Annotated in this window: 51 protein-coding genes and 4 pseudogenes (2 of these 55 running past the window's edge); 32 read left to right on the top strand and 23 right to left on the bottom strand. The window is 65.9% G+C overall.

Going from position 1 to position 56860, the window contains the following annotated elements; translation table 11 throughout:
• The 14 genes from WKW80_RS14865 to WKW80_RS14800 all read left to right on the top strand — a co-directional run.
• Positions 1-868: the 3' portion of a dioxygenase family protein gene (locus WKW80_RS14865; RefSeq protein WP_340364335.1), read on the top strand. The gene continues 53 nt to the left of window position 1, outside the view; 868 of the gene's 921 nt are visible here — the last part of the coding sequence; the start codon falls outside the window, past its left edge; its stop codon occupies positions 866-868.
• A gap of 147 nt (positions 869-1015) precedes the next feature.
• Positions 1016-2389, top strand: coding sequence for a benzoate 1,2-dioxygenase large subunit (gene benA / locus WKW80_RS14860; protein ID WP_340364334.1), 1374 nt, complete (start codon positions 1016-1018; stop codon positions 2387-2389).
• Positions 2389-2874 carry a benzoate 1,2-dioxygenase small subunit gene (gene benB, locus WKW80_RS14855; RefSeq protein ID WP_340364333.1) on the top strand — a complete coding sequence of 162 codons (486 nt, stop codon included), beginning with the start codon at positions 2389-2391 and terminating at the stop codon, positions 2872-2874. Before benA ends, benB begins: the two co-directional genes overlap by 1 nt.
• 22 nt (positions 2875-2896) lie before the next feature.
• Positions 2897-3913: a benzoate 1,2-dioxygenase electron transfer component BenC gene (gene benC, locus WKW80_RS14850; protein ID WP_340364332.1), complete on the top strand. Its 1017-nt coding sequence runs from the start codon at positions 2897-2899 to the stop codon at positions 3911-3913.
• Entirely contained in the window at positions 3910-4698 is a 789-nt protein-coding gene (benD, locus tag WKW80_RS14845; RefSeq protein WP_340364331.1) for a benzoate diol dehydrogenase BenD, read from the top strand. The genes benC and benD overlap by 4 nt, the downstream gene beginning before the upstream one ends.
• A 41-nt stretch (positions 4699-4739) precedes the next feature.
• Positions 4740-6104: an MFS transporter gene (locus tag WKW80_RS14840; protein ID WP_340364330.1), complete on the top strand. Its 1365-nt coding sequence runs from the start codon at positions 4740-4742 to the stop codon at positions 6102-6104.
• Between the two features lie 285 nt (positions 6105-6389).
• A complete protein-coding gene (gene rimP, locus WKW80_RS14835) occupies positions 6390-6983 on the top strand; it encodes a ribosome maturation factor RimP (RefSeq protein ID WP_340364421.1) in 594 nt (197 codons plus the stop codon).
• Positions 6984-7000: 17 nt separating this feature from the next.
• On the top strand, positions 7001-8485 hold the full coding sequence (gene nusA / locus WKW80_RS14830; protein WP_340364329.1) for a transcription termination factor NusA: 1485 nt from the start codon (positions 7001-7003) through the stop codon (positions 8483-8485).
• A gap of 24 nt (positions 8486-8509) precedes the next feature.
• Positions 8510-11473 (top strand): translation initiation factor IF-2, encoded by a 2964-nt coding sequence (gene infB / locus WKW80_RS14825; protein WP_340364328.1) that lies wholly within the window; start codon positions 8510-8512, stop codon positions 11471-11473.
• A gap of 21 nt (positions 11474-11494) precedes the next feature.
• On the top strand, positions 11495-11866 hold the full coding sequence (gene rbfA, locus WKW80_RS14820; RefSeq protein WP_340364327.1) for a 30S ribosome-binding factor RbfA: 372 nt from the start codon (positions 11495-11497) through the stop codon (positions 11864-11866).
• A 2-nt stretch (positions 11867-11868) separates the two neighbouring features.
• The gene (gene truB, locus WKW80_RS14815; RefSeq protein WP_340364326.1) at positions 11869-12828 is read left to right on the top strand and encodes a tRNA pseudouridine(55) synthase TruB; all 960 of its coding nucleotides are present in this window, start codon (positions 11869-11871) and stop codon (positions 12826-12828) included.
• Positions 12825-14660, top strand: a complete 1836-nt coding sequence (gene typA / locus WKW80_RS14810; protein WP_340364325.1) for a translational GTPase TypA — start codon at positions 12825-12827, stop codon at positions 14658-14660. Before truB ends, typA begins: the two co-directional genes overlap by 4 nt.
• Positions 14661-14709: 49 nt before the next feature.
• Positions 14710-15528 carry a hypothetical protein gene (locus tag WKW80_RS14805; RefSeq protein WP_340364324.1) on the top strand — a complete coding sequence of 273 codons (819 nt, stop codon included), beginning with the start codon at positions 14710-14712 and terminating at the stop codon, positions 15526-15528.
• Positions 15525-16415: a DMT family transporter gene (locus tag WKW80_RS14800; RefSeq protein ID WP_340364323.1), complete on the top strand. Its 891-nt coding sequence runs from the start codon at positions 15525-15527 to the stop codon at positions 16413-16415. Before WKW80_RS14805 ends, WKW80_RS14800 begins: the two co-directional genes overlap by 4 nt.
• Positions 16416-16732: 317 nt before the next feature.
• On the opposite strand, the gene WKW80_RS14795 is transcribed toward WKW80_RS14800, so the two are convergent.
• The 5 genes and pseudogenes from WKW80_RS14795 to smpB all read right to left on the bottom strand — a co-directional run bounded on the left by WKW80_RS14795 (position 16733) and on the right by smpB (position 19445).
• Positions 16733-17122 carry a COG4315 family predicted lipoprotein gene (locus WKW80_RS14795; protein WP_340364322.1) on the bottom strand — a complete coding sequence of 130 codons (390 nt, stop codon included), beginning with the start codon at positions 17120-17122 and terminating at the stop codon, positions 16733-16735.
• 64 nt (positions 17123-17186) lie between these two features.
• Entirely contained in the window at positions 17187-17864 is a 678-nt protein-coding gene (locus WKW80_RS14790; protein WP_340364321.1) for an anti-sigma factor family protein, read from the bottom strand.
• 90 nt (positions 17865-17954) lie between these two features.
• Positions 17955-18468 (bottom strand): annotated as a pseudogene (locus WKW80_RS14785) (sigma-70 family RNA polymerase sigma factor).
• Positions 18469-18482: 14 nt separating this feature from the next.
• Positions 18483-18871, bottom strand: a pseudogene (locus WKW80_RS14780) (COG4315 family predicted lipoprotein).
• A 94-nt stretch (positions 18872-18965) separates the two neighbouring features.
• Positions 18966-19445, bottom strand: a complete 480-nt coding sequence (gene smpB / locus WKW80_RS14775) for an SsrA-binding protein SmpB (protein ID WP_340364320.1) — start codon at positions 19443-19445, stop codon at positions 18966-18968.
• Between the two features lie 62 nt (positions 19446-19507).
• Here smpB and WKW80_RS14770 point away from each other — a divergent pair, with 62 nt between their 5' ends.
• Positions 19508-19960 (top strand): type II toxin-antitoxin system RatA family toxin, encoded by a 453-nt coding sequence (locus tag WKW80_RS14770; RefSeq protein WP_340364319.1) that lies wholly within the window; start codon positions 19508-19510, stop codon positions 19958-19960.
• Positions 19960-20289, top strand: coding sequence for an RnfH family protein (locus WKW80_RS14765; protein ID WP_340364318.1), 330 nt, complete (start codon positions 19960-19962; stop codon positions 20287-20289). The genes WKW80_RS14770 and WKW80_RS14765 overlap by 1 nt, the downstream gene beginning before the upstream one ends.
• Before the next feature lie 6 nt (positions 20290-20295).
• On the opposite strand, the gene WKW80_RS14760 is transcribed toward WKW80_RS14765, so the two are convergent.
• Positions 20296-20817, bottom strand: coding sequence for a DUF4124 domain-containing protein (locus WKW80_RS14760; protein WP_340364317.1), 522 nt, complete (start codon positions 20815-20817; stop codon positions 20296-20298).
• Positions 20818-20981: 164 nt separating this feature from the next.
• Here WKW80_RS14760 and guaB point away from each other — a divergent pair, with 164 nt between their 5' ends.
• The 5 genes and pseudogenes from guaB to WKW80_RS14735 all read left to right on the top strand — a co-directional run bounded on the left by guaB (position 20982) and on the right by WKW80_RS14735 (position 26522).
• Complete coding sequence (guaB, locus tag WKW80_RS14755; RefSeq protein WP_340364316.1) at positions 20982-22451, top strand: IMP dehydrogenase; 1470 nt, start codon at positions 20982-20984, stop codon at positions 22449-22451.
• Positions 22452-22460: 9 nt separating this feature from the next.
• Positions 22461-24071 carry a glutamine-hydrolyzing GMP synthase gene (guaA, locus tag WKW80_RS14750; RefSeq protein WP_340364315.1) on the top strand — a complete coding sequence of 537 codons (1611 nt, stop codon included), beginning with the start codon at positions 22461-22463 and terminating at the stop codon, positions 24069-24071.
• A gap of 266 nt (positions 24072-24337) precedes the next feature.
• Positions 24338-24609 (top strand): annotated as a pseudogene (locus tag WKW80_RS14745) (tyrosine-type recombinase/integrase); the annotation flags it as partial.
• A 154-nt stretch (positions 24610-24763) separates the two neighbouring features.
• Positions 24764-25585 carry a type IV toxin-antitoxin system AbiEi family antitoxin domain-containing protein gene (locus tag WKW80_RS14740; protein WP_340364420.1) on the top strand — a complete coding sequence of 274 codons (822 nt, stop codon included), beginning with the start codon at positions 24764-24766 and terminating at the stop codon, positions 25583-25585.
• Positions 25569-26522 carry a nucleotidyl transferase AbiEii/AbiGii toxin family protein gene (locus WKW80_RS14735; RefSeq protein WP_340364314.1) on the top strand — a complete coding sequence of 318 codons (954 nt, stop codon included), beginning with the start codon at positions 25569-25571 and terminating at the stop codon, positions 26520-26522. The genes WKW80_RS14740 and WKW80_RS14735 overlap by 17 nt, the downstream gene beginning before the upstream one ends.
• On the opposite strand, the gene WKW80_RS14730 is transcribed toward WKW80_RS14735, so the two are convergent.
• The 9 genes from WKW80_RS14730 to WKW80_RS14690 form a co-directional block, all read right to left on the bottom strand.
• Complete coding sequence (locus WKW80_RS14730; RefSeq protein ID WP_340364313.1) at positions 26455-26808, bottom strand: RidA family protein; 354 nt, start codon at positions 26806-26808, stop codon at positions 26455-26457. The two genes, WKW80_RS14735 and WKW80_RS14730, sit on opposite strands and share 68 nt — an antisense overlap.
• Before the next feature lie 57 nt (positions 26809-26865).
• Positions 26866-28011, bottom strand: coding sequence for an NAD(P)/FAD-dependent oxidoreductase (locus tag WKW80_RS14725; protein WP_340364312.1), 1146 nt, complete (start codon positions 28009-28011; stop codon positions 26866-26868).
• A complete protein-coding gene (locus tag WKW80_RS14720) occupies positions 28001-29377 on the bottom strand; it encodes an FAD/NAD(P)-dependent oxidoreductase (RefSeq protein ID WP_340364419.1) in 1377 nt (458 codons plus the stop codon). Before WKW80_RS14720 ends, WKW80_RS14725 begins: the two co-directional genes overlap by 11 nt.
• Before the next feature lie 37 nt (positions 29378-29414).
• Positions 29415-29792: a (2Fe-2S)-binding protein gene (locus WKW80_RS14715; RefSeq protein WP_340364311.1), complete on the bottom strand. Its 378-nt coding sequence runs from the start codon at positions 29790-29792 to the stop codon at positions 29415-29417.
• Positions 29782-30912 (bottom strand): NAD(P)/FAD-dependent oxidoreductase, encoded by a 1131-nt coding sequence (locus WKW80_RS14710; RefSeq protein WP_340364310.1) that lies wholly within the window; start codon positions 30910-30912, stop codon positions 29782-29784. The genes WKW80_RS14715 and WKW80_RS14710 overlap by 11 nt, the downstream gene beginning before the upstream one ends.
• Positions 30913-30922: 10 nt before the next feature.
• Entirely contained in the window at positions 30923-31720 is a 798-nt protein-coding gene (locus tag WKW80_RS14705) for an ABC transporter permease (protein WP_340364309.1), read from the bottom strand.
• Positions 31721-31748: 28 nt separating this feature from the next.
• Positions 31749-32660, bottom strand: coding sequence for an ABC transporter permease (locus WKW80_RS14700; protein WP_340364308.1), 912 nt, complete (start codon positions 32658-32660; stop codon positions 31749-31751).
• Positions 32653-33720 (bottom strand): ABC transporter ATP-binding protein, encoded by a 1068-nt coding sequence (locus tag WKW80_RS14695; protein WP_340364307.1) that lies wholly within the window; start codon positions 33718-33720, stop codon positions 32653-32655. The genes WKW80_RS14700 and WKW80_RS14695 overlap by 8 nt, the downstream gene beginning before the upstream one ends.
• Before the next feature lie 92 nt (positions 33721-33812).
• The gene (locus tag WKW80_RS14690; protein WP_340364306.1) at positions 33813-34856 is read right to left on the bottom strand and encodes an ABC transporter substrate-binding protein; all 1044 of its coding nucleotides are present in this window, start codon (positions 34854-34856) and stop codon (positions 33813-33815) included.
• Between the two features lie 203 nt (positions 34857-35059).
• Between WKW80_RS14690 and WKW80_RS14685 the strand changes: the two genes are divergently transcribed.
• From WKW80_RS14685 to WKW80_RS14675, 3 genes are all read left to right on the top strand, one after another.
• A complete protein-coding gene (locus WKW80_RS14685) occupies positions 35060-35971 on the top strand; it encodes a LysR substrate-binding domain-containing protein (protein ID WP_340364305.1) in 912 nt (303 codons plus the stop codon).
• A 248-nt stretch (positions 35972-36219) separates the two neighbouring features.
• Entirely contained in the window at positions 36220-38691 is a 2472-nt protein-coding gene (locus WKW80_RS14680; RefSeq protein ID WP_340364304.1) for a DEAD/DEAH box helicase, read from the top strand.
• A gap of 117 nt (positions 38692-38808) precedes the next feature.
• Positions 38809-39333, top strand: a complete 525-nt coding sequence (locus tag WKW80_RS14675) for a type II toxin-antitoxin system HipA family toxin (protein ID WP_340364418.1) — start codon at positions 38809-38811, stop codon at positions 39331-39333.
• A 59-nt stretch (positions 39334-39392) separates the two neighbouring features.
• On the opposite strand, the gene WKW80_RS14670 is transcribed toward WKW80_RS14675, so the two are convergent.
• From WKW80_RS14670 to WKW80_RS14635, 8 genes and pseudogenes are all read right to left on the bottom strand, one after another.
• Positions 39393-40634, bottom strand: coding sequence for a TIGR02679 family protein (locus WKW80_RS14670; RefSeq protein WP_340364303.1), 1242 nt, complete (start codon positions 40632-40634; stop codon positions 39393-39395).
• A complete protein-coding gene (locus tag WKW80_RS14665) occupies positions 40631-44833 on the bottom strand; it encodes a TIGR02680 family protein (protein WP_340364302.1) in 4203 nt (1400 codons plus the stop codon). The genes WKW80_RS14670 and WKW80_RS14665 overlap by 4 nt, the downstream gene beginning before the upstream one ends.
• Positions 44834-44850: 17 nt before the next feature.
• Positions 44851-46116, bottom strand: coding sequence for a TIGR02678 family protein (locus WKW80_RS14660; RefSeq protein WP_340364301.1), 1266 nt, complete (start codon positions 46114-46116; stop codon positions 44851-44853).
• On the bottom strand, positions 46116-47675 hold the full coding sequence (locus WKW80_RS14655; protein ID WP_340364300.1) for a TIGR02677 family protein: 1560 nt from the start codon (positions 47673-47675) through the stop codon (positions 46116-46118). Before WKW80_RS14655 ends, WKW80_RS14660 begins: the two co-directional genes overlap by 1 nt.
• 12 nt (positions 47676-47687) lie before the next feature.
• Positions 47688-47840 carry a hypothetical protein gene (locus tag WKW80_RS14650; RefSeq protein WP_422822907.1) on the bottom strand — a complete coding sequence of 51 codons (153 nt, stop codon included), beginning with the start codon at positions 47838-47840 and terminating at the stop codon, positions 47688-47690.
• Positions 47841-47915: 75 nt separating this feature from the next.
• Positions 47916-48073: pseudogene (locus WKW80_RS14645) on the bottom strand (VOC family protein); the annotation flags it as partial.
• Between the two features lie 103 nt (positions 48074-48176).
• Complete coding sequence (locus tag WKW80_RS14640) at positions 48177-50084, bottom strand: acyl-CoA synthetase (protein WP_340364299.1); 1908 nt, start codon at positions 50082-50084, stop codon at positions 48177-48179.
• 50 nt (positions 50085-50134) lie between these two features.
• Positions 50135-50965, bottom strand: coding sequence for a phytanoyl-CoA dioxygenase family protein (locus tag WKW80_RS14635; protein WP_340364298.1), 831 nt, complete (start codon positions 50963-50965; stop codon positions 50135-50137).
• 160 nt (positions 50966-51125) lie between these two features.
• On the opposite strand from WKW80_RS14635, the gene WKW80_RS14630 reads away from it, so the two are divergent.
• From WKW80_RS14630 to WKW80_RS14595, 8 genes are all read left to right on the top strand, one after another.
• Entirely contained in the window at positions 51126-52589 is a 1464-nt protein-coding gene (locus tag WKW80_RS14630) for a sensor histidine kinase (RefSeq protein WP_340364297.1), read from the top strand.
• The gene (locus WKW80_RS14625) at positions 52586-53212 is read left to right on the top strand and encodes a response regulator transcription factor (protein ID WP_340364296.1); all 627 of its coding nucleotides are present in this window, start codon (positions 52586-52588) and stop codon (positions 53210-53212) included. The genes WKW80_RS14630 and WKW80_RS14625 overlap by 4 nt, the downstream gene beginning before the upstream one ends.
• Before the next feature lie 113 nt (positions 53213-53325).
• Positions 53326-53847 (top strand): GlcG/HbpS family heme-binding protein, encoded by a 522-nt coding sequence (locus tag WKW80_RS14620; protein WP_340364295.1) that lies wholly within the window; start codon positions 53326-53328, stop codon positions 53845-53847.
• Positions 53848-53852: 5 nt separating this feature from the next.
• On the top strand, positions 53853-54539 hold the full coding sequence (locus tag WKW80_RS14615; protein WP_340364417.1) for an ankyrin repeat domain-containing protein: 687 nt from the start codon (positions 53853-53855) through the stop codon (positions 54537-54539).
• Between the two features lie 82 nt (positions 54540-54621).
• A complete protein-coding gene (locus tag WKW80_RS14610; RefSeq protein WP_340364294.1) occupies positions 54622-55257 on the top strand; it encodes an FMN-binding negative transcriptional regulator in 636 nt (211 codons plus the stop codon).
• Positions 55250-55471, top strand: a complete 222-nt coding sequence (locus tag WKW80_RS14605; RefSeq protein ID WP_340364293.1) for a hypothetical protein — start codon at positions 55250-55252, stop codon at positions 55469-55471. The genes WKW80_RS14610 and WKW80_RS14605 overlap by 8 nt, the downstream gene beginning before the upstream one ends.
• Positions 55472-55500: 29 nt before the next feature.
• Positions 55501-56595: a tRNA adenosine(34) deaminase TadA gene (gene tadA / locus WKW80_RS14600; RefSeq protein ID WP_340364292.1), complete on the top strand. Its 1095-nt coding sequence runs from the start codon at positions 55501-55503 to the stop codon at positions 56593-56595.
• Positions 56592-56860 carry the beginning of an LD-carboxypeptidase gene (locus WKW80_RS14595; RefSeq protein ID WP_340364291.1) on the top strand. Its footprint extends 670 nt past the window's final position, so 269 of the gene's 939 nt are visible here — the first part of the coding sequence; its start codon is at positions 56592-56594; its stop codon lies beyond the right edge, outside the window. The genes tadA and WKW80_RS14595 overlap by 4 nt, the downstream gene beginning before the upstream one ends.

Raw genomic sequence — 56860 nt, 5'->3', positions numbered from 1 at the left:
GCCCGACGGCAACCCGCGCGTCCAGAAGATCACCGCGCGCATCGTCGGCGACCTGTTCCGCGCCATCGACGACCTCGACATCCAGCCCGACGAGTTCTGGGCCGGTGTCGACTGGCTCTCGCGCCTGGCTTCGAGCGGGCAGGCCGGGCTCATCACCGCAGGCCTCGGCTTCGACCGCCTGCTCGACATCCGCCTCGACGAGGCCGATGAACGGGCCGGCCGCGAAGGCGGCACGCCGCGCGCCATCGAAGGCCCGCTCTACATCGCCGGCGCCCCGCTGTCGAAGTATGAAACGCGCGTCGACGAAGAAGGCGAAGAGCAGCGCGGCGAAACGATGGTGATGGAAGGCCGCGTGCTCGACATCAACGGCAAGCCGGTGGCCGGCGCCATCGTCGACGTGTGGCATGCCAACGAACTGGGCCGCTACTCGCACTTCGATCCGGACCAGGCCGAGTACGCATTGCGCCGCCGCATCGAGACCGATGCGCAGGGCCGCTATCGCTTCCGCAGCTTCCTGCCGCCGGGCTATGCGATCCCGCCGAACAGCCCGACCTCCGAACTGTTCAGCGCCATCGGCCGCCACGGCAATCGTCCCGCGCACATCCACTTCCTGGTGGTCGCACCCGGCCTGCGCACGCTGACGACGCAAGTCAATGTGCCCGGCGACAGCTTCATCGACGACGACTTCGCCTTCGCCACGCGCGACGGTCTGATCCTCAAGCTCGAGCGCAACACGCCCCCCAAGGGCTACGAATCGCTCGGCGTGACGACCCAGTTCACCCGCGTGCCTTTCGACTTCGTCATGCAGCCGGCCGCCGACGAAAGCGAAGCCGATCCTCTGGCCCGCGTGGCGCGCGCACTGGCTTGACCTGAGCCCCTCCTGTGCCGGCGCGTGTCGCCCGGCCAGGAGCTTTCTCCCGATACCGATCGTCGATGGTGAAGCAGCGTGCTTCGGCTTTGCGACGACCCCCTTTCAAGCAAATCGCCAAACCGCACACCTTTCTGGAGACACAACATGATCCCAATCTATCCCGTCAAGTCCACGCCGGATCTCTCGAAGCTCGATGCCTTGCTGGAGGACGATCCGGTCACTCACAAGTACCGCCTCGACCGTTCCGTCTTCACCGACGAGCAGTTGTTCGACCTGGAGATGAAGCACATCTTCGAAGGCAACTGGGTCTATCTGGCCCACGAGAGCCAGATCGCCAACGTCAACGACTACCTGACCGTCTACGTCGGCCGCCAGCCGGTGGTCATCACGCGCAGCAAGGACGGCAAGCTCAACGCGCTGGCCAACACCTGCACGCACCGCGGCGCCATCCTGTGCCGCCACAAGAAGGGCAACAAGTCCAGCTTCACCTGCCCGTTCCACGGCTGGACTTTCAACAACGCCGGCAAGCTGCTGAAAGTCAAGGACAACAGCGCGGAGGCCGGCTACCCGCCCAGCTTCAATTGCGAAGGCAGCCATGACCTTGCCAGGCTCGGCGCCTTCGAGAACTACCGCGGCTTCCTGTTCGGCAGCGTCAACCCCGACGTGGTGCCGCTGAAGGAACACCTGGGCGAGGCCGCAAAGATCATCGACATGATTGTCGACCAGTCGCCCGATGGGCTGGAAGTGCTGCGCGGCGCATCGACCTACACCTTCGACGGCAACTGGAAGCTCGGCGCGGAGAACGGCGCCGATGGCTACCACGTGTCGTCGGTGCACTGGAACTACGCGGCCACCACCAGCCGCCGCAGCGTCGACGGCAAGGTCGACACCGTCAAGGCGATGAACGCCGGCAAGTGGGCTCAGCAAGGTGGCGGCTCGTACACCTTCAAGCACGGCCACCTGCTGCTGTGGACCAACTGGTCGAACCCGGAAGACCGGCCGCTGTATTCGAAGCGTGACGAGTGGATCGGCAAGTTCGGCGAGGCGCGCACCGATTGGATGCTCGGCAAGTCCCGCAACCTTTGCCTGTACCCCAACGTCTACCTGATGGATCAGTTCAGCTCTCAGATCCGCATCGTTCGACCGATCTCGGTGAACAAGACGGAGGTGACGATCTACTGCATCGCACCGAAGGGCGAAGCGCCCGAAGCACGCACGCGGCGCCTGCGCCAGTACGAGGACTTCTTCAACGCCACCGGCATGGCCACGCCCGACGACCTGGAGGAGTTCCGCTCCTGCCAGCACGGCTACGGCGCACGCGCCGTGAAGTGGAACGACATGAGCCGCGGCGCGACGCACTGGATCAAGGGCCCGGATGCCGCAGCCGACCTCATCGACCTCAAGCCGGACATGAGCTGCGTGAAGACCGAAGACGAGGGCCTCTACATCGGACAGCACGAGTACTGGCTCGACACCATGAAGAAGGCCGTCGTCGCCGAGTCGGAAGGAGCGCTGTGATGCTTTCCTACCAAGCCATCCAGTCCTTCGTCTATTCGGAGGCCCGCGCACTCGACGAACACCGCTGGGCCGACTGGCTCGCCTGCTATGCCGACGACGCCGAATTCTTCATGCCCTCGTGGGATGACGACGACAAGCTCACGACGGACCCGCAGAACGAGGTGTCGTTGATCTATTACCCCGACAAGCAGGGCCTCGAAGACCGCGTCTTCCGCATCCAGACCGAGCGCTCCAGCGCCACGATGCCCGACACCCGCACGGGCCATGCGATCAACAACCTCGAAGTGCTGTCGCAGGACGACAAGCAATGCGTCGTGTCCTTCAACTGGACCACGCACAGCTTCCGCTACGACATCGTCGACGTGTACTTCGGCAGCTCGCAATACACGCTCGACACGAGCGGGGAGAAGCCGCTGATCAAGCGCAAGTACGTCGTGCTGAAGAACGACTACATCCACCACCTGCTCGACATCTATCACATCTGAACACGGGGACAAGGAGACAACCATGACCTACAACATCGCCCTGCAGTTCGAGGATGGCGTGTCGCGCATCATCCCGTGCGAGCCCAACGAACTGGTCGCCGACGCGGCCTACCGAGCCAAGATCAACATCCCGCTGGACTGCCGCGACGGCGCCTGCGGCACCTGCAAGTGCCATTGCGAGAGCGGCAGCTTCACGATGGGCGACTACATCGAGGATGCGCTCGCCGACGACGAGGCCGCGAACGGCTACGTGCTCACCTGCCAGATGAAGCCGACGTCCGATTGCGTGGTGCGCGTGCCGGCTTCGTCGGCTGCGTGCAAGACGGAGGTGGGCGCGCATGGCGGCAAGCTGACGAAGATCGAGCGCGACTCGGCAACGACCGTCTCGTTCGCGCTGCAGGCAGAGCGGCCGCTGGCATTCCTGCCCGGCCAGTACGTGAACCTGATGGTGCCGGGCAGCAAGCAGACGCGCTCGTATTCCTTCAGCTCCGCACCCAACTCATCCGAGCTGGCCTTCCTGATCCGCGACGTGCCCGACGGCCTGATGAGCACCTACATGCGCAAGCAGGCGCAGCCCGAGGACTTCATGATGTTCACCGGGCCCTACGGCAGCTTCTACCTGCGCCCGGCGGTGCGCCCGATCCTGATGCTCGCCGGCGGCACCGGCCTTGCGCCTTTCCTGTCGATGCTGCACTGGCTCAAGGACAACCCGACGGACCACCCGATCCGCCTCGCGTACGGCGTGAACACGAACGACGACCTGGTCGAACTCGAAACCCTGTGCGCCTTGAAGGCCAGTCTTCCGGACTTCGATTTCTTTTCCTGCGTGGTCGACCAGGCGAGTGGTCATCCGAAGCAAGGCTACGTCACCAACCACCTCTCCGGCGATGACCTCCACGAGGGCAACGTCGACGTCTACGTTTGCGGCCCGCCACCGATGGTCGAGGGCGTGCGCAAGTGGATGTCCGGTGTCGGTGTCACGCCCAAGAGCTTCCACTTCGAGAAGTTCTCGTCGGCCAACGAAGCGGTGGCAGCATGAGCCGCGCACGCTTCAGCAACAAGGTCGTCATCGTCACCGGCGCTGCGCAAGGCATCGGCCGCGGCGTCGCCCTGAAGGTGGCTGCCGAAGGCGGCACCGTGCTGGCCGTTGACCGCGCCGACATCGTCAACGAAGTCGTGGCGGAGATCGAGGAGGGCGGCGGCACTGCGTCAGCCTTCCAGGCCGACCTCGAAACTTTCGCAGGCGCGCAGGCCATGGTGGCGGAATGCCTCGCCCGGTTCAAGCGCGTCGACGTGCTGATCAACAACGTCGGCGGCACCATCTGGGCCAAGCCCTACGAGCACTACGAGGAGGCGCAGATCGAGGCCGAGATCCGGCGCTCGCTCTTTCCGACGCTGTGGTCATGCCGCGCCGCATTGCCTTTCATGGTCCGGAAGAAGCGCGGCGTGATCGTCAACGTGTCGTCGGTCGCCACGCGCGGCGTGCATCGCGTGCCCTATTCGGCGGCCAAGGGCGGCGTCAACGCTCTGACCGCATCGCTGGCGATGGAGCACACGCACAATGGCATCCGCATCAATGCCACGGCCCCGGGCGGCACCGACGCGCCGCCGCGCCGAGTGCCCCGCAACGCATCGAAGGCCAAGCCCGGACGCCAGGAGACCGCCTGGTACCAAGGCGTGGTCGACCAGACGGTCGATTCCAGCCTCATGCACCGCTACGGAACCATCGACGAGCAAGTCGCGCCGATCCTGTTCTTCGCTTCCGACGAGTCGTCCTACATCACCGGAACGGTGCTGCCTGTCGGCGGCGGCGATCTCGGCTGAGCCGCCCATCGACATCCCGAAAATCCAACGAGAGACAAGCCATGCGCCACATCGACCTGCACAAGCTGTCAGACGAAGCCCGCTTCAACGGTTTCCACGGAAAGGTGCTCTTCTGGTGCGCCCTGATCATCATCTTCGACGGCTACGACCTGGCCGTCGCCGGCATCGCCTTGCCATCGATCATGAAGGAGATGGGCGTGAGCCCGACCAACGCGGGCTTCATGGTGAGTTCGGCGCTGTTCGGCATGATGTTCGGCGCCATCTTCCTGGGCACCATTGCCGACAGGATCGGCAGGCGCCGAGCCATCGCGACGTGCATCGCCCTATTCAGCGTCTTCACGGCCGCCGCGGGCCTGACGCATGAGCCCGTGACGTTCAGCGTGATGCGCTTTCTGGCGGGCCTCGGCATCGGCGGCGTCATGCCGAACGTCGTCGCACAGATGACCGAGTATTCGCCCCGCAAGATCCGCAGCACCATGGTCACGCTGATGTTCAGCGGCTACGCAGTCGGCGGCATGCTGGCTGCACTGCTCGGCAAGGGGTTGATCGAGGCCTACGGTTGGGCGTCGGTCTTCCTGGCCGCCGGCCTGCCAGTCTTGTTGATCCCCTTCATCCTGCGCTCGATGCCGGAGTCGATGCCGTTCCTCATCAAGGCGAAACGGATCGATCAATTGAAGGCGATCGCAAGCCGCCTCGATCCGGGCTACCGCGCGGGCGCGACGGACACTTTCGAGTTGCCGCGCGAGGACAAGGCCGACAGCGCGCCGATCGGCCGGCTGTTCCAGGAGGGGAGGGGATTCAGCACCGTCATGTTCTGGATCGCCTTCTTCATGTGCCTGTTCATGGTCTACGCGCTCAGTTCATGGCTGACCAAGCTGATGGCCGGCGCCGGCTACAGCCTCGGTTCGGCGTTGACCTTCGTTCTGGTGCTGAACTTCGGCGCCATGCTGGGCGCGGTCGGCGGCGGCTGGCTGGCCGATCGCTTCCACATCAAGTACGTGCTGGTGGGGATGTACGCGTTGGCCGCGGTCTCGATCACGCTGCTGGGCTATCGGGTTCCGACGGAACTGCTGTTCCTGCTCGTCGGCCTGGCCGGCGCGTCGACCATCGGCACCCAGATCGTCACATATGCGTACGTTGGCCAGTTCTATCCGATGGCGGTGCGCGCTACCGGCATCGGCTGGGCGTCCGGGGTGGGTAGAAGCGGCGCCATCCTGGCTCCCATCGCGATCGGGTCGCTGGTCGGCATGGCGCTGCCGCTGGAACAAAACTTCATGGCGATTGCGATTCCGGCGGTGATCGCGGCGATTGCGGTCGCGCTGATCCAACACGGTCGGTCGACTGGAGCGCACCAAAAGGGAGAAATTGCACCGGTTTCAGTGCAACCGGCATTGGCCGGGGAGTAGCGTAGTTACAAATTGCAAACGGCCACTCGAAACAACCTGTTGCAAACACGCCCCCTCGGCTGCCAAGCGCCCTGAAGGCGCTGTCAGAGCCGTCATTGAGTCCTTTAGCAGCAACATTTGAAACATAACTGGCATATAATTCGAGGCTCACGACCAAACGGGCGGGTACCAACCGCCCGTTTTTTTTGGTCGATCGATTATCGACACTGCTGCACGGTCAACGGTCAAGGCGGCGCCCGGAGCAGTGTCAGGCACAGACACACAACTCAAGGCGAATTCGAACACGTGGCATTGCAGCAGACAGTGGAACAAACCGTTGCCGGACTCGGCTACGACCTGGTCGAGATCGAAAGATCCGCAGGGGGGCTGCTGCGCGTCACGATTGATTTGCCCTGGAATGGCCTCAATTCAGGAACTGTGGCCGGCGCGCCCGAACCGTTCGTGACGGTCGAGGACTGCGAGAAGGTCACGCGGCAGTTGCAGTTCGCCTTGGAAGTCGATCAGGTCGACTACAAGCGCCTCGAAGTGTCCTCGCCGGGCATTGACAGGCCGCTGCGGCACGAGAAGGATTTCGAGCGTTTCGTCGGCGAAGTGATCGACCTGACGCTCAAGGCGCCGATGGGCGCTGCAGCGGGTGGCCAGGTGTCGGCCAGCCGGAAGAAGTTTCGGGGCACGCTGGAGCGTGCCGAGTCGGGTGGATGGCAAATCGTCTGGAGCGATGCCCCTGCACCCAAGCCAGGACAAAAAGTGAGCAAGAAGCGAGAGCCCGCACCGTTGCAGGCGCTCGGCTTCGCATTGGACGAACTGCGCGACGCGCGGCTCGCGCCAATCGTGGATTTCAAGGGCCGTAAGGCCAAAACCGGCGGGTCGCCGGACTGATCGAGGAGCGTAGTGGCATGAATCGCGAAATGTTGATGTTGGTGGATGCGATCTCGCGGGAGAAGAACGTCGAACGTGACGTGGTGTTCGGCGCGGTGGAATCCGCATTGGCGCAAGCCACCAAGAAACTTCACCAGGGTGACGTGGACATTCGTGTCGCCATCGACCGCGACAGCGGCGTCTACGAAACCTTCCGCCGCTGGCACGTCGTCCCCGACGAGGCCGGCCTGCAACTGCCCGACCAGGAAATCCTGCTGTTCGAAGCCAAGGAAGAAATGCCCGACATCGAGGTCGACGAGTACATCGAGGAATCGGTGGAATCGGTGCCGATCGGCCGCATCGGCGCGATGGCCGCCAAGCAGGTGATCCTGCAGAAGATCCGCGACGCCGAGCGCGAGATGCTGCTGAACGATTTCATGTCGCGCGGCGACAAGATCTTCGTGGGCACCGTCAAGCGCCTGGACAAGGGCGACATCATCGTCGAGGCCGGCCGCGTCGAAGGCCGCCTGCGCCGCAGCGAGATGATCGCCAAGGAAAACCTGCGCAACGGCGACCGCGTGCGGGCCATGATCATGGAAGTCGACCTGACGCTGCGCGGCGCGCCGATCATCCTGTCGCGCTCGGCGCCCGAGTTCATGATCGAACTGTTTCGCCAGGAAGTGCCCGAAATCGAACAGGGGCTGCTCGAGATCAAAAGCTGCGCCCGTGACCCCGGTTCACGCGCCAAGATCGCCGTGCTCTCGCACGACAAGCGTGTCGACCCGATCGGCACCTGCGTCGGCGTGCGGGGCACCCGCGTGAATGCCGTCACCAACGAACTGGCCGGCGAGCGCGTCGACATCGTGTTGTGGAGCGAGGATCCGGCGCAGTTCGTGATCGGCGCGCTGGCTCCGGCCAATGTGAGCTCGATCGTGGTCGACGAGGAAAAGCACGCCATGGACGTGGTCGTCGACGAGGAAAACCTCGCCATTGCCATCGGCCGCGGCGGCCAGAACGTGCGCCTGGCTTCCGACCTCACCGGCTGGAAGATCAACATCATGGACGCCAACGAATCGGCGCAGAAGCAGGCCGTCGAAACCGACGCCAGCCGCAAGCTGTTCATGGAAAAGCTCGACGTCGACGAGGAAATCGCCGACATCCTGATCTCCGAAGGCTTCACCAGCCTCGAGGAAGTGGCCTATGTGCCGATCTCCGAGCTGCTCGAAATCGAGAGCTTCGACGAAGACACCATCAACGAACTGCGTTCACGCGCCAAGGATGCGCTGTTGACGATGGAAATCGCCAAGGAAGAGAACGTCGAGACCGTCTCGCAGAACCTGCGCGACCTCGAAGGCCTCGACGCAGAACTCATTCCCAAGTTGGCCGCGGCGGGTGTCCACACCCGCGACGACCTGGCCGACCTCGCGGTCGACGAACTCACCGAGATCACCGGCCAGAGCGCCGATGACGCCAAAGCCCTCATCCTGAAAGCCCGCGAACATTGGTTCGCCGGCCAGGCTTGACGGTCATGGAGGCTCAAAGCACATATGTCCAGCACCACAGTCGCCGAGTTCGCGAACGAACTCAAAAAGACCCCCGAAATCCTTCTTGACCAGCTCAAGAGCGCAGGCGTGCCCAAAGCGGCCGCGACCGATGCGCTCACCGAGTCGGACAAGCAGCGCCTGCTCGGCCACCTGAAGGCCAGCCATGGCACTGTCGAGCCGGAGCGCAAGAAGATCACCCTGGTCAAGAAGTCGACCAGCGAGATCAAGCAGGCCGACGCCACCGGCCGCGCGCGCACCATCCAGGTGGAAGTGCGCAAGAAACGCACCTTCATCCAGCGCGATGAGGCTCATGCACCCGCGCCCGAGGCGCCTCCGATCGAAGCGCCGGTTGCACAAGCCCCTGCCGCACCCCAGATCGACGAGGCCGAATTGGCCCGCCGCGAGGAAGGCGCGCGCCGCCAGGCCGAGCTGATCCGTCGCCAGGAAGAAGAGCTGGTCGAGAAGCGCCGTGTGCGCGAAGAGGCCGAGGCCCGTGAACGCGAGCAGGCTGAGCGCGCCGAGAAGGCTGAAAAGGCCGAACTGGCCGAGCAAGCCGCCAAGGCGGAAGCTGAAGCAGTCGCCAGGCAGAAGGAGAAGGAAGCCGCGGCTCCCGTCGCACCCGCAAAGAGCACTGCCAAGGCCGTCGCTGCCGAGGAAGCTGCAAAGGCTGCCGCCGCCAAGGCCGCTGCTGACAAGGCGGCTGCCGACGCCGCGGCTGCACAAGTCAAGGAAGACGCCAAGGCCAAGGCCGCCGCCGATTCGAAGGCGCGTGCAGACGAAGAAGCGGCCCGCGCCAAGGACCTGGACGAACGCCGCCGCAAGGCGCTGGCCGAGGCCGAAGCCATCCGCGCCATGATGAATGCACCGGCCCGTGTGCTGGTGCCGCACAAGGCGCCCGAGAAGGAAGCGCCAAAGCCGGCCGTCAAGGGCACGCTGCACAAGCCTGCCACGCCCGCCGCGCGTACTGGCGCACCTGCTGCGGCAGCACCGGGCGCGGCTCCGGCCGCACCGGGCACCAGCAAGGACGTCAAGTCCGCCAAGCTCTCGTCGAGCTGGGCGGGCGATCCGGCCAAGAAGAAGGAAATCAAGACCCGTGGCGACGCCAGCGGCGGTGTTGGCCGTGGCAACTGGCGGGGTGGTCCGCGCGGCCGTCGCGGCAATGACCGCGGAGGCCCGGAAGAGCATCAGCAAGCCGCACCGGTGGAAGCGCGCGTGCTCGAAGTGCACGTGCCAGAAACCATCACCGTTGCCGAACTGGCGCACAAGATGGCCGTCAAGGCGCAAGAGGTCATCAAGCAGTTGATGAAGCTCGGCATGATGGCGACCATCAACCAGTCGCTCGACCAGGACACCGCCATGATCGTGGTGGAAGAACTGGGCCACAACGCGGTCGTTGCCGCGCTGGACGATCCGGAAGCCTTCACCGACGAGGACGTCTCGGCTCAACAGGCCGAACTGCTGCCGCGTGCACCGGTCGTGACCGTCATGGGCCACGTCGACCACGGCAAGACCTCGCTGCTCGACTACATCCGCCGCGCCAAGGTCGCGGCGGGCGAAGCCGGCGGCATCACGCAGCACATCGGCGCCTATCACGTCGAAACGCCGCGCGGCACGGTGTCCTTCCTCGATACCCCGGGCCACGAGGCGTTCACCGCCATGCGTGCCCGTGGTGCGCAGGCCACCGACATCGTCATCCTCGTGGTGGCGGCCGACGACGGCGTCATGCCGCAGACCAAGGAAGCCATCAAGCATGCCAAGGCGGCCGGTGTGCCGATCGTGGTCGCGATCAACAAGATCGACAAGCCCGACGCCAATCTCGACCGTGTCAAGCAGGAGCTGGTGGCTGAAGAAGTCGTTCCAGAAGAATACGGCGGCGACGTGCCGTTCGTGCCGGTGTCCGCCAAGACGGGCGCAGGTGTCGACAGTCTGCTTGAACAGGTGCTGCTGCAAGCCGAAGTGCTGGAACTCAAGGCGCCGGTCGATGCCGCTGCCAAGGGCCTGGTCATCGAAGCTCAGTTGGACAAGGGCCGCGGCCCGGTCGCGACCGTGCTGGTTCAGTCCGGCACGCTGAAGACCGGCGACGTGGTGCTGGCTGGTTCGACCTTTGGCCGCGTGCGCGCCATGCTCGACGAAGACGGCAAGTCCATCAAGGTGGCCGGCCCGTCGATCCCGGTGGAAATCCAGGGTTTGACCGAAGTGCCGCAAGCGGGCGACGAGTTCATGGTGATGGCCGACGAGCGCCGTGCGCGCGAAATCGCGACCTACCGCGCCGGCAAGTTCCGCAACACCAAGCTGGCCAAGCAACAGGCTGCGAACCTGTCGAACATGTTCACCGACCTGTCGGCTGGCGAGGTGCAGACGCTGCGCATCATCATCAAGGCCGACGTGCAAGGTTCACAGGAAGCTTTGGCGCAGTCGCTGCTCAAGCTGGCGACCGAAGAAGTCAAGGTGCAGATCGTCTACGCGGGCGTCGGCGGCATCAGCGAAAGCGACATCAACCTCGCGATCGCTTCCAAGGCTGTGGTCATCGGCTTCAACGTCCGTGCCGATGCCGGCGCGCGCAAGCTGGCCGAAGGCAACGGCGTGCAGCTGAACTACTACAGCATCATCTACGACGCCGTGGACGAGGTGAAGGTGGCGATGTCCGGCATGCTGGCGCCCGAGCGCCGCGAAGAGGTCATTGGCTCGGCGGAGATCCGCACGGTGTTCGTCGCGTCGAAGATCGGTACGGTGGCGGGTTCGTACATCACGTCGGGCCATGTCACGCGCAGCTCGCATTTCCGCCTGCTGCGCGACAACGTCGTGGTCTACACCGGCGAGATCGATTCGCTCAAGCGCATGAAGGACGACGTGCGCGAAGTCCGCGAAGGCTTCGAGTGCGGTATCAAGCTCAAGAACTACAACGACATCAAAGAGGGCGATCAGCTCGAGTTCTTTGAGGTCAAGGAAATCGCGCGTACGCTGTAAGCAACGAACGAACAGCCCGCCGTGCCCAAACGCAAAGCCGCCGCTCCCAACCGATCGTTCAAGATCGCCGATCAGATCCAGCGTGACCTGACGGAGTTGATCGGGCGCGAACTGAAGGATCCGCGCGTGGGCATGGTGACGCTGCAAGGCGTCGAGGTCACGCCGGACTACGCGCATGCGAAGGTGTACTTCAGCGTGCTGACGGGCGACCCGGTGGAGACCACCGAGGCATTGAACCAGGCCGCGGGCTTCCTGCGCGCCGGCCTGTTCAAGCGCCTGCACATCCACACCGTGCCGACGCTGCACTTCCTCTTCGACCGGACCACCGAGCGTGCCGCCGACATGAACAAGCTGATCGCGCAGGCAGTCGCCTCTCGCTCGAAAGAGGAGTAGCCATGCACGCGCCACGCACAAGGGTGCAGCGGCGCCCTGTGCATGGGGTGTTGCTGCTCGACAAGCCGCTGGGACTTTCCAGCAACCAGGCCTTGCAAAAGGCCAAGTGGCTGTTGCGCGCCGAGAAGGCGGGGCACACGGGCACGCTCGATCCGTTGGCGACCGGCGTCTTGCCGCTGTGCTTTGGCGCCGCGACAAAATTCAGCCAATTGCACCTCGACGCTGACAAGTCCTACGAAGCCACGGCTCGCCTGGGCGTGAAGACATCCACCGGCGATGCCGAAGGCGATGTGATCGTGCAGCGTACGGTCCATGTGACGCCTGAAGACCTCGCGCGCGTCGAAACGCAGTTCACTGGCCCGTTGCGACAGGTGCCGCCAATGCACAGCGCGCTCAAGAAAGACGGCAAGGCGCTCTACGAATACGCCCGCGAGGGCATCGAGGTCGAACGTGCCGCGCGCGACGTCGTGATCCACAAGTTGAAGCTGACCGAAGCGGTCGAAAAGGCCACCATCAAGATTCTCGCGACCGTCAGCAAGGGTACCTACATCCGCACGCTCGGCGAGGACATCGGCGAGGCGCTGGGCTGCGGCGCGCACCTCACGTCGCTGCGGCGCGTCGCCACCGGCGACTTCGACACATCGCAATGCATCACGCTTGAAGCGCTCGAAGCCATGAGCGAAGAAGAACGCCTTGCGCAACTTCTGCCGGCCGAAGCCCTGGTCGCTGGCCACAGCCGTGTCACGCTCGGCGCCGAAGATGCGGCGCGTTTCCTGTCGGGCCTGCGCCGCCGTGGCCAGTGGCCCGACGCGAGCGAAGTCGCCGTGTTCGGCAGCGAACCTGCAGCCTTCCTCGGCACGGCACATGTCGCTGCCAACGAACTGATCCCGGGGCGCTTGCTGAACCCCATCGAAATCCAGCAAATCCTTTTGAACGCAACTCCTTGCGAGACGACACCATGAGTACCAAGCAAATCCGCAACATCGCCATCATTGCCCACGTGGACCATGGCAAGACCACCATGGTCGACCAACTGCTGCGCCAGTCCGGCACCTTCGCCGAACACGAGAAAGTGGTCGACACCGTGATGGACAACAACGCGATCGAAAAAGAACGCGGCATCACCATCCTCGCAAAGAACTGCGCGGTGACCTGGCAGGGCACGCACATCAACATCGTCGACACCCCGGGCCACGCGGACTTTGGCGGCGAAGTGGAACGTGCGCTGTCGATGGTCGACGGCGTGGTGCTCTTGATCGATGCGCAGGAAGGTCCGATGCCGCAGACGCGTTTCGTGACCAAGAAGGCGCTGGCCCTGGGCCTCAAGCCCATCCTGGTCGTGAACAAGGTCGACAAGCCGGGCGCCAATCCGGACAAGGTGGTCAACGCTGCGTTCGACCTTTTCGACAAGCTCGGCGCCACCGATGAACAGCTCGATTTCCCCGTGGTCTATGCCTCTGGCATCAACGGCTGGTCGTCGCTCGAAGAAGGCCCGCAGGGCGAGCAGTGGGGTCCCGACATGTCGGCCCTGTTCGACACCATCCTGCAGCACGTGCCCTCGCAGAATGGCGACCCGGACGCGCCGTTGCAACTGCAGATTTCCGCACTCGACTTCTCGACTTTCGTCGGCCGCATCGGCGTGGGCCGCATCAGCCAGGGCACGTTGAAGCCGATGATGGACGTGGTGGTGATGGAAGGGCCGGACGGCAAGCAGGTGAAGGGCCGCATCAATCAGGTTCTGACCTTCCAGGGTCTGGACCGCGTGCAGGCCACCGAAGCGGGCCCGGGTGAGATCGTGCTGATCAACGGCATTACCGACATCGGCATCGGCGTGACCGTGACCGACCCCACCAACCCTGCGCCGCTGCCGATGCTCAAGGTCGACGAGCCGACGCTGACCATGAACTTCTGCGTCAACACCAGCCCGCTGGCCGGCCGCGAAGGCAAGTTCGTCACCAGCCGCCAGATCTGGGATCGCCTGCAGAAGGAACTGCAGCACAACGTTGCGCTGCGCGTGAACGAGACCGACGAGGAGGGTGTGTTCGAAGTCATGGGCCGCGGTGAACTGCACCTGACGATCCTGCTGGAGAACATGCGCCGCGAAGGCTACGAGATGGCTGTGTCGAAGCCGCGCGTGGTGTTCCGGAACGTCGACGGCGAGAAGCACGAGCCGATCGAGCTGGTCACGGCGGACATCGAAGAGCAGCATCAGGGTGGCGTGATGCAGGCACTGGGCGAACGCAAGGGCGAACTGGTCAACATGGAACCGGACGGCCGTGGCCGCGTGCGCCTGGAGTACCGCATTCCGGCGCGCGGCCTGATCGGCTTCACCAACGAATTCCTGAACCTGACGCGCGGCTCGGGCCTCATCAGCAACATCTTCGACAGCTACGAGCCGCACAAGGGTGAAATCGGCAGCCGCAAGAACGGCGTGCTGATCTCGATGGACGACGGTGAGATCTTCACCTACGCCCTCGGCAAGCTGGACGACCGCGGCCGCATGTTCGTGCGCGCCAACGACCCGGTATACGAGGGCATGATCGTCGGCATTCATAGCCGCGACAACGACCTGGTGGTGAACGCCACGCGCACCAAGCAGCTCACCAACTTCCGTGTCTCGGGCAAGGAAGACGCGATCAAGATCACGCCGCCGATCGAACTCACGCTCGAATACGGCGTGGAATTCATCGAGGACGACGAACTGGTCGAAATCACCCCGAAGAGCGTGCGCCTGCGCAAGCGCTACCTGAAGGAACATGAGCGCAAGCGCGCTTCCCGCGAAACGGTCGCCTGAGGCGGACCGGGCGAGCGCGAAGGCCGTGCGATGCGCGGCCGAAGCAGCCGTGGCCGCATGCGCCCGGCGCTGGAAGCAGGCCATCGCTGCCGCGGCGGTGCTGGTCGCAAGTTTCCTGGCGCCCATCGCGCATGCCGCCGGCGACCTGCCCCTCACCGCGCATGCGCAAGCCGGCCAAGCCTTCGACGGCCTGCGTGCGCTGCACCCGGAAGAGATGCCGCGCCTCGCGGATGCGCAGGGCGGGGTCGTGCTGCGGCTGCTGGGCGATTCGACGCGCTTCCTGGACGTTGTGGGCTATGCGACCGAGGACATCGGCGCATTGTCGGAGGTCTGCGACCGCGCCAAGGCCGGTATCACGGGATACATGAGCTTCCAGGCGGTGCAGAAGGGCGAGCTCGACGCAAAGGCCGTGGTCCGCAACATCATCGAGTACCAGGACGAACTCGCGGTGCTGCAGCCGTTCCTGGCGCGCTGCATCGCAAGGCAGATTCCGCTTGCCGAGGCCATGCTGCGCAAGATCGGCGCGACCCAGGCGTCGCAGTTGCGGCTGGGTGGGTTGAAGCGCAGCCAGACTTCGCTGTTGCAGCTCTACGCCGGCCTCTCTGCCTGCTATGCCGACACGCGCCTCGGAACTGCTTATTGCGGGCTGCTCGACACGATGGCCGAGCTGGCGCCGGTGCATGCGCGCGCATTGCCGCTCGTTTCGCGTGCCTTTGTCGTTCGCGTGCTTCCGCCGTCAGAGCAGTTGCCTGCGGGGTCGCAGCGCGACGCGATGCGGCGAATCCTCGATGCGATGAGCGACCTTCAATGCGCCGGACTTTGCCTGCTTGCTGGCGGCGACAGCAAGCCGACTTCGGGCAAACCATGAAGCTGCCGCACGCGCGCGCCGTCTGGCTCATGGTGGTCGTGACCTTGATGTGGGCCACAGCCGGCGTGGTGACACGTCACCTCGAGGCGGCGCGCAGTTTCGAAGTCACTTTCTGGCGCAGCCTGTTCACGGTGCTGGCCTTGCTGGTGATCCTGCCCGCGTGGCGGGGACGAGCCGTGTTCGTCAGGATCCGTCAGGGCGGCACCGCGTTGTGGGTGTCGGGGGCGTGCTGGAGCGTGATGTTCACGGCGTTCATGGTGGCGCTCACCATCACGTCGACGGCAAATGTGCTGGTCACGATGTCGGTGGGTCCGCTATTCACCGCATTGGCGGCGCGCATCTTCATCGGCCACAGGCTCGCCGCACGCACCTGGGGCGCCATTGCGGTGGCCGGTGCCGGCATTGCGTGGATGTACGGCCAGCAGTTCGGCGAGGGCCCCATGACCGGCACCTTCGTCGCGCTGTGCGTGCCGCTTGCGCTCGCCTGCAACTGGACGGTGGTGCAGCATGCCCATGCGACCGGACACGACGTCGACCTGGTGCCTGCGGTACTCATCGGCGCGGCGTTGTCGGCCCTGCTGACGTTGCCGCTCGCATGGCCGCTGCGGGCCAATGCACATGATCTGGGCTTGCTTGCATTTCTCGGCCTGTTTCAGCTCGCCATACCTTGCGTTCTCTCGGTGCTTTGCGCCAAGGTGCTCAAGGCGCCCGAAGTGGCCTTGCTGTCATTGCTCGAGGTGATTTTTGGAATCGGATTTGCCTGGGTGGGCGCGAATGAAGCGCCCGCATCCAGCGTCCTGACCGGCGGCACGCTCGTGATCGGCGCGCTGGTAGCAAACGAACTGCTGGGCCTGCGCGAACGGCTGAGTGCTCCGGCCGCTGCTTGAAATAAAACACCCCCGAAGCGCCTGCGGCGCCTCCCCCTTTCCAGGGGGCACACCCGGCGGCCCGGCAAAGCCGGTTCCGCGGAGGAAACGAAACACCCCCGAAGCGCCTGCGGCGCCTCCCCCTTGAGGGGTCACACCCGGCGGCCCGGCAAAGCCGGTTCCGCGGGTGCCCACGAACAGACTTCGCCGTGCTCGTCCTGGCATATGTTGCGGGGCACGCCGTAGCGTGGCGGAAAACTGATACGACGGGTCTCGGGACGTCGGGTCAAGATGCCAGGCAGGCAAGCGGTTGGCGGCCGGGCAGGCCGCTCCCGAGATCAGGGCTTTGCAACAGCCCAGGCGCCGCCGACGCCGTCACCGGTCTTGTCGCCGGCCTTCGTGTCCTTGGACCAGTAGTAGAGGGGCCAGCCCTTGTAGGCCCACTGCTTCTTGCCGTCGTCACGCATGACGATGGTGTAGGGGCCCATCGGCTGCTTGGGCGAGTCGGGCGCAATCAGCGGCGGCCAGTTGGTGGCGCAGACGCCGTTGCAGACCGACTTGCCGCTGTTGGCGGTGTCCTTGTTGAAGGTGTAGAGCGTCATGCCATTCGGGCCGATCAGCACGCCGTCGGCGGTGCGGGTCGGTGCGTCGGGTGCACGGGACATGCTGCCGCAGCCGGAAAGCAGGGCCACCGCGACGACGGAAGCGCTGAACAGTTTGGTGATCATGATGATGTTTCTCCTTCGGTTAAGAAATCGCCGCAACAAAAAGCGTTGATTGCGAAATGGCAGTTTATGCCGGACCCAACTGACGATAGACCAATGTCGCCAGATTCAGCAACGTTGCCCGCGGCACCGGACCGGCGATCGCATAGCCGAAGCCGCGGTCGACCCAGTAGAAGCTGGGCACCGGACCGTCGGACGAGAAGCGGAACGCTGTTTCCTGCGAGGCAGAGGTGCCGGCGTTCGGTTCGGTCGCCGCCAGCGTGCCGACATAGAGCGTGACGCGTTCGCCAGCGGTGTTTTCGAACATGAACTGCGCCCGCGCGCCACGGTCGCCCGGCAACAGGCGACCACCGACCAGCACATAGCCCTGGCTCGACAGATCGGGCAATTGCAAAGGCTTGTCGAGCCGCTTGGAGAGCCATTGCAGCAGGTGCTGCTGCTCGGTTGCGGCGACTTCGACGGGATGGCGTTTTTCCGGGGCGTAGACGGCATGGGCAACCGACGCTGCATGCACGAATTCGCGCGTTGCGCCGCCAGCCTTGGCCAGTCTGGCGCCTGCGTATGTCGCAGACCATTGGCTGTTCGCCAGCCAGCCGGCGCCAAAGGCCAGCAGCACACCTGCAGCCATGCCGCCCCAGCGCGCCCAGTTCGCACGGCGGGCGTGGCGCGCGGCGGTGACGCCGGCCGCGGCGAGCAGGGCCGGCGGTACTGGCTCGGCCAGCACATCCTGATGCAGTCGACGCAAGGCTTCGCGCTGCGCGTACCAGGCTTGCTGGTCGTCGCCGGCGTCGCCGGCGTTGTCAGGAGGGGGGCGGGACGGTTCATGGGCAGGTCGTCATTTGAGGCGGCGCAGGCCGGCATGGGGCGCGGACGCGGCGGCCGTCCCTTCCATCAATTCGTGCAGGCGGCTGCGGGCACGCGAGAGGCGCGACATCACTGTGCCGGGTGGTATGGCCAGCACCTTGGCCACTTGCGCGTAGTTGAGGTCCTCCAGCGCCACCAGCAGCAGCACGGCGCGCTGGTCTTCGGGGAGTAGAAGCAGGCAGCGTTGCAGGTCATGGCCTGGTCGTGCGGCCCGCCGGCGGCGCGCAACTCGTGCGCGGCATCGGCGATGTCGATCACGACGCGCGCAGGCGGGGCGCGGCGCATCTGGCTGGCGAAGACGTTGTGCATGATCGTGACGAGCCATGCGCGCAAGTCGGTGCCGATGGTCCAGAGGCGCCACTTGCTTCAGGCGCGTTCGAGCGTGTCCTGCACCAGGTCGTCGGCGGCCCAGGCGTCGCCGGTCAGTGGGCCCGCGCGTAGCGGCGCAGGCTTGGAATGTGGTCGACCAGCGCGCGTGGATCCATCGAGACTCAGGCCATCATGGCTTGGCGACTTTCCAGGTGCCGTTCACGCCGTCGCCGGTCTTGTCGCCGGCCTTGGTGTCCTTGATCCAGTAGTTGAGCGGCCAGCCCTTCGATGCCCACTGCTTCTTGCCATCGTCGCGCGTGACGATGGACAGGTCGCCGGCCGGCTTGTCGCTGTCCGCGGCCATCAGCGGCGGCCAGTTGGTGGCGCACTGGCCATTGCGGACCGATTTGCCACTGCCATCGAATCCTTGTCGAAGGTGTACAGCGTCATGCCGTTGGGGCCGACGAGCACGCCGTCAGCCGGCTTCGGCTGGGCCGATGCTGGAAACGCGACGAAGCCGCTGAAGATCGTGGCATAGACGATCAGTGCAGTGGCGGGCTGGCGGATGGAAGGCGGCATGCAAGGCTCCTGTGTGGACGCGTCGCCAACCATTGGCGACGACTCATGCATAAACGCCGGCCGGCACTGGTTTATTCCATCGGTGGAAAAAATCTCAGCGGTTTCGGCTCTTCATTGCGCGCTCGACCTCGCGCTTGCCTTCGCGGTCCTTGATGGTATCGCGCTTGTCATGCTCGGCCTTGCCCTTGGCCAGCGCGATCTCGCACTTCACCTTGCCCGCTTTCCAGTGGAGGTTCAGCGGCACCAGGGTGTAGCCCTTCTGCTCGACCTTGCCGGTGAGGCGGCGGATCTGTTCCTTGTGCAGCAGCAGCTTCTTGGTGCGGATCGAGTCGGGCGTGGTGTGGGTCGAGGCGCTGCGCAGCGGATTGATCTGGCAGCCGACGATGAACATCTCGCCGTCGCGGATCATCACGTAGCCATCGGTGAGTTGCACCTTGCCTTCGCGCAGCGACTTCACTTCCCAGCCTTCCAGCACCATGCCAGCCTCGAAGCGCTCCTCGAAGAAGTAGTTGTACGCAGCCTTCTTGTTGTCGGCGATGCGTGTGGAGGGGTCTGCTTTTTTCTTGGTGGCCATGGTGCTTGATTTGGGTCTGCATGGCTTCAATACAATCCGTCGCGCACGCTCGTGCCCATTCTATGAAAACCGTCCACAAGTCCGTCCTGATCTGGTACAGCGCCGAGGAGATGTATGCATTGGTGACGGATGTAGCCCGGTATCCCGAGTTCCTGCCGTGGTGCGATCGTTCCAGGGTGATCAGCGAGGATGACCACGGAATGACGGCCGAGGTCGGCCTTGCATTCGGCGGCATCCATCAGAGCTTCACCACCCGCAATACGCAAGTGCCGGGGCGCGAAGTCCACCTCAAGCTGATCAGCGGGCCGTTCTCCAACCTCGATGGCCTCTGGAAGTTCCAGCCCGTGGGCGACGAGGGCGAACGGGCCTGCCGGGTCGATCTGAACCTGACTTACAGCTTCAGCAATTTCGCGCTCGAGAAACTGGTTGGACCGGTGTTCGACAAGATCGCATCCAGCCTGGTCGAGGCGTTTGTCAAGCGCGCCGAGCAGGTCTACGACAAGCCGCCCGCCTGATGCAGATCACGCTGGTTTATTCGCCGGCGCCGCGCGAAGTCTTCGAGCAGGTGTTGACGCTGCCTGACCACGCAACGGCGCGGGACGCTGTGCTTGCCAGCGCGTTGCCAATGCAATTTCCCGCGTTGGATTGGGCCGCGATGCCCGCAGGTGTCTGGGGCCGGGCCGTTGCGTGGCAGCAAGCGTTGAACGACGGGGATCGCCTCGAGTTGTGCCGGCCGCTCACCGTCGACCCGAAAGTGGCACGGCGTGAACGCTTTCGCCGGCAGGGAGCGCGTACGACCGGACTGTTCGCCAAACGGCGCGAGGGCGGCAAGCCGGGTTATTGAGCCCGCCTACCTGCAGTCGCGGTCGATCGCGGATTGCGCGCGTTGCAACTCGGCGGCGCGTTGACTGTCGTCCAGGAATTCGCGCTCGCCCTGGGCGTTGACGCGTGCGACGCGAAGGCCGCTGTCGAACGTGGCCTTGCTCTGGCGTGCCTGTACGCAATTGTCGGCCCTGGCCCTGGCCACCCTCTCGGCCTCGACTGCCTTCCTTGCCCTCTCGGCCTCCGCGGCCTTGCGCGCCTTTTCCTCGAGTTCCTTGTCGACTCCGGTGGGTTTGGGCCCATTCGCGGCGGGCTTGGCCGTTGTGGCCGCAGCGTCCGCGTCGGCTGCCGGCGCGGGACTGGTGCTCACGCGGGGCGCGCCTGCAGCGCGGGTCGGACGGCGAAGGATGTTCTTTTCCGGCACGTCGAGCGGCGGCGGCTGGTCGCTGAAAACCGTCTTGCCGGCGTTGTCGACCCATTGCCATTGCGCGCTCGCGGCCAACGGCAGCACACAGGCGAAACCAAGAACCAGGGCATGCGCGAGTTTCATGGACGGAAGTTTAGGGGCTGTGTGAGGTTTTGTAACGGCGTTGTTGTGGGGAGTTAACGATTGGCGTGGAAGTTTCAAACATTGTGAGGGAAAGGCCGAACGACTGGGTGTGTCCGGGTTACTACGGACCGATCGTTACAATCCGTCTTTTGGAGCCTTACCTCATGCGCCTTCTCGGCAAAGCGCTCACCTTCGACGACGTGTTGTTGGTGCCAGCGTACTCCCAGGTCCTGCCCAAGGACACCTCCCTTGCGACCCGACTCTCCCGCAACATCACTTTGAACATTCCGCTGGTATCGGCGGCAATGGACACCGTGACCGAAGCGCGCCTCGCGATCGCGATTGCGCAGGAGGGCGGCATCGGTATCGTCCACAAGAACCTGACGGCCCAGCAGCAGGCCGCCGAGGTCGCCAGGGTCAAGCGCTATGAATCCGGCGTGCTGCGCGATCCGGTCGTGATCACGCCGACGCACACCGTTCGCCAGGTGATGGCCCTGTCGGACCAGCTCGGTATTTCGGGCTTTCCGGTCTTGGATGCCGGCAAGGTGGTCGGCATCGTGACCGGGCGGGATCTGCGGTTCGAGAGCCGCTACGACGTGCCAGTGACCGAAATCATGACGCGCCGCGAAAAGCTCATCACCGTGCCAGACGGCACCACGCTGGCCGAGGCCAAGGCGCTGCTCAACAAGCACAAGCTGGAGCGGTTGCTGGTCATCAACGGCGAATGGGAGCTCAAGGGCCTGATCACCGTCAAGGACATCACAAAGCAGACCAGCTTCCCGAACGCGGCGCGGGATGCCTCGGGCCGTTTGCGCGTGGGCGCGGCGGTGGGGGTGGGCGAGGGGACCGAGGAGCGCGTCGAAGCGCTGGTGAAGGCCGGCGTCGATGCCATCGTGGTCGACACGGCGCATGGTCACAGCGCCGGTGTGATCGAGCGGGTGCGCTGGGTCAAGAACAATTATCCGCAGGTCGACGTGATCGGCGGCAACATCGCCACCGGCGACGCAGCGCGTGCGCTGGCCGATGCGGGTGCCGATGCGGTCAAGGTCGGCATCGGGCCCGGCTCGATCTGCACGACGCGCATCGTGGCAGGCGTGGGCGTGCCGCAGATCATGGCGGTCGACAGCGTGGCGACGGCCCTGCAGGGCACCGGCGTGCCGTTGATCTCCGACGGTGGTGTGCGCTACTCGGGCGACATCGCCAAGGCCATTGCCGCGGGCGCCAGCACGGTGATGATGGGCAGCATGTTCGCCGGCACCGAAGAGGCGCCGGGCGAAATCGTGCTGTACCAGGGCCGCAGCTACAAGAGCTACCGTGGCATGGGCAGCATCGGCGCGATGCAGCAGGGCAGCGCCGACCGCTACTTCCAGGAGTCGACCACCGGCAACCCGAACACCGACAAGCTGGTGCCCGAGGGCATCGAAGGCCGCGTGCCGTACAAGGGCTCGATCGTCTCCATCGTCTACCAGATGGCCGGCGGCGTGCGCGCCAGCATGGGCTATTGCGGCTGCGCGACCATCGCCGACATGCAGAACAAGGCCGAGTTCGTGGAGATCACCTCCGCTGGCATTCGGGAGAGCCACGTGCATGACGTGCAGATCACGAAGGAAGCGCCGAACTACCGGGCAGAGTGATCCACGTACATGTCACACCAAAAGATCCTCATCCTCGACTTCGGATCGCAAGTCACCCAACTGATCGCCCGCCGCGTGCGCGAGGCGCATGTTCTGAGCGAAGTGCATCCCTGCGACGTCACCGACGAATGGGTGCGTGAATATGCGAGGGACGGCTCGCTCAAGGGCGTGATCCTGTCCGGCAGCCACGCGAGCGTCTATGAAGACACAACCGACAAGGCGCCGCAGGCGGTGTTCGACCTGGGCGTGCCGGTTCTGGGCATCTGCTACGGCATGCAGACCATGGCGCACCAGTTGGGCGGCAAGGTCGAGGGCGGCCACAAGCGCGAGTTCGGCTTTGCGGCGGTGCGCGCGCGTGGCCACACCGAACTGCTGAAGGACATCGCCGACTTCAGCACGCCGGAGGGCCACGGCATGCTCAACGTCTGGATGAGCCACGGCGACAAGGTCACCGAGCTGCCGCCTGGCTTCAAGCTGATGGCGTCGACCGACAGCTGCCCGATCGCGGGCATGGCCGATGAGACGCGCCACTTCTACGCGGTGCAGTTTCATCCCGAAGTCACGCACACGCAGCAGGGCCAGGCCATTCTCGAACGCTTCGTGCTCGGCATCTGCGGCGCGAAGCCGGATTGGGTGATGCGCGACCACATTGCCGAAGCCGTCGAGCAGATCCGCGAGCAGGTCGGCGACGAAGAAGTCATCCTTGGTCTCTCGGGCGGCGTCGATTCATCGGTGGCTGCAGCGCTGATCCATCGCGCGATCGGGGACCAGCTCACCTGCGTGTTCGTCGACCACGGCCTGCTGCGCCTGAACGAAGGCGACATGGTCATGGACATGTTCGTCGGCAAGCTGCACGCGAAGGTGATCCGCGTGGACGCGAGCGACTTGTTCCTCGGCAAGCTCGCGGGCGTGAGCGACCCGGAGGCCAAGCGCAAGATCATCGGGGGCGAGTTCGTCACCGTGTTCAAGCAGGAGGCCGCGAAGCTCACCAGTGCGGGCGCGAAGGGCGCGAAGTGGCTGGCGCAAGGCACCATCTACCCGGACGTGATCGAGTCCGGCGGCGCGAAAAGCAAGAAGGCCGTCACGATCAAGAGCCACCACAACGTCGGCGGCCTGCCGGAACAGTTGGGGCTGAAACTGCTGGAGCCGCTGCGCGATCTCTTCAAGGACGAAGTGCGCGAACTAGGGGTGGCGCTCGGCCTGCCACCCGAGATGGTCTACCGCCACCCGTTCCCGGGCCCGGGCCTCGGCGTCCGCATCCTTGGCGAAGTGAAGAAGGAATACGCCGAACTGCTGCGCCGTGCCGATGCGATCTTCATCGAGGAGCTTCGCAACTTCAAGGATGACTCCGGCAAGACCTGGTACGACCTCACGAGCCAGGCCTTCACGGTGTTCCTGCCGGTAAAGAGCGTGGGCGTTATGGGCGATGGCCGCACCTACGACTACGTGGTGGCATTGCGCGCCGTGCAGACCAGCGACTTCATGACGGCCGACTGGGCCGAGTTGCCGTACGCGCTGCTCAAGAAGGTGTCCGGGCGGATCATCAACGAGGTGCGCGGGATCAACCGGGTGACCTACGACGTGAGTTCGAAGCCGCCGGCGACGATCGAGTGGGAGTGAATTGGCGTCCTTGAGGGACTATCGCCAGTTATCGAAAAATCACCGTAAGTCGTTGATTTGTAAAAATTTTCGTCTCGTGGCTGTCGGTGGCTGTCGGTGGCTATCGCCGGCCAGCAAAACAGGTTGACGGTAGAACTGACGGTAGGAGCCAGCGGCTGGGATCAAGACCCTCCCGTTTACTACTGAGACCAAATCGGTCTTTGATCGCAACCTTCGTGCCGAAGGATCGCGCCCTGTCGCCGCTGGAAATCAGGCTGATGGCGCGGGCTGGCCTGCCGTTGGAACCCTTCACCGTCCATGACCTGCGCCGTACCGGCTCCACGTTGCTGAACACCGCGATTGGATCGAGAAGTGCCTGGCGCACGAGGAAGTTCGTTCCTCGCGCTCGGTCTACAACAAGGCCGAGTACGCTGAGCAGCGGCGCCACATTCTGCAGGAGGGGTCGGACATGGTGGATGCCTGGATAGATGGCCGTACCCACGTCCCGAAACTGTTCCCGGAGAACATGGTGGTGCCGGTGCCGAGTGCGGCCTTGTGAGGGAGGGCGGCGCAATGCTTCACTTCGGAAGACTGTCGCCGAGCAGGGGATGGTTCATCTTTGTTGTAATAAGATCACTGTGAGTGATCATGTTTTAAATCATTTAAACCAGCGCAGCTTGGCAGGAGTTCATGAAAGCTGTATTTTGATTACCATGGGTGATCAAAATACCGGAAAACTGAACCGCCTGCTGGCCGAGTTGGGCGACACGCGCCTGGTTTCCAGCCGGTGGCTGCGGGCGCATAACTACTCCAACAGCCTTGTCGCGCGCTACGTGGGCAGTGCCTGGTTGGTGTCGCCGGCGCGCGGCGTCTACATGCGCAAGGGCGGGCGCCTGCAATGGGAGGGGGTGATCCGCAGCTTGCAGGCCGGAGAAGGGGTGCCGCTGCATGTCGGAGGCCGCTTCGCGCTGGCCCTGCAGGGACACGAGCACTACCTGCGCCTGGGCGACGCAGGGACGATCACTCTTTATGGGCCGGAACGGCCGCCGGGCTGGGTAGGCAAACTGTCGTTGAAGGAGCGCCTCGAATTTCAGGGCAAGGGGCCGTTCGATCTGCCTGCCGTGCAGTTCACGGACGAGGTTTCCGAGTCCGTCCTGACGGAGCAGGGCTTAGCTCGGCACCGCGCTGGTTCGGGCGCCGACGCTCTGGTGTGCTCCACACCCGAGCGGGCCATGCTGGAGCTGTGCGATAGCGTCTCGGATGCGGCACTGGTCTACGAGGCCGATGCGCTGATGCAGGCCATGACCACGTTGAGGCCGCAGCGGGTTGGCGTGCTGCTGCGCCACTGCCGCAGCATCAAGGCCAAGCGGCTGTTCCTGGCCTTGGCCGAGCGCCATCGGCATGCGTGGCTGTCGCACGTGCCCCTTGATGGGGTCGATCTGGGCCGGGGCAAGCGCGCGCTGGTGCCCGGTGGGCACCTGCATCCGACCTATCAGATCACGTTGCCGGGAGATCTCGATGAGCACCTGGCTTGAACAGTGGGACCGGCGCTATACCGACCGGGTGCGGTTGCTGGTCGAGATCCTGCCGGGACTGGCACAGGAGCCGCGCTTCGCGCTAAAGGGCGGCACGGCCATCAACCTCTTCGAGCATGACCTTCCGCGGTTGTCGGTGGACATCGATCTGGCTTGGCTGCCGGTCCACGACTTCGCCGAGGATGCGAGGCTGATCGTGGAGGCGCTTGGGCGACTGGCCGATGCGCTGCGCGCTCGGCCTCTGCAACTGCAGGTGCAGTTGTCGGCAGGCGAGGGCACGGGGACGGTCACGCGGCTGGTGGCCAGCCGTGGCCGCGCGCGTGTGCAAATCGAGACGATGCCGGTCATGCGCGGAACGGTGCATCCGGTGCGCAGCATGGTCGTGCGCCCAAGGGTGGAGGAGGCATTCGGCTTCGCCGAGGTGCAGGTGCTGGATTTCGCCGACCTCTATGCCGGCAAGCTGGCTGCGGCGCTGTCGCGACAGCATCCCCGCGATCTTTTCGATGTTGGCCTGTTGCTGGAGGACGAACGGGCAGACCAAGCGCTCTGGCGAACTTTTCTCGTCTACCTGACCTGCAGCCCCAAACCCGCCTGGGAGATGCTGGCGCCTCGAGTGCCAGCGGACTTCCCCGCGACGTTCGACGCGCATTTCAAGGGTATGACGGCTGAGCCCATCGATGCGGAAGCCCTGCTGGAAAGCCGCGAACGCTTGCTCGCGCACGTCGCCGGGTGGCTGGACGGGCCGTCGTGTGCGTTCCTGCGTTCTGTAGAAGGCGAACAACCGGACTTCGGCTTGATCGGCCTTCCGCATGCGGCCGAATTGCCGGCTGTGCGGCGCAAGCTGCACAACCTGGCGCAGCGCACTGCAGTCAAGCGCATGGCAGATCGCGGCCAGTTGGAAGAAACGCTGGCGCGAATCCTTGATTCGTGCAGGTAGCACGTGTCGGCACCGCGTTGGCTGAGACCCAGGCTTCCCAAACAGCGTTTAGACCGGCGAAATCACGATCAATGTCCTTGAGCCAGATCTGTGCGCTCAGGATCTTTTCCTTGCTGCTACCGACACCGGCCAGACGTGCGTCGATGGTGTCGAGCACGCTTCTTGTCTGCGCGGTGATGTCGCCGTCGCGCACGGCGGAGGTGATGCCGGCCAGGTAGACGACGCCGTTGTGCACGACGGTACGGGACAGGCGGGGAGTGGATTCGTAGCGCTGGATGTCAGACATTGAATAGTCTCTCTTTGCGGATGCTGGTGTCGAAGCGAAGGGCCGGCAGCAGGCGGGTCAATGCATGGAGGCTTGCGCAAATCTGTCCACGGCAAACGGCGCGATCGGCAAGGTGCTGTGCCCATCGAGCACCAGCTCTGAAACGATCTGCCCACCAATGGGTCCGAGTTCGAACCCGTGGGCAGAGAAGCCGAAAGCGTGCACCAGTTGCGGCGCATGGCGGCTGAGGCTGATGACGGGAATCTGGTCGGGCATGAAGGCCTCGACGCCGGCCCAGGCGCGCACAACGTTGATGCCGGCGAGATGCGGGAACAGGTCCGTCACTGTCTTTGCACTCGAAGGAAGCTTCAGAAAGTCGACCTCGCCGTAGCGGCGCACCACATCTGCGGCGCAGCGCAGGCCTCCGCCGATGAGCACCGTTCCGTTGGCGAACTGCTTGAAGGAAAGCGGCCGGCCTGCCGCACCCAGCACCGGGTCGATGAAATGCTGGACGCGCTGCGTGATCATCAGCATCAGGCCGCCCGGCTTCATCGGCACCACGTCGCCCGCCTGCGCTGCAAAGTCCCCGGACCAGGCTCCAGCGGCGTTGACCAGCCAAGGCGCGGTGAAGATGCCGCGCGGCGTAGTGACCTGCCACTGGCTGCCTACACGTTCGATCGTCTGCGCGGGCGTGGCTTCGTGAAACTGCGCACCCAGCCGCTGAGCCGCCTGGCGGAAGGCTGTCACGACCCGATAAGGCACGGCATGGCCGTCGTCTTCGACCCAGATGCCACCGACGACGTGAGGCGCCAGACGTGGCGCGATCTCGCGAACTTGCTGTGCATCGACGATGACTTCGTGCGTGAAGCCAAGCGCGTTCAGCTCGGCCACGCGGCTGCGCAGCGTGGCCAGTTCCTGCGGCGTTTCGGCGATCTGCAATTGGCCGCTTGGCACAAAGGTGCCGTCTTCACCGAGCAACTCGGGCAGGCGGTGCCAGAGTTCCAGCGAGGCGCGTGCCAGTGGTACCTCGGCGTGATGGCGACCCAGTGTGCGCACGCCGCCGGCGTTGACGCCCGAGGCGTGGCGCGCGCAATAGTCGGATTCCAGCAGCGTGACCTTCGCACCGCGGCGCGAAAGGTGAAACGCACTCGACGTGCCATGAAAGCCGCCCCCGATGACGATGACGTCGCTGCCCATCGGTAGCCCGGCGTTTTCAGGCTTCATGGGCGAGCTCTCCAAGAGTGATGGGCTTGATCGGCGGACGGATGCGGAAGTAGCCGGTCTCGCCGGGCGACACGCCGCGCGCGTCGGCAATCACTTCGGTCACCGTCAGCCCGCACTGCCGGCCCTGGCACGGCCCCATGCCGCAGCGGCCGAAGCTCTTGGCCTGGTTGGGGCCGGTGCAACCAATCCCGACGTAGCCGCGGATGTCGCCGGCGGTGACCTCCTCGCAGCGGCAGACGATGGTGCCGTCCGCCGGAACGCGGTTGGCTTTTTTCGGGCGGTAGAGGGCGTCGAGGAAGGGCCGGATGAACAGGTGCTCGCGCATCTCGGCGCGCAGCGGATCGGCCAGGCTGTCCCGCGCGTGGGCGGCCAGCTTGCCGATTTGCGCGGCGGCGGCCAGCCCGGCGAGTTCGCCCTGCAGCGCGGCCACGCGGGCGCCGCCTATGCCGCCGCTGTCGCCCGCGACGAAGATGCCGGGCACATCGAGCTCTCCCCAGGCGTCGATGACGGGCGACCAGCAGAGCTGGGCCTCGTCCCACGCGTGCCGGGCGCGCAGCGACCAGGAGAACTGCGTGTTCGGCACCACCCCCTGGTGCAGCAGCACCAGCGGGCTGTCCACCTTGTGCAGGGTGCCACCGCTGGCAAAGCCCAGGCCGCCGGCCTTGCCGTCGCCCAGCACGTGCAGCTCTGTCGCGCTCTTGTAGAACGGCGCACCGGACTTCTTCAGCGCGGCCATGAGGGACAGGCCTTTCTTGAGGTAACGCCAGCCGGCCAGCGCGCCGCCCGCGTGGCGGATGGCGCGGCGGTAGTCGGCGCCGTCGGTGGTGTCGACGATGGCCGCGATCGGCACACCGGCGCGCACGTATTGCCAGCCGAGCAGGTAGAGCAGCGGCCCGCAGCCCGCCAGCACGACAGGTTGCGTGGGCGCCATGCCCGATCCCTTGAGCAGGATCTGCGCGGCACCGGCCGTCAGCACGCCGGGCAGCGTCCAGCCCGGGATGGGAAAGGGCCGCTCCATGGCACCCGTGCACAGCAGCACGCGATCGGCCTGGACGGATCGCACACCGCCGTCCTGCAAGTAGTGCACCTGGCGATCGGGCGTGACCTGCCAGACCGCGGCGCCGGTGATGTGGCGGGCGCCGCTGGCGCTGAAGTCCCTGGCCAGCGCCGCGCCGGCGCCGTAGTCAGGGCCGAGAATGTCCAGGCGCCCGGCGGGCACATTGGTGATGCCGCGGTAGATCTGGCCGCCGGCGGCGGGCTGCTCGTCGAGCAGCACGACACTGGCGCCGTGCTTGCGCGCGGCGATGGCCGCGGCCATGCCGGCGGGGCCGGCGCCGATGATGGCGATGTCGGCCATGTCGGCCATGTCGGCCGTGCGGCCGGGCTCCGTCCGGGGGAGTGCTTCAAACGCCATCGGGTGCCTCCATCGCCTGGGCGAGAGCCACGGCCGGATCCCTGGCTTCGGCGAGCAGGTCGCGCATGCCGTCCTGCGTGCGGATGGCCATGCCGGCCTCCAGCGGCACCAGGCAGCCCTGGCGGTTGGGCACGCCGTCGATCTCCAGCAGGCAGTCGAAGCACACGCCCATCATGCAGTAGGGTGCGCGGGCCTCGCCCGACACCGGCGAGTTGCGAAAGCGCTTGATGCCGCCAGCCAGCAGGGCGGCCGCGACGCTGGAGCCCACGGGCACCTGCAGCGGCTGGCCGTTGAGGGTGACGGCGACGGTCGCCGCGCCGGAAGCGCCGGCCTGGACCAGCGGGTGGAAGAGGGAATCAGTGGGCATGGCTGGGCCGGTAGTTGGGGTTCAAGAAGCGGGCGCCACGGAAGGCGCCGATCTCCTGGGGCTGCGGCGCGCCGCCAACCCAAGGCGCGACGCGGAACGCATGCGCGGCAGCCAGCGTGACGCCGCTATGGCAGGTGGTGACGAAAGCGCCCGGGTGCCGGGGAGACTCGTCGTAAATGGGAAAGCCATCGGGACTCATGACGCGCAGAGAACCCCAGGCTCGCACCAGGCGCAGGCCAGCGAGCACGGGGAAGGTGCGCACACCGCGCCGGGCGATATCGGCCAGCACGCTGGTAGTGACGTTGTCGTCGAAGCCCACCTCTTCCATCGAGTCGCCGAGCTGGATGGTGCCTTCGTCGGTCTGCCGTACGTTGAGCGTGGGGTAGGCAAGAAAGCGCGCGGCGCGCTCACCGATGAGCACTTGGCCTCGGTTGGGTGCCACGGGCGCGTGCAGGCCGATCTGCTCGGCCAGGCCGCGATTGCCGAGGCCGGCCGCGAGAACCACGCGCGGCGCCTGCCAGCGGCCTTCGATGGTGAAGAGGCTGCCGCCCGCGCGCGGCTGCGCGACAACGTTTTTCACCGGCTGGCCGCTGACGTATCGAACGCCGCGCTTGAGATTCGCCGCGTGCAATGCCCGCAGCAGCTTGAGCGGGTTGGTGTGGCCGTCCATCGGCGTGTAGCTGGCGCCGATCACCGCAGGGCCGATGGCCGGCACACGGGCCATGACTTCCTGCCGGTCCAGCATCTCGAACGGGTAGTCGCCGTCGAATTCATCCTGGATCGCCTGCATGCGTTGGCGCCGCCGCTCCTGCTCTTCGTCGGAGAAGGTGAAGCAGAAACCACCGGGCTGTTCCAACCGCACATCGACCCCGGTATCGTCGAGCAGCGCCTGGGCAAGTTGCGGCCAAAGGCCGGCCGAAGAGCGCGTCCAGCGGGCGTAAGGCGTCATGCCGCAGCCCTTGCCTTGCACCCAGACGAGGCCGAAGTTGCCGCGCGAGGCGCGAAAGGCCTGGTCGCCTTCGTCGAGCAGCGTGACCTTGGCGCCCTGTCGCCCGAGGCCGTAGGCCACTGCGCTGCCGACCAGGCCGCCGCCAATGACGATGACGTCGCTGATGTTCATCGTGCGGAGCTCAGTTCTTGCCGATCAGCACGCGATCCAGGCCGACGAGCCGGTCCATGACGACCATGACGACCAGCGTCCCGATGATCAGCACGGTAGCGACTGCGGCGACCAGCGGATCAATGGTCTGGGCGATCTGGTTGTACATGGCAACCGGCAAGGTGGTGGTGCCCGGCGTGGCGACGAAGACCGTCATGGTGAGTTCGTCAAAGCTCTGGATGAAGGCCAGCATCCAGCCTCCGGCTACGCCCGGCAGGATGAGCGGCAGCACCACGCGCCGGAAGGCGGTGAAGCGGGAAGCCCCCAGCGACAAGGCGGCGCGCTCCGCATCGCGGTCCAGCCCCGTGGCCGACGACAGCACCAACCGCAGCGCATAGGGAATGATCACGATGACATGTGTTGCGGCCAGCCAGGCGAAGGAGCCGGTGACGTTGATCGTCGTGAAGAAACGCAGGAAAGCCACGCCCAGCACCACGTGCGGGATCATCAGCGGCGACAGAAAGAAGCCCATCAGCACACCGCGGCCGGCGAACTTGTAGCGGGTCAGCGCCAGCGCTCCCGGCACGGCCAGCGTGATGGCGACGGTGGCCGATGCCAGGCCGAGCCAGAGCGAGAACCAGAAGGCGCGGATGATCTCGGTCGAGTCGAGGATGGCGCGGAACCAGCGTAGCGAAAAGCCTTCGGCGAAGGGCATGGAGATGAAGCCCTTGCCGGTGAAGGACACCAGCATCACCACCACCAGTGGCGCGATGATGAAGCCGATGAACAGGGCGTGGTAGAGCAACGAGAAGAAGCCGTTCTTGCGCATGGGGGAGTCCTTGGGTGTCCTGGGGTGCTCAGGCGTCGAAGACCTGGCTGAAGCGGCGCTCCACCCAGCGGTTGGCGCCGAGGATGATGAGCACGTTGGCCAGCAGCAGCAGCATGGCGATGGTGGCGCCCAGCGGCCAGTTCAGGGTGTTGAGGAACTCGTCGTAAGCGGCCGTGGCCACCACCTTGAGCTTGCGCCCGCCCAGCAGGGCCGGCGTGGCAAAGGCCGAAGCCGACAGGGCAAAGACAATGATGCAGCCCGAAAGGATGCCGGGCAGAAGCTGCGGCAGCATCACGCGCCAGAACACCTTGAGCGGCGGGGCGCCCAGCGACAGGCCGGCGTTTTCCACCTGCGGATCAAGCTTTTGCAGGTTGGCCCAGACCGAGATCACCATGAAGGGAATCAGCACGTGGGTCAGCGCGATAGCCACGCCGGTCATGGTGAAAAGCAGGCGCATCGGCTCGCTGACGATGCCCGTGGCTACAAGTGTGCTGTTGATCAGTCCGTCGTTGCCGAAGAGGATGGCCCAGCCCAGGGTGCGCACCACGACCGAGATCAGCAGCGGCCCGAGGATGACGATCAGAAAGAGTGCGCGCCAGGGACTCCTCATGCGCGCGAGGATCAGTGTCTCGGGTACGCCCAATACCACGCACATCAGCGTCACGCCCAGTGCCAAGCCACCGGTGCGCAGGAAGATCTCGTGGTAATAACCGTCGGAGAAGACTTCCAGGTAGTTGAGCCAGGTGTAGTCGGGAAGCACGCCGCGCGTGCCGTCGAAGGCGTGGAAGGACAGCAGCGCCGTCAGCAGCAAAGGCACGAGCAGCACGCCGATGAACAGCAGCAGGGCCGGCGAAGCCAATAGCCAAGGAGCGGCGCCCGCCCCTTCGGCGGATTTGCGGCGCGGCAGCGCAGCGGTCACGGCGATAGTTGCTTCAGCCATGAGCCACCTCCTGCTGGGGCAACACGCGCAGGTCGTCGTCGGACCAGCTCACGCCAACGGAGCTGCCTTCAGCCGGAGGCACCTCGCCGATGTTGGGCAGGCTTACGCTCATCAGGCCCATGGCGGTATCGACCTGCAGCATCCAGTGGTTGCCGAGAAAGACGCGCGTCTTGACCTGGCCGGGCACCCCGGCGCTGGCCGCGCCCAAGCGGAGTTTTTCAGGCCGAACGAAGACGTGCACGTCGCCATCGAGGCTGCGGCCGCCGTGAGGGATGTGGAGCTGGCGCTCGTTCACGTTGACGATGGCGCAGCGCTGGTTACTGGTAACGACGCGCCCGCGCAGCGAATTCGTCTTGCCGAGAAAGGTCGAGGCGAAGGTCGAGCCGGGTTGCTCGTAGGCTTCGAAAGGCATGGCGAGCTGCACGATCTTGCCGCCATGCATGACGGCGATGCGGTCGCTCATGGTCATGGCTTCGACCTGGTCGTGCGTGACCAGCAAAGTGGTGATCCCCAGGTGGCGCTGAATGGCACGCAACTCGATGTGCATGTCTTCGCGAAGCTTGGCGTCCAGGTTGGACATCGGCTCGTCCAGCAGCAACAGTTGCGGACGGATGGCCAGGGCGCGGGCGATGGCTACGCGTTGGCGCTGGCCGCCTGACAGCTCACGCGTGAAGCGCTTGCCTAGCCCGCCCAGGCGCACCAGGTCCAGCGTCTCGCCGATGCGCTGGGTGCGCTCGCTTCGGTTCATCCCGCGCATCTCCAGACCGAATCCGATGTTGGCTTCCACTGTCATGTGGGGAAACAGCGCATAGCTTTGGAACACCACGCCCATGCCGCGCTTTTCAGGACGCAGCGCGGTGATGTCCTGGCCGTCGAGCACGATGTTGCCGCGCGTGGGCTTCACGAAGCCGGCAATCATCTGCAGAGTGGTGGTCTTGCCGCAGCCCGAAGGGCCGAGCAGGGAAATGAACTCGCCCCGCTCGATGTCCAGGTCCAGCGACTCGACCGCGACGAAATCGTCGAAGTGCCTGGTGAGTTTCTTGAGGGAGAGGAAGGTCATGGTGTACAGAGGTGGCTTTGGGCTGCCGGATAAGTGAGTCCAGTACGGCGTGAGCCCCGCGGCAAAGGGCTGCGGGAAAGGTACGGCGAGGCCTAGCGTTCAATCGTTCGGTTCCAACGATTGGTCCACTCGCCGCGTTTCTCATTGACGACGGCCCAGTTGGTCGGCAGCAGCTTGCCGATTTGCGCCGGGCCGTAGGGCACCTTGGCGGCGATGGCGGGATCGAGCTTGACCTTGCTGTTGACCGGGCCCCAGCCCTGGGTGTCAGCCTGCCAGGTCTGAACTTCAGGCGACATCAAGTACTGCAGCAGGGCCTGGGCCTGCTCGGGAACGTCGCTGTTGACAACCGGACAGGCGGTGATCAGCAGCGCCATCGCGCCTTCTTTGGGGTAGACGAACTCGATGGGGAAGCCGGTGGCCCTGAAGGCCTCGACGCGGCCGCTGCCCCAAACCGCCAGGTTGACGTCGCCGTTCTGGAACAGCTCGGTCATCTTGCCCGCCGACGGCTCCCAGGCCAGCACATTGGGTGCGACTTCCTTGCCCATGGCGGTGAAGCCGACGTCCATGGCCGTCTCGCTGCCTCCATGCATCCTCGCGTACATGATCAGCGTCTGCAGGCCGTAGGTGTTGGAGATCGGCGGGATGGCCACCTTCTGCTTGAACCTCTTGTCGGTGAGGACTTTCCATGAATCGGGCTTGGGCAAGCCAGTCTTCTTGAAGGCTTCGGTGTTGTAGGCCAGTCCCGTGGCGACAGCGCCGACAGCCATGGAGCGGTCGTTGATGCGGGCCAGCGGGTAGAGGTCCTTGAAGATTGGCGCGTCCTTGACCTTGTCGCAAAAGCCGAACTGCACGGCCTGCTGCATCGGGCCATCGTCCATGATCACCAGATCCAGCTCCTGCCTGTCCTTCTGGGCCTGCAGCTTCGCCAGCGTGTCGGTGGAGTTGCCCGCGACGTAGACGATCTTGACCTTGTGCGCGGCCTCGAAGGCCGGGATGACCTTTTCTTTGAACAACTTCTCGCTGGTGCCGCCGTACGAGCCGACGTAAAGCGTGGGAACGGTCTGCGCGTGAGCGAGGCCCGCACAGGCCAGGGCGACGGCCGCTGCAAGCGGCGCGCTTGGGGATTTTTCTTTCATCAGGGTGTCTCCATGACAGTGCATTCGGCCCGTTTATCTGGACACGTCACGCACCTTTTTCACATCAGGTTATGGGTCAAAAAAGGCCGCACAACCCACTAATGCACTTGCGATGGGAATACTAAATGGCAGACTTTTATTAAACTAATACAATTATTTTTTTGTCCTATAACATTGCGTTATAGTTTTTAAAGGGTTTTCCCTTGCGCTTCAGACAGCTCGAAGCCTTCCGCGCCATCATGTTGTGCCAGACCGTGACACGGGCGGCCGACATGCTGTTCATTTCGCAGCCGGCGGTAACGAGGCTGCTCGCCGACTTGGAGGAAAGCGTGGGCTTTCGACTCTTCGAACGCTCGCGCGGGCGGCTGCATCCGACGGCCCAGGCGCAACTGCTGTATGAAGAGGTGGATCGCTCACTGATCGGCATCGACCGCATCGCGCGCACGGCGCATGCGATCAAGACTCAGCAGCACGGCACATTGAATGTGGCAGCGCCGCCGTCGATTGCGCTTTCCTTCCTACCGCGTGCGATCGCGCATTTCCTGAAGGACCACGGCGAGATCAAGATCGGCCTGGGGGTCTACGACTCGCGCAGCATCGTGGACATGGTGATCGGCCAGCGCTGCGACGTAGGCATCGTCAACCTCGCCATCAGCAACACCGGAACGCACGGAGTCAGCCTGTTGTCGACCGCGCATGTATGCGCGGTGCCCGTCGCGCATCGCCTCGCCAGCCGAGAGGTGGTGGTACCGGCCGACATTGACGGGGAACTCTTTCTTGCGCACCCGAGCCACCTTGGCACACGACTGTTGATCGACGCCATGTTCGCGGCCCATGGCGTGAAATACAAACCGGCGCAGGTGGAGAGCCAGGTCTCGGCGACGCTTGTTTCACTGGTGGCGGCAGGCCAGGGGATTTCTCTGGTCGATGCGATCACGGCCATGGAATACAAGGGTAGCGACCTGCGTTTCATCCCATTCGAGCCGTTGGTGCCGCTCGAGTTTTCGGTGCTGACGCCCTTGCAGCGCAGACCACCCGAACTGGTCGAGGCCTTCATAGCGCATGTGCGCAAGTTCGCCATAGCCGAGTTGGATCCTCGACTGGTGATGAAGTAGGTTCACCACGCGCGTCGGCTCACTCGTGTTTCGCGTTGCTCAAAATCGAGAGGGTTCGACGAGAGATGAAAATCCAGCCCTCCTGCCCAACAGAAGTGGTCGCCAAGACGTGTGGCCAAAATGGCGTGTTGAAGCTCGCCTTCAGACAGTGTTGACCGAGCGTGCCGAGCATCTCGATGTCAACCTGACGGCTACCCCCTCACCGGCTTGTCAAAATGCAGCCTGCCCAACCTGAATCAGTCGATGCCATGAAGCGCCAGCAGAAGCCCGCCAAGCCGCCCCCGGAACCCAAGCTGTCCCGAACCCATGCACCGGCAGGGCTTGCGCCGATCGAGTGGCAGCGTGCTCTGCGCCGCCAATTCGGGCGCGAGCAGGTGTTTGGGCTGGAGAACACCGGCTCGGAGCCGTTTTTCTCCGAGTTCCGCGTCAGCAATCCGGAGTCGAAATCCACCTATTACCTGGCCATCCGCGGGTCGCAGCCAGGCGACAATTTCTGCGCCTGCCCCGACTTTGCGACCAACGAACTCGGCACCTGCAAACACGTTGAATTCGCGCTCGCGCGGCTGGCAAGAAAACGCGGCGCCAAGTCGGCATTCGCACGTGGTTACCAGCCCGCTTTTTCCGAGCTGTATTTGCGCAACGACGGTACCCGCACAATTAATTTCCGTGCGGGTACGGATTGCCCCGCCGCGCTGGCGCGCTCGGCGGCCGATTTGTTCGACGCATCGCAGGGCTGGCGCCTGCCAGAGGACCGCTTCGACAAGATCGGGCGGTTTGTCGCACTTGCGGCGCGCACGGGCCACGAACTGCGCGCCTACGACGACGCGCTCGACTTCGTCGCCGGCAGGCGTGATGCGGCGCGCCGCGCCGCGGCGTTGGTCGATCTATTCCCGGATGGCGCTGCGGACACTCGCTGGAAGAAGCTGCTCAAGGTGCCGCTGTATCCGTACCAGGCCGAAGGCGCGCTGTTTGCCGTGCGCGCCGGCCGCGCGCTGATCGGTGACGAGATGGGTCTGGGCAAGACCATCCAGGCGATCGCCGCGGCGGAAGTCCTGGCGCGGCATTTCGATGCTGCCAAGGTACTCGTGGTCTGCCCGACGTCGCTGAAGTATCAGTGGCAAAGCGAAATACTGCGCTTTTCCGGTCGCAAGTCCAGGGTAATCGGGGGCGGGCGGGCCCAGCGGCAAAAGGAATATGCCGGGGAAGACTTTTGCAAGATCACCAATTTCGAGAAGCTCAAATCCGACCTCGATCTGATCTCCGCCTGGGCCCCGGACCTCGTCATCGTCGATGAGGCGCAGCGGGTCAAGAACTGGAACACCATCGCGGCAAAGGCGCTCAAGCGCATCGACAGCACGTATGCGATCGTGCTGACAGGAACCCCGCTGGAAAACAAGCTGGAGGAGCTCATCTCGATCGTCCAGTTTGTCGATCAGCACCGCCTCGGTCCGACCTGGAAGCTTCTGCATGAGCATCAGGTCCAGGACGAGGGCGGCCGCGTGACGGGTTACACCGGCCTCGACAGGATCGGCCAGACCCTGGCGCCGGTCATGATCCGGCGGCGCAAGTCCGATGTGCTGCTGCAGTTGCCGAGCCGCACCGACCAGAACCAGCTGGTGCCGATGACCGAGAAGCAGATGCTGTACCACGCAGAGAACGCGGACATCGTGGCGAAGATCGTCCAGCGCTGGCGGAAGATGAAATTTCTCTCCGACCAGGACCAGCGCCGCCTCACCTGCGCCCTGCAGAACATGCGCATGTCGTGCAACAGCACCTACCTGCTCGACCAGGCGACCGACCACGGGGTCAAGGCGGACGAACTGGCGGAGTTGTTCGAGGGGCTGTTCGTCCAGCCGGGCGCAAAAGCGGTGGTGTTCAGCCAATGGACGCGCACACACGCCATCGTGACCCGCCGACTCGAGGCGCGGGGCATCGGCTATGTCAGCTTTCATGGCGGTGTGCCGTCCGAGCAGCGCCCGGCACTGATCGAGCGCTTTCGCGATGATCCGGATTGCCGCGTGTTCTTGTCGACCGATGCCGGCAGCACCGGCCTCAACCTGCAGCACGCCTCGACGCTGGTCAACATGGATTTGCCATGGAATCCGGCGGTGTTGGAACAGCGTATTGCGCGTGTGCACCGCATGGGGCAGAAGCACCCGGTACAGATCGTCAACTACGTGGCCAAGGGAACCATCGAGGAGGGCATGTTGTCAGTGCATGCGTTCAAGCGTGCCCTGTCCGCCGGGATTCTGGACGGCAGCAGCGCCGAAGTGTCGCTTGGCGGATCCCGGCTGAGCCGCTTCATGAAAGACGTGGAAAACGTCACCGGCCGCATGGGTGACGGCGAGGCCATGGCTCCGGCTGAAGAAGCCGCCCAGGTCGCTGCCCTGGAACTGGCGGCAGGCGTTGGTGCGACGACCGCAGATGCGGACACCGTGACCGCAACGGCTGCACCAGGGGCCGCCGGAACCGATCAGGAGTCGGCGGTGGCGAACATCGACCCATGGTCCGGCTTGTTGCGCTTCGGTGCGGAACTGGCGGCGGCGATGACCTCACCGGACAATGGCTCCGGCACCCCCCACCCTTGGGTGACACGTGACCCTGCTACTGGGGTGCGCAGCCTCAAGGTGCCGCTGCCGCCGCCGGAAACTGGCAAGCGGATCGCCGATGCCTTGGCGCTGCTCGCCGACGCATTGCTGAGTGCGGACAACAGGCACTAGTGGCACTGGCCGCCATGCCGTCCACGCGCTGGCGTGAAGCCGTGGACCGGCTGGAGCTGGATGCCCCCAACAGGCAAATCAAGAAGCTCTGCCCAAAACTTCTGAGGACGCGCGGGACTGGATCAAGAGCACTTCGACCGAACGGTAGATGGCAGGCTTCACTTTGCGTCGGCGATGACGCTCACCGGCCGCCTGGATGGCGATGATGCATCGAAAGGTGCGAGCTATCTGGAGATCGCCCGCGTGCTGATCGATCACGGCGCGCGCACCGTCGCCGATTTGCGCGAGCTGTGGTCGCGCATCGTGTTCAACATGCTGGTCTCCAACGCAGACGATCACTTGCGCAAACACGGTTTCATCCTCGTGCCCGGCAAGGGTTGGCGCCTGTCCGATGCCTACGACATGAATCCCGCGCCTGAGTCGCAAGGCCTGAAGCTCAACATCAGCGAGGCTGACAACGCGATGGACCTCGATCTGGCGCGTTCGGTAGCGCCGTACTTTCGGGTCTCCAAGAGGCTGGCCGACGAGATCGTCAGGCGCAGCCAGTCCGTGGTGAAGCAGTGGCCCAAGATCGCCGACAGCCTGAAAGTTCGTGCCCGAGAGCAGGAGCGAATGGCTGCAGCGTTCCAGCTCGCTGGCTGATCAGACCATCCGGCCGCTTCGGCGGAACAGCACCCAGTGTCCCTGACACCTCCCGGGATTCAGTCTTGCCGAAGATCACCCAACAGGGACGCCGCCACGGCCTCTTCGGCGATGGCCAGGCCATGGCGCTGCATCGCGGGGGCCAGTGCGGCGTCCCATGACGCGGCGATGCAGCCGTCGGCCAGATCGCGCCGGGTATGCGCGGCGCATGCCGCCGCCGCTTCGTAGTCCGCGACACCGAAACGCCAGGGAACTGCGCGCCAGGCACGCATCACATGGTTGCCGATCTGCACGCCAGGCCAGTCGAAATCGCCGTGGTACCGCAGGCGGGCACCGGCTTGGGCCAATTGAGTGAGCAGCGTTCGCTGCGCCGCCGCCGGCATGCCGTCGGTGCACACCAGCGCGGCGCAACCCATGCCCAGCCGGTCGGCGGCGATGGCGACCAGGTTGGGGTTCTCGCACACGAAGACTGTGTGGCCGGCCACGGCCCATCTCGGCGGCGTGCGCAGCAGGCGGCGCAGTGACAAGTAGGCGGGTTCGCCGGGCGCGCACACCGGTGTCTCGTCGGCCTGAACCGGCAGATTCAGCAGCAGTGCCGGTCGAGCGAGTTCGTTGACGAGCACGCCGGCCCGCGCCCAAACGTCACGGGTGCGCTCGTCAAGTGCGTCATCGGGATCGCCGGCATTCGGCTGGTCTTTTTCGATCTGGCGCAATGTGGCCAGCACCAGTGTCGCGGCGGCTTGGCCGTTGTCCAGCGCATGGGCGTTGCCCAGCGTTTCGGCCGCCAATTGAGCACGCGCCACGCCGCCGGCTGGCAGACGGCGCAGCACGGCATCGGCCGCTTCCAGCAGGCGCTGGGCGGCTGAGATGTCCTGCCGGGCCAGGCGTTTGAGCAAGCCGAGCGTGGTGGGCGTCTGCAAATAGCCGGCGAGCGCGGGGTGGACACAGGCCGCGGCTACGGCGGACCAACTCGCCCGCGCTACCGCGCGCAACGACGCGAGGTGCACGATAGGGCCGTCGAGTTGTTCCAACGCATGGTGCAGTGAGCCCGCGATGCCGGCGTCGCGCAATGTGGCGTCGAGCAGCGAGATATCGATCTGTATCGACTTCGCCTCCCGCGGCGGGCGCCCCGTCAGCAGCGCCAGAGCTTCACGTTCCGCGGCGCCCAGGGAGCCCAGGCGTAGCAGGCCCGGCGCTGCGCCCGGTTCGGCCCGTTCAAAATGGCGGCGCAGACGCTGGCGCAAACCAGCCAGTTCGTCGCCCCCGAGCAGCTTTTGCAGGCGTGGGTCCATGCGATTCATGCGGGCGCAAACCGCCGGTCCGGATCGTCCTCGCGCCGTTTGGCCCGGCCGTCCCAGGTCCAGCGCGAGACATACACCGCATCGATGCCTTCGCGCCGCTGCAGCTGGCAGATCGACACGCCGGGCAGTTCGGCGTAACACGCCCACTCGCGTTCGCTGGTGATCACGAAATCGAGGTCGAACTCGCGGATCAGTCCCATGCAGTGCGCCCGCGCCGCATCGTCGATGCCGGCGAAGGCTTCGTCGAGCAGCATCAGGCGCGGCGCGCACGGGTTGCTGCCCTGGCTGTAGAAGCTGGCGATGGCGGCGAACAGCGGTACCGTCAGGCCCAGGGCGCGTTCGCCGCTGGAGGCCGGGCCCGAGAGCTTGCGCCACTGGCCGTCTTGCAGGCGTTCGACGCGGAAGCGGTGCCAGCGGCGATAGTCGAGCGCACGCGCCAACTGGTCGACCATGCTGCCGCCGCCGTCGCTCGCATGTCGTCCCGCGTCGGCATCGGCGCGCTCGCGTTCGGCCTTGATGCGCTGCTGAAGCATCGTGCCGACAACACGCCTGTCCTCGGCCGACCAGAGGTCCGCACTGGTGTTGAGCAGACGACGGCGCGCGGCCTCGAGCCCGACCGGCGCACCTTCGTCTTCACCCAGCGGCTGCCAGAGCAGGCGGTAGCGCACGCCGGTGGAGGTCGGGCGTTTGTGCAACTCACGGTTGATGGCCTGCACCTGCGTTTCGGCCGCGCGCAGCAGGCGCTGCACTTCGGCCGCGATCTCGGCCTGAAGGTAGTTTTCCAGCACCTCGCTTTCTTTCGCGGTGAGCAGTTCGCTGCGCTGGCGGATGTCGTCGGCCAGCCGCAACGCGAGCTGGTCGGGGCGCTCCGGGCGGCTGTGAAAGATGATGTGCACGACGAAGCCCCAGTCGCTGGGCTCGGCCGGCGCCTGATGGCCGAGCGCGCTCAGGGCGCGCTGCAGTTCCTGCAGATCCTCGGTGATCTGCCGCTGCACGCGGGTCCAGCCGGCTTCGTCGTCGCGGATGTGCGCCAGCGCGTGCTCGATGCGGCGCGCCAGCGTCAGTGCGGGATCGATGGTCCAGGTGCTGCGCAGGTCGGGCAGTTCGATGTCGGGCAGCGCGGACGACAGCAGGCTGCTGTCGGCAAAGTGCTGAAGGCGCGCGACGGCGGTGGCGCGGGCTGCGGTGCGCTGGCTCAGCGTGCCCTCGGCGCTTTCGCTCCTGGCACTGGTGCGTGCGCGGGCTTCGCCGGCGAGGCGGCGCGTTTCGGTGGCCGCACGCTGGGCCACGTCGGATGCCTGCACGGCCTGGCGCGCTTGCGCCAGTTGCCGGCGCAAGTCATCGACCTGGGCGCCGACCGTCTCGCGCAGCACCTCGAAGCGCGCCTGCGCTTCTTCGGCTTCGATGCGGCTGGCGGCGAGCCTTTCTTCGCGCTCCTGGCGTTGCGCCAGTGCTTCGGCCTCGCGCGACTGCTGCAACAGCAGCTCGGGCTGCGCACGCCGCCATTCCTGCGCGGCCTGCACCAACCGGTATTGCGCGTCGTTGAACGCTTGCAACGCAGCTTCGACGGGGGCCAGCGCATCGGCGGCCAGCGGCAGGCGCATGTCGGCGGCGTCGCGCTGCAGGCGCTCGCGCGCGGCGTGCTGGTTCTGCTCGGCCTCGCGGCACTGGGTCTCGGCCTGGCCCTGCCGGGTGCGGGCGGTCTGGAATTCGCGGGCGCAGGCGGCGGTGTGTATCAGCGCCTGGCGCAGCGGCTGATCTGACGGGGCGCTGCGCCATTCGTGTTCGGCCTGTCGCTGGTCGGCCTCGAGTTGTTCGAACTGGAGCGCCACGGCCGCGCTTTCTGCATCCAGGCTGGTCAAGCGCTGCGCGATGATTTCCAGCCGCTGCCGGCGCGCCATTGCGCGGGCGGCATGACCGACGTAGGCCGCCTGCGGCTTTTGCCAGGCGCCTGCCAGCGTCCCGAGGCGAAAGCGCCCTTCCGGCGAGACCCAGGCTTCGGCAGCATCGTTTTCGCCACCGCAGGCTACGCTGGCAAGCAGACGCTCGACGGTAGCGGCCTGCATCGTGGCTTCGGCGGGCACGTCGGCCCGCAGCCAGCCGGCCAGTGATGCGCCGGGCGCTGGCGGGCGCCGGGCCCATTGGGTGTCGAGCCATGGTGGGTTGCCTTCCTCGGCGCCGAGCAGCGCGCCGTCGGGCGTGACCCAGGCGTCGAGCAGGCCCGAGGCTTCGAGCGCGGCTTCGAGGCCAGCGCGCTGCACGCTGCCCACGTGATCCTGGAAATCGACGAGTTGCCACAGCGGCGCGCCGGCGAGTTGGTTGCGGCTGTCGGCGGTGCGTGTGTGCGGCCGCGGCGGTTCCGCATCCCGACCGGCGTTCAGTTGCTCACGCTCGGCTTCGAGTGCTTCGCGCTCGCGTTGCAGCGTTTCGCGCTGCGTGCCGAGGGCGACTTGCGTTGATGCGTGACGCACGCTGGTTTGTTGCTGCGCCGCTTGCAAGGCCAGCCGGGCGGGGTTGTCGCTACCTGGATCGGCGAGCAGCACCCAATCGTTCAGGGCTTCCAGTGGGGCGTCGTCGTCCCAGCGAAGCTGCACCAGGTTCGCCGTGTGGGTTCCCCAGGCTTCGACCAGCGCCTGCCCGGCTTCTTCGGCGGCCGCATCGGCCTCGTTGCGGCGTTCTGCCGCTTGTTCCAGCTCGCCCTGGCGCTCGCGCTGCGCCTCCTGCCGTTGCGCCAGCGCCAGGCTGGCTTGATGCAGTTCGCCGTGGCGGCGGTGCAGCAGCGCCAACTGGTCGCGGCGCGCGGCCACCGCGCTGCGCAGCGCGGCGGGCGCCGCGTCGAACTCGCGCGCTGCGAGGTCGGCCAGCGCAGGCGGCGCCAGCGCGGCCAGTGGGTTCTCGCCAAACGCCGCGTCCACGCCGGCGCCGTCGGCATGCGCCGCGCCTTCATGGCGCACTGCCAGCAATGTTTGCTCGGCCTGCGTCGCACGCTGCGCGGCTTGCCGGCCGGCCTGCTGCTCGCGCTCCCATCGGCTGCGGGCGTGGTCGCAATCGGCCTGTTCCGTCTTCACCGCCTCCCGGCGCTTGCGGGCTTCTTTTTCGGCGCCTTCGAGCCGGTTTGCATCCTGGTTGATCGGATCGGACTGCAAGGTTTCCTGTCGGGCGCGTTGCGCGGCCAGTGTGCGGTCGGCCTGCTCCTGGGCCTGCTGCGCCTGCGCTTCGGCAGTCAGCGCGGCTTGCAGGTCGGCTTGCGCCTGGTTGCGTTCCTGGCTCGCGTTGTCGAAGTCGGTCTGCGCCTGGCGCAACTCACGCGCCTGGCGGCGCGTCAGCATGCCGGCGTAGACGCGGTAGCGCTGGTCGAAGCGCTCGACCGCTTTCGCCAGGCCCTTGAGTTCGTCGAGCTGGCGGCGGTCTTCCTCCAGCTGGTTCAGGGCTTCGGCCACGTCGGTCAGGAGCTCTTGCGGCATCGGCGGCAGCGCCTCGGTGAGCGCATGCGAGAGGCCAGCCTCGTCGGGCTTTTTCGACAGCTGCGGCTGGCGCAGTTGGATCAACGTGTCCATCAGGGCGTCGTAGCGCCGCGTGCCGAGGTGGAACAGGCGCTCGTCCACCGCGCGGCGGTAGCTGGCCGCCGACTCGAACAGTTGGCCCCGGCCTTCGAGGGTGTCGCGCAGGCGTTCCCTCGTCAGCACCACGCGCTGGTCGTTGGTGAGCCACAAGTCGCGGCCGATGCGCGGTCCGGCACGTTCCGCTTGCTCCAGCATGAAGAACCAGCTTTCCACCTGCGTGCGCGCCGCCACTGCCGACAAGCCCGCGCCCAGTGTCAGATAGCGCGGCGTGCCGTCTTCCGCCACGCGGCCGAACTCGATCCAGGCATAACCGATGCGCCGCGGGTAGCTGTTCATCAACAGGTTCCAGGCCATCTTCTTGCCGTTGTCGCCATCGGGTTCGACGCGCGACGAACGCAGGTTCGCGTCGAACAGGAAGGGCAGCGTCAGCGACAACACTTTCGACTTGCCGGTGCCGTTGTTGCCGCGCAGCAGCAGGTGGCCGTCGCGGAACCAGAACTCCTCGCTGTCGTAGTGGAACAGTTCGACCAGGCCGAGCCGCAGCGGCTGCCAGCGTGGGCGCTGGGGCTCGGGGAGAGCCGGGCGGTCGGTGGCCTCCTGGGTTTCGAATGGGATGTCGACGATGTTGTCAGTCATGGGGCGGAACAACGGGGTCAGAACAGCGAGCCGCTGGATTGACGGCTGCGTGGCGCGGTCGCTTGTACCTCGGCGTCGCCGAGTGCAAATCGGGCGATGGCGGGCAGCGCATAGACGCGGTCCGCGTCGCGCCGGATGAGATCGAGTTTCTGCAGCCGCTCGAGCGCGGTCTGCGCCAGTTCCCGTTCCGCCCCCGGCTCGCGCGCCGACTTGCGCCAGAAGCGGCCGTAGCGTTCGGTGGCGCCGCGCACGAAAGCGGCGATCGCATCGTCGGTGTTGGTGGCGCCCGCACCCTCCTTGCGGGCGCGCTCGGCCAGGTGCTCGGCGACCAGCAGCGTCACATGGGCCTCGGTGCCTTCGCCCGGCATCGCCACGTCGGTCAGCGTGCCGGCTTCGTCGGTGAGCGCCAGGCCTTCGGCGCGCTGTTCGGCGACCAGGCCTGTGGCATCGCACAGGCGCGCGGCCATCACACCGCGCTGGTTGGCGAAATAGGCCTGCGTCTCGGCGTCGAGCGCGTCGGCGTAGACCACGGGGTCGTCGAGCAGGCGGCGGGCCAATGTGTGGCGCAGCGCCGTGCGGCGGCCTTCGTCGCTGTCGGCCACGTGTTCGGTGACGAGCGCATGCATTCGTTCGTCGAGTGTCACCGGCGCGTCGGCGGTGGCCCAGGTGGAAGGCCCGCGCACCGCCGCGAGCATGCCGGCCAGCATCCGGCGCTGGATGTCGTAGAGCGCGTCGGACTGCGTGCTGCCGGTGGTGTCGTGCACGAAACCGTCTTCGTCACCGGCCACCCGCTGCAGCACGCCGAATTCCAGCAGGCTGCGGCAGACGGCGACCAGGTCGCGGCGTTCGGCCGCAGTGCGCAAGGTGAAGCTGAACTGCCGCGTCAAGAGCGCCGGATCGGTCGCCATCTCCATCACACGCTCGCCCAGCAGGTGCAGCGTGATCTGCGGGTCGGCGCGTTCCAGCACGGCGCAGGCCAGGCACAGCAGCACATACCGGCGGCGGTCGAAGTCCTTCAAGCCGCGTGTTGCGCCTTGCAGGTCGGCGGGGCGTTTGTAGAGCCGGGCCCCTTCGCGTTCGACATGCAGCACCCAGCCGGCTTCCCGCGCGAACCACTCGCGCAGCTTGTCGGCCTGACGGCGTACGGCGGGGAAGTCTTCGTGCGCGGGCGGCATTAGCGGTTGCATCAGCAAGGCGCGCAAGCCGATGCGAAATTCGTCGCGCTGCTGGCGTGCCTGCAACTCGCCGATGCGCTGGCTGCCGGTGTTTCGGCGTGTCACCATCACTCGAGTTCCATCGTCGGAGTAATCGTCAAACGATGATCCCGGCCTGCGAACACGCCGGCTGGCGTGACGACATGCGCCAGGCTGCCGTCATCCAGCGGTTCGAGCCTGATGTGCAGAAGGCCATCACCGGTCTGGCGTTCGACGGCCGTCTCCGGCCCCGGCTGCTCGGCCAGCGCCTCGCCCAGCAGATTCAGGAACAGGCCGAACGCGTGCATGTCGAGTTCACCGAGTTCCGACAGCCGCGTTGCGCGGCCGGTGGCCAGGCGCCGGCGTGCCGCTTCGACCTGCCGCGACTCATCGGCCAGTTGGCCGGCCATGCGCTGGCGTTCGTCGCTGCGGTCACGCACCTTGGCCAGCGGCCCGCGCGGTGCCGCCTCGCCATACTCGCGCAGGCGCGGGTTGATCTGCAGCGGCGGCGCATCGGTCCAGGGGGTGCTCGCCGGCAGGCTGTCGTCGGCCTGGGGGTTCAGCGAAAAATGCCGCGCCGGATTGAGCGCAAACGCCGCGCGCGACAGCCGGTGCGCTTCGCCGTCATCCTCGCAGGCCGCGAACCAGCCGGCGAGCATGCGGAAGTCGGCCGAACGGTCGCTGCGGCCGCTGCGCCGTTCATTGATTGCCGCGATCGCGCCCAGCAGTTGCGGGATCGCTGCGCGCACACGGGCGCGCAGCAATTCGGCCTGCGGCGGTTCCTGGCCGGTTTGCAGGAACCAGCCGCGCAGGCCTTTCCAGCGCTCGCGCCAGGCCTGCCAGCGGCGAAACTTCTCGTCGGCCAGGTCTTGCTCGCCGCCCGGCGCGGCATCGCGCGCTTCGCGTTCCGCGACACGCAGCAGCACCGGATCGATACGCGGCGATAGCGCCTGCACCAGGCGGGCGATGGCATCCGAACGCCGCACCAGGTCGCCCATGAAACGTTCGAGGTAGTCGATCAGCCGGCGTTTGTAGCCGACCACCGAGCCGGCTTCGGCCTGCTGCAGCTCGATGCTGCGCGCCACCCCGGCCATGAAGGCCTGCGCGTTCTCGGCCAGGCTCTCGAACACGCGCACCAGGTCGCGCAGGGTCTCGTGCACCTTGGCGGTGTCGGCGCCTTCGCCGCCGGTGTCGGCATCGATCAGGTTCTGCAACGCCAGCAACCTGCTGGCGATGTCTTCCAGCGCGACAGTCTGCAACTCGGCACGGTGCTGCAAGGTCCGGAAAAAGGCAGTAAGCGCGGCTTCGACCGCTTCCCCGCCGAGCGACAGCCGATACAGGAACTTGGCGCGATAGAAGTCGCTGAGGGTCGAGACACGAGCGGTGTCCGGCTGCGACTGCAGATTGCCCCAATCGGCCAGCTGCGTCAGCGCCGCATTGACCTCTTCGATGCGCGGCGGAGTGTCGAGCCACTGTGCCTCGGCCAGCACTTCGTCGGCCCGCAGCTGCAGGCGGTACTGCCGCTTGGCGGCGGCGAACACGTCCATGATGCGGCGGTAGAGGACGGTCTTTTCGGCGCTGACATGGCGGAACAATTCGGCCGGGTTGTTGGCGGCCGGCAAGCTGCCGCCTCCTTTTCGGTCAAGCATGCTTCTCCCTGTTCATCCCATACCAGTGACGAGTTTGATCCACTTGGCGCTGCGGCCCTTTCCAGTCGACGCGACCGATCCTTCTGTTTTCATCGCGCGCAGCACCAACAGGACCTTGTCGCGGCTCACGCCCGGGCAAGCGTCAGCAAGCGCGACATGCGTCATGGAGTGGGAGTGATTAGCCGCATTTCGCGGACATTCGGCGATGGGGTGCCGGGCCGGCATCGCGGCCTTTCAGGTCTCGACCGTCAAGACATCGCCCTGCTTGCCTGCGGGATAGTCGCCAGGTGCGCGATGGACAGCTTTCACCGCGCTGTCCGGGAGCGTCTCGGCGTAGAAGTTCGCGGCCTCCAAACGGTGCCGTCGTACCAGAGACAAATAGTGTTCTTGCTGACCAACCTGGTTCTCCAATATCGGGACAGATAGCTGCGTTCGAGCCGTACTGCGGCCGGACCGCTTCGCTTCGAATACCAGTCGAAGGTTAGCAGAGCTCGATGCCGTTCAGGCCCACACGATCTCGTGCTTCCACACCAGCGGCGCCAGGCGCGCGCTGACCTCCTGCCCGAGCTTGTCCCGCTCGCCATCGCTCACGCCTTCGAACTTGACAGTGATGAGGTTGCCGCGCACCGGGCAGGGTCCGGCTGTCACCGACAGCGCCTTGCCCGCAGGAACCAGCTCCGCCAGCATCTGCGTGACCGTGCGGCCCGCGGCATCCCAGCGCAGCGCGGGCTTGAACACCTTGCCCACGGCCGTCAGTGGAATGCTGTCGACGAAGTAGAGGTTTACTGGCACTGCGGCGCGCTCGGGGGTGCGGTCGGCGACGAAGGCGCGCAGCTCGGCCTCATCGGCCATCGCCCCGGGCTTCAGCTGCACGTAGGCGACCGGCAGCTCGCCCGCGTACGCATCGGGCTGCCCGACCACGGAAGCCAGCGCGACGGCGGGGTGCTGGAAGAACACCTCTTCGATTGCCATCGGGTCGATGTTGTGGCCGCCGCGGATGATCAGGTCCTTGGCGCGCCCGGTAACCCACAGGTAGCCGTCTTCGTCAAGGCGGCCGAGGTCGCCCGAGTTGACCCACCCCGGCGCCACGAACGCGCCCCGGTTGTGGCTCTCGTTCAGGTAGCCCGAGAACACGCCCGGCCCGCTCATCGTGACCACGCCGATCTCGTCGACGGCGCAATCGCGCACTAAACGGTCCTGTTCGTCGAGCTGGACGACGCGCACGCGGCTGTACGGAACCGGGTGCCCCACCGAGCCGATCCGGATGGGACGGGTCTCGTACGAGATGAGGTGGACGCTGGAGGTCTCGGTCATGCCGTAAACCTCCATCACCGGGATGTCGAAGCGCTCCACATAGGCCTTGCCGACCGGCACCGGAATGGCGGAGCCGCCGCCCGCGGCACGCTGCAGGCTGGACACGTCGGCGCCACCGACCGGCACGTTGAGTGCCGCCGCCATGACCGTCGGCACAGCGCCGAACACTTCGGGGCGATAGCGCTCGACCAGGCGCCAGACGTTGCGCACGGACGCCGGATTGCGCCAGCCCGCAGGTGACAACACGACGAGCGTGCCCCCGGAGGTCAATGTCGCCAGGCCCTGCGTCAGCGCACCGCCGACATGGAACAGCGGGAGCCCGAACAGGAACACGCAGCCTGGTCTGAGCCGAAGCATCAGGCCCATGGCCCATGCTTGATAGACCTGGTTGGCATGGGTGTGGCGCACCAGTTTCGGCATGCCGGTGGTTCCGCCGGTATGGAAGTAGGCGGCGGTGTCGCCACCGGCGATGCGACGGTTGCCGGTCAGCCTGTCGGCGGGCTGGCGTGCGAGTGCGGCATCCAGGTTGAGGATGCCGCGCGCAGCATCGTCGCTGCCACCGACCACGAAAACGGTCTTGAGTTGTGGCATCGACTCGCGGATGCGTTCGACCTTGGCCCAGATGTCGGTGCCGGGCACAGGGCCGAGTGCGACCAGCACCTTGGTGTTGGCCGCGCGAAGAATGTCCGCAAGCTGGCCTGCCTCGAGCAGCGGGTTCACCGGATTCGCGATGCCCGCGGCCTCCGCGCCAAACAGCGTGAAGAAGGCCTGGGGCACCAGCGGCAGCAGGAAGCTCACCACGTCGTTCGGGCCTACGCCCGCTTCGGTGAAGAGGTTCGCGGCCTGGGTCACGCGGCCGATGAACTCGCGGTGGCTGACGCGCAACGGTGTCTCGTCGGGATCGGCGTTCGGCAGGAACAGCAGCGCCGGGGCGTCGAGGTCGCAGGCCGCACCCAACTGCAGCGCCTCATACGTGCTCGTGGCGGCGATGCGTTCGCCGTACGGCACCGCTTCGAACTCGCGCACTTCCGCATCGCTTGCCAGCGTCGGCCAGGTGTCGCCGATGACTCGGTCCAGAGGATGGATGTGTGCCATGTTGTCTCCCTTGGTCAGTGGATGGATTCTTTGTCGTCGAACGCGCCCAATCAGGCCCGCGATGCCTCGACGACGTTGACGTAGTCGGGGCGCAAGACCTTGGTCGGATGCGATGCGGTCACGTGCCCCATGAACGGCGGCATGATTTCGTAGCCGAGCAGCGTCTGCAGGCGCGGCGACATCTCGCGTACCACCGTGGGCGGAACGCCGAGGTAGAAGTTCTCCTGCGTGCGTGCCCAGGGTTCGCAATACTGGTTCGAGAAGGCCAGGCGCTGCGCCTGGCTCCTGTTGGCGCCGCCGCGGTGCAGCAGCGTACCGTGGAAGACGACGCAGGCGCCTGCCGGCATTTCCATCGGCACCAGCATGCATTCGAGCGAGGGCGGCATGGCGGAGTCGGCATCGTGCCCGTCGTAGATGCCGGCAATTTGCGCGTCGCTCCAGCGGTGGCTGCCGGGAATGATTTCGGTGCCGCCGTTTTCCGCGGTGAAGGCGTCCACCGCGACGATGGTACTGATGCTGATCGACGGCCGTGGACGCGGGATCGGATAGAACGAATCGTCGAAGTGAATCGGCTGCGGCGTCTCGCCGGGATGGATGCAGATCGCCTGGCTGGCGGTGAGCAGATAGCCGGGCGCGAGCAGCTTGTCGAGCATCGCCAGCACGCGCGGATCTTCGGCAATGTCCTCGAAACACTGGCCGCGTCCGACCAGCGTGTAGACGCGCTCGGTCTTGAAGCCTTCGAAGTTGTTGCGCCCGGCGTAGCTGCTGAGGAATGGCGCGAGTCCGGCGCGTACGCGTGCGATGTCGTCGGCTTTCAGGAAATCGGGGATGACGGTGAAACCCTGCGTGTCCAGTTCGTCGAGATGACGTTGAACGTCCATCGGTAAGAGCTCCCAGGCGCCGGGGGGCGCAGTCAATCGAAGTGGGTGGATCGGCGCCGGGAGGCCGACTCGCAGAGCCTATCGCGCTTGCTTGCCGCGGCGATTCTGGTTATCCATGACGCGCCTCCTGTCCGCCGATGCAAAGGCACAATCCGCAGCCATGAATCAACGGTTGCGCGCGCTCGCTGGCTGGTGGCTCGCGTGGCTTGTGGCCAGCGCGGCCGGCGCGGTATGGCTGGCGCGAAGCGAACTGCAGCAACTGCAGGAAGCGTTCGAGACCGACGCACGCATCGCGCATCGCCTGCTGAGCCAGCAGGTCGTGCAGTACGACGCGGTGCTGGCCACGCTGGCGCTGCTCGGCAACGCCGGCGCGGCCGATTCGCCCGAACAGCGGTTGACCTCGGTCTATCCGTCGATCCTTTCAGTGCAACGCCGCGAGCTCGCCGGAACGTGGCCCGATGCTGCGCTGGGCGAGGCCGAGGCGCAATCGCGCAGCCTGCATCGGCCCGCACTGGCGCAGGTCGACCTGCCGCGCGGCCGGTATCGACTGGTCATCGGCGCGGAGCCGGTCAGCTATGCGCTCGACATCGACCTGCACGCCACCGTGCCGTGGCGTGACTGGCCGATGGACCCCAAGACCAGTCCCGCCCGCGTCACCATCGAACAGGGCCTGCAGCAGTTCATCGTGCAGCCGGGCCGCATCACCGAAAAGGGCTGGCGCTTCGACTTCCACAAGGTGCTGGCTTCGGAGAGCCAGGCTTTCGACGTGGTGGCACAGCGAAACGTTGCATGGCGCGAGTTGCCCTGGCTCCTGATGGCCGGCTGGGCACTGGCCGTGGGATTGCTGCTCGGTGGTGCCTGCATGTTGCTGCGCCAGCGCGAGGCGCGGCGTCGCGCCGAGGAATTGCTGCGGCTAGGCCAAGTGGCCCGCCTGAATGCGCTGGGCGAATTGGCAGCCGGCATGGCGCATGAACTCAACCAGCCCCTCACGGCCATGCTGGCGAACACCCAGGCGGCCAGGCGCCTGCTGGCCGAAGAGCCGCCCGAACTCGGCACCGCGCGCGATGCCATGGCCAAGGCGATCGAACAGGCCCGGCGAGCGGCCGAGGTGGTGGCGCGGCTGCGGCGCGCCATCGAGCGGCCCGATCGTCACGGCCGCCGCGAACCCGTGGCGCTGCAGGACGCGGTGCGCAGCGCCTTGTATCTGCTGGAACCGGAGTGCGCGCGGCGCGGCGTGAGCGTGAGTTTCGACCCCGGCGCCGCCGTGCGCGTGCTGGCCGATCCGGTCGCGCTGGAGCAGATCGTGCACAACCTCCTGATCAACGCGCTGCAGGCGCTGGACACGATGCCGCCCGAACAGCGCCGCATCGCGATCGACGTCGCCGCGCGAGGCGCGATGGGCCAGCTCGTGCTCAGCGACAGCGGCCCGGGCATTGCCGCCGATGCGCTGCCGCGCCTGTTCGATCCGTTCTACAGCACGCGCGAAGGCGGCCTTGGCTTGGGCCTCAGCCTGAGCGAATCGCTGGCCACCGAGATGGGCGGTGCGCTCGCGGCCGATCCCTCCGCGGCGCGCGGTGCGCGCTTTGTCCTGAGCTTGCCGCTGTTGGCGCAAACCCCCGCATGAATCCGCCGCTGTCACCCCTCATCCACCTGATCGACGATGACCAGGCCGTGCGCGACAGCCTGGCGCTGCTGATCGGCACGGTGGGCCTGCGCGTGCAGACCTGGTCCGACCCGCAAGTCTTCATCGACGAGTTCGACCGCGGCGGCATCGGCGCGATCGTGCTCGACGTGCGCATGCCGGGCATCAGCGGGCTCACGGTGCTGGACCGCCTGGTCGCCCAGGCTGTCGACCAGCCGATCATCATGCTGACCGGCCACGGCACGGTGGAGATGTGCCGGCGCGCTTTCAAGTCCGGCGCGGCGGAGTTCCTGGAAAAGCCGGTCGACGACGAGCAACTGCTCGAAGCGCTGCAGCACGCGGTGCGCCAGCATGTCAACTCGCGCGAGCGCACGCAGGCCGACCAATCGGCGCGCGACCGCTTTGCGCAGTTGTCGGAGCGGGAGCGGGAGGTGCTCGGCATGATCGTCGCCGGGCTGACAAACAAGGAGATTGCACGGGCGCTCGCGCTGTCGCCGCGCACGGTCGAGACGCATCGCGCCAACCTGTTCGCCAAGCTCGATTGCGACTCCCTGGCGCAATTGATCCGCCGCTATGCCGCGCTGGCCGAACGGGCCGCTCCGTAGAACTACGGAGCGCCGCGCGTAGCCCTACGAATAGCGGCGGGGCAGGGTGTTTTCTACAGTAGCGAAGCGGTTGGCGCAGTGCCAGCACGGTCACTTCACTCTGGAGATTTCACATGCATTTCACCCTTCGTCTCGGCGCTGTTGCGCTGGCTTTCGCGGTCGTCGGCGCACAGGCACAACAAGCGCAACCGGCGCAACAAGCACAGCCGCTGGTTCGCACCGAGAAGAACATGTCGCTCGAACTGGCCAACCAGATCGCCTCCGCCGCCGTGGCGGCTTGCGCCGCGAACGGCTACAACGTGGCCGCCACCGTGGTCGATCGCGCCGGCACCGTACGCGCCGTGCAACGCGCCGACAATGCCGGCCCGCACACGCTGGCTTCGAGCGAACGCAAGGCCTGGACATCTGCCTCGGCCAAGTCGCCTACGCAGGCCATGATGGAAGGCTCCCAGAAGAACCCCGCCGGCGCCAACCTGGTCTACCTGCCGGGCATGCTCTTGCTGGGCGGCGGCGTGCCGGTGAAGGCGGGCCCCGACGTCATCGGTGCCGTGGGCGTCGGCGGCGCGCCGGGTGGCAACCTGGACGAGCAATGCGCCAACGCAGCGCTTGAAAAGGTCAAGGGCCTGCTGGGCTGATGAGAATGCGTCGCCGCCTGTTCGCACTGCTTGGCTTGCTGCTGCTGTGCGCCGGTCCTGTGGTGGCGCAGGTGGCGCCGTCCCCCAGCGACGTGCAAGCCTACGAAGGCCTTCACAAGGCCGCATGGCGAGGCGATGTCGCATCGCTGAACGCCCAGCTGAAGGCCGGTGCGGACACGAACGCGCGCGACGGCCACGGCCGTACGCCGCTGCACGTCGCCACCTTCGCGCAGCACGGCGATGTGATCCGGGCCCTCGCGCAGGCAGGCGCGAACCTCGACGCCATGGAAGACGACCGCTACGACGCGGTGACCATCGCATCGGTGGCAAACGATCCGGTCACGCTGAGGACGCTGCTTTCGCTCGGTGCGAGCGCACGCCAGATCACCAGCCGCTACGACGGCACGGCGCTGATCGCGGCGTCGCACCTGGGCCATGACGAAGTCGTTCGCCAACTCGTCGCGGCCGGTGCGCCGCTCGACCATGTGAACAACCTGCACTGGACGGCCGTGATCGAATCGATCGTGCTGGGCGATGGCGGCCCGGCGCACCAGCGCACTTTGACGCTGCTGGCCAAGGCCGGCGCCAACCTTCGGTTGACCGATCGGGAAGGCAATACCCCGCTGCAACTGGCGACCGTGCGCGGCTACACGGCCATGGTCGCCACGCTGAAGGCGGCCGGCGCGCGTTGAAGATTTGCCTCGGGCACGGCCCGTTTGCAGGCGACGGTGCCGCTGGCACACTAGGGTCCGCTGCACCCCGCCCAGGAAATCCATGTACCTGCCACCGCAATTCAACGAGAAGAACCGCGACGTCGCCATCGAGTTGATGCGCGCACATTCCTTCGCCAGCCTCATCACGATCGATGAGGAGGGCTTGCCGTTCGTGACGCACCTGCCGCTGGTGGTCGACGTGCGCGACGAATCACGGTTCTCCCTTCTGGGCCATTGCGCCAAGCCCAATCCGACGTGGCGCCACCTGCAGGCGCGCCCCCGCGCCGTTGCCACATTCCAGGGGCCGCACGCCTACATGTCGCCCAGCGTGTATCCCGACCTGGCCCGTGTGCCGACCTGGAACTATCTGGCCGCGCATTGCACCGTCGAAGCCAGGTTGATCGAATCGCCGGCGGAGAAGGACGCATTGCTCAAGCGCTTGATCGCCGATCACGAGCCCGCCTACGCCGCGCAATGGAAAAGCCTTGGCGAAGAATTCCAGCTGAAGATGCTCGCAGGCATCGTCGGCTTCGAGCTGAAAGTGGTTGCATGGCAATGCAAGCTCAAGCTCAACCAGCACCGCCGCGAGGCCCATGAGGCGATGTATACCGCCTACAGCCAGGGCACGCCCGACGAGCAGGCGTTGGCTGCGTGGATGCAGCGACTCGATTTGGTCGCGGGAGCCCAGCATGCGTAGCCTGGGACTGGTCGGCCTCGTGCTGGCCCTGGTGATCGTCGGCCTGCTGGTGAAGAAGCAGATGAGCAGCCTGGTGCCGGCGACGGCGCCCGCGGCCCCCGGCGCGCCCGCGCAGAACGTGCGCGAGCAGAGCCAGCAAATCCAGCAGCAGGTGCGCCAGTCGGTCGAGGCCGCCATGCAGCAGCCACGCCCGCTGCCGGATGACGCGAAATAGATGCTGACGTCGGATTCGGCAGCAGCCCGATGACGGACGACGACTGGATGCAGCGCGCGCTGGCAGAGGCGCACGCCGCCGGCGCGGCCGGCGAGGTGCCGGTCGGCGCCGTGGTGGTCAAGGACGGCGTGCTGGTCGCGAGCGGGCGCAACACCCCTATCGCGCAAAACGACCCGAGCGGTCACGCGGAAATCAATGCACTGCGCGCCGCGGCCTTGGTGCTCCGCAACTATCGGCTCGAAGACTGCACGCTCTACGTGACGCTGGAACCCTGCGCAATGTGTGCGGGCGCAATGCTGCATGCCCGCCTGGCGCGCGTGGTGTTCGGCGCATCCGACCCGAAGACCGGGGCCGCTGGCTCGGTGATCGACCTGTTCTCGCAATCGCAGCTGAACCATCAGACATCGGTGCAGGGCGGTGTGTGCGCAGCGGAGTGCGCCGCGCCGCTGCAGCAGTTCTTTCGTGCGCGTCGGCTGGAGGCTCGCGATCAGGCCCAGCCCCTGCGTGACGACGCCTTGCGCACGCCCGACACCCGCTTCGCCGACCTGCCGGATTGGCCGTGGACGGCGCACTACGTGAACGACTTGGCCAGCCTTGGCGGCTTGCGCATGCACTACGTCGACGAAGGGCCGCACGATGCGGCGCTTGCCGTGGTCGCCCTGCATGGACCGGGTCAGTGGGGCTATCTCTATCGGCACCTGATCGCGCGGCTCGCGGCGCACGACGGATTCCGCGTGCTCGTGCCCGACCTGATCGGCTTCGGTCGCAGCGACAAGCCCAAGCGCGCGTCGATCCATTCGCTCGAATGGCATGCGGCGGTGATCCAGGAATGGGTCGAACGACTGGCGTTGCCGCGCGTGTTGCTGGTTCACGGCGCGGAAGACGCGGCACTGGTCGCACTCGTCGCATCGTCGTTGCCGGAGGTGCAGATCGCGGGTTGTCTGGCCGTGGAAACGCGTCCGGCCGCGAACGAAACGTCAGCGGCATGGCGCGCACCGTTCGTCGACGCGGGCCATCAGGCCGGCCTGCGCGCATGGCCCATCAAGCGCGGGGCAGTGCGCGACCTCGCGCCGGCCGAAGCGGCCCGGGCAGCGCAGGTTGCAATGGGATACTTCGCGCCGTGACAAAACACATCTACATCTTTTCGCCATCGAGCGCGGTGCGCGACAAGGCCGCCTTCAAGCGCGGCATCGCTCGCCTCAGGGCCCTGGGCCACGACGTTGAAATCGACGAAGCCGCGCTCTCCGTTCACCAGCGCTTTGCCGGCGACGACGCCACCCGCCTTGCTGCCATTTCCCGTGCAGCCGCCAGCGGCGCCGACATTGCCTTGATCTCGCGCGGTGGCTACGGCCTCACTCGCATCCTCGATGCGCTGCCCTACAAGGCGAT

This window comes from Variovorax humicola (assembly GCF_037889915.1).
Taxonomy (GTDB): Bacteria; Pseudomonadota; Gammaproteobacteria; order Burkholderiales; family Burkholderiaceae_C; genus Variovorax; species Variovorax humicola.
This window is presented reverse-complemented; position numbering and strand designations above follow the sequence as displayed.

Coding starts and splice junctions, on each gene's coding strand:
- truB (WP_340364326.1), top strand. CDS start 11,869: ATGCACGCGCCACGCACAAGGGTGCAGCGGCGCCCTGTGCATGGGGTG.
- WKW80_RS14610 (WP_340364294.1), top strand. CDS start 54,622: ATGTACCTGCCACCGCAATTCAACGAGAAGAACCGCGACGTCGCCATC.
- WKW80_RS14770 (WP_340364319.1), top strand. CDS start 19,508: ATGAAAACCGTCCACAAGTCCGTCCTGATCTGGTACAGCGCCGAGGAG.
- WKW80_RS14735 (WP_340364314.1), top strand. CDS start 25,569: ATGAGCACCTGGCTTGAACAGTGGGACCGGCGCTATACCGACCGGGTG.
- WKW80_RS14705 (WP_340364309.1), bottom strand. CDS start 31,720: ATGCGCAAGAACGGCTTCTTCTCGTTGCTCTACCACGCCCTGTTCATC.
- WKW80_RS14720 (WP_340364419.1), bottom strand. CDS start 29,377: ATGGCCGACATGGCCGACATCGCCATCATCGGCGCCGGCCCCGCCGGC.
- WKW80_RS14765 (WP_340364318.1), top strand. CDS start 19,960: ATGCAGATCACGCTGGTTTATTCGCCGGCGCCGCGCGAAGTCTTCGAG.
- WKW80_RS14660 (WP_340364301.1), bottom strand. CDS start 46,116: ATGGTGACACGCCGAAACACCGGCAGCCAGCGCATCGGCGAGTTGCAG.
- typA (WP_340364325.1), top strand. CDS start 12,825: ATGAGTACCAAGCAAATCCGCAACATCGCCATCATTGCCCACGTGGAC.
- WKW80_RS14795 (WP_340364322.1), bottom strand. CDS start 17,122: ATGATCACCAAACTGTTCAGCGCTTCCGTCGTCGCGGTGGCCCTGCTT.
- WKW80_RS14680 (WP_340364304.1), top strand. CDS start 36,220: ATGAAGCGCCAGCAGAAGCCCGCCAAGCCGCCCCCGGAACCCAAGCTG.
- WKW80_RS14730 (WP_340364313.1), bottom strand. CDS start 26,808: ATGTCTGACATCCAGCGCTACGAATCCACTCCCCGCCTGTCCCGTACC.
- benA (WP_340364334.1), top strand. CDS start 1,016: ATGATCCCAATCTATCCCGTCAAGTCCACGCCGGATCTCTCGAAGCTC.
- WKW80_RS14625 (WP_340364296.1), top strand. CDS start 52,586: ATGAATCCGCCGCTGTCACCCCTCATCCACCTGATCGACGATGACCAG.
- benB (WP_340364333.1), top strand. CDS start 2,389: ATGCTTTCCTACCAAGCCATCCAGTCCTTCGTCTATTCGGAGGCCCGC.
- WKW80_RS14620 (WP_340364295.1), top strand. CDS start 53,326: ATGCATTTCACCCTTCGTCTCGGCGCTGTTGCGCTGGCTTTCGCGGTC.
- WKW80_RS14690 (WP_340364306.1), bottom strand. CDS start 34,856: ATGAAAGAAAAATCCCCAAGCGCGCCGCTTGCAGCGGCCGTCGCCCTG.
- tadA (WP_340364292.1), top strand. CDS start 55,501: ATGACGGACGACGACTGGATGCAGCGCGCGCTGGCAGAGGCGCACGCC.
- WKW80_RS14605 (WP_340364293.1), top strand. CDS start 55,250: ATGCGTAGCCTGGGACTGGTCGGCCTCGTGCTGGCCCTGGTGATCGTC.
- WKW80_RS14715 (WP_340364311.1), bottom strand. CDS start 29,792: ATGCCCACTGATTCCCTCTTCCACCCGCTGGTCCAGGCCGGCGCTTCC.
- guaB (WP_340364316.1), top strand. CDS start 20,982: ATGCGCCTTCTCGGCAAAGCGCTCACCTTCGACGACGTGTTGTTGGTG.
- WKW80_RS14650 (WP_422822907.1), bottom strand. CDS start 47,840: ATGACGCATGTCGCGCTTGCTGACGCTTGCCCGGGCGTGAGCCGCGAC.
- WKW80_RS14725 (WP_340364312.1), bottom strand. CDS start 28,011: ATGAAGCCTGAAAACGCCGGGCTACCGATGGGCAGCGACGTCATCGTC.
- WKW80_RS14655 (WP_340364300.1), bottom strand. CDS start 47,675: ATGCTTGACCGAAAAGGAGGCGGCAGCTTGCCGGCCGCCAACAACCCG.
- nusA (WP_340364329.1), top strand. CDS start 7,001: ATGAATCGCGAAATGTTGATGTTGGTGGATGCGATCTCGCGGGAGAAG.
- benC (WP_340364332.1), top strand. CDS start 2,897: ATGACCTACAACATCGCCCTGCAGTTCGAGGATGGCGTGTCGCGCATC.
- WKW80_RS14700 (WP_340364308.1), bottom strand. CDS start 32,660: ATGGCTGAAGCAACTATCGCCGTGACCGCTGCGCTGCCGCGCCGCAAA.
- guaA (WP_340364315.1), top strand. CDS start 22,461: ATGTCACACCAAAAGATCCTCATCCTCGACTTCGGATCGCAAGTCACC.
- WKW80_RS14800 (WP_340364323.1), top strand. CDS start 15,525: ATGAAGCTGCCGCACGCGCGCGCCGTCTGGCTCATGGTGGTCGTGACC.
- WKW80_RS14740 (WP_340364420.1), top strand. CDS start 24,764: ATGGGTGATCAAAATACCGGAAAACTGAACCGCCTGCTGGCCGAGTTG.
- WKW80_RS14640 (WP_340364299.1), bottom strand. CDS start 50,084: ATGGCACACATCCATCCTCTGGACCGAGTCATCGGCGACACCTGGCCG.
- WKW80_RS14665 (WP_340364302.1), bottom strand. CDS start 44,833: ATGACTGACAACATCGTCGACATCCCATTCGAAACCCAGGAGGCCACC.
- WKW80_RS14710 (WP_340364310.1), bottom strand. CDS start 30,912: ATGAACATCAGCGACGTCATCGTCATTGGCGGCGGCCTGGTCGGCAGC.
- WKW80_RS14695 (WP_340364307.1), bottom strand. CDS start 33,720: ATGACCTTCCTCTCCCTCAAGAAACTCACCAGGCACTTCGACGATTTC.
- WKW80_RS14670 (WP_340364303.1), bottom strand. CDS start 40,634: ATGAATCGCATGGACCCACGCCTGCAAAAGCTGCTCGGGGGCGACGAA.
- benD (WP_340364331.1), top strand. CDS start 3,910: ATGAGCCGCGCACGCTTCAGCAACAAGGTCGTCATCGTCACCGGCGCT.
- WKW80_RS14760 (WP_340364317.1), bottom strand. CDS start 20,817: ATGAAACTCGCGCATGCCCTGGTTCTTGGTTTCGCCTGTGTGCTGCCG.
- WKW80_RS14615 (WP_340364417.1), top strand. CDS start 53,853: ATGCGTCGCCGCCTGTTCGCACTGCTTGGCTTGCTGCTGCTGTGCGCC.
- smpB (WP_340364320.1), bottom strand. CDS start 19,445: ATGGCCACCAAGAAAAAAGCAGACCCCTCCACACGCATCGCCGACAAC.
- WKW80_RS14840 (WP_340364330.1), top strand. CDS start 4,740: ATGCGCCACATCGACCTGCACAAGCTGTCAGACGAAGCCCGCTTCAAC.
- infB (WP_340364328.1), top strand. CDS start 8,510: ATGTCCAGCACCACAGTCGCCGAGTTCGCGAACGAACTCAAAAAGACC.
- WKW80_RS14630 (WP_340364297.1), top strand. CDS start 51,126: ATGAATCAACGGTTGCGCGCGCTCGCTGGCTGGTGGCTCGCGTGGCTT.
- WKW80_RS14635 (WP_340364298.1), bottom strand. CDS start 50,965: ATGGACGTTCAACGTCATCTCGACGAACTGGACACGCAGGGTTTCACC.